General features: G+C 62.2%; 45 protein-coding genes (2 of these 45 cut by a window edge). 26 read left to right on the top strand and 19 right to left on the bottom strand.

The window, feature by feature from the left end:
- The 3 genes in view from B9A97_RS12875 to B9A97_RS12865 are tightly spaced (each overlapping or abutting the next) and all read right to left on the bottom strand, a layout consistent with a single transcriptional unit that may run on beyond the window.
- Nucleotides 1–103: the beginning of a SpoIIE family protein phosphatase gene (locus B9A97_RS12875; RefSeq protein WP_084365742.1), read on the bottom strand. The gene continues 2279 nt to the left of window position 1, outside the view; 103 of the gene's 2382 nt are visible here — the first part of the coding sequence; the start codon lies at nt 101–103; the stop codon falls past the left edge of the window.
- Nucleotides 100–1275 (bottom strand): class I SAM-dependent methyltransferase, encoded by a 1176-nt coding sequence (locus tag B9A97_RS12870; protein WP_084365741.1) that lies wholly within the window; start codon nt 1273–1275, stop codon nt 100–102. The genes B9A97_RS12875 and B9A97_RS12870 overlap by 4 nt, the downstream gene beginning before the upstream one ends.
- On the bottom strand, nt 1275–1796 hold the full coding sequence (locus B9A97_RS12865; protein WP_084365740.1) for a hypothetical protein: 522 nt from the start codon (nt 1794–1796) through the stop codon (nt 1275–1277). The genes B9A97_RS12870 and B9A97_RS12865 overlap by 1 nt, the downstream gene beginning before the upstream one ends.
- A gap of 235 nt (nt 1797–2031) precedes the next feature.
- Between B9A97_RS12865 and B9A97_RS12860 the strand changes: the two genes are divergently transcribed.
- Nucleotides 2032–2937 carry a PP2C family protein-serine/threonine phosphatase gene (locus B9A97_RS12860; protein ID WP_179145279.1) on the top strand — a complete coding sequence of 302 codons (906 nt, stop codon included), beginning with the start codon at nt 2032–2034 and terminating at the stop codon, nt 2935–2937.
- 21 nt (nt 2938–2958) lie between these two features.
- On the opposite strand, the gene B9A97_RS12855 is transcribed toward B9A97_RS12860, so the two are convergent.
- Nucleotides 2959–3735, bottom strand: coding sequence for an inositol monophosphatase family protein (locus tag B9A97_RS12855; RefSeq protein ID WP_084365738.1), 777 nt, complete (start codon nt 3733–3735; stop codon nt 2959–2961).
- A gap of 135 nt (nt 3736–3870) precedes the next feature.
- Nucleotides 3871–4329: a helix-turn-helix domain-containing protein gene (locus tag B9A97_RS12850; RefSeq protein ID WP_179145278.1), complete on the bottom strand. Its 459-nt coding sequence runs from the start codon at nt 4327–4329 to the stop codon at nt 3871–3873.
- 375 nt (nt 4330–4704) lie between these two features.
- On the opposite strand from B9A97_RS12850, the gene B9A97_RS12845 reads away from it, so the two are divergent.
- From B9A97_RS12845 to malQ, 4 genes are all read left to right on the top strand, one after another.
- Nucleotides 4705–7926 (top strand): alpha-1,4-glucan--maltose-1-phosphate maltosyltransferase, encoded by a 3222-nt coding sequence (locus B9A97_RS12845; RefSeq protein WP_084365736.1) that lies wholly within the window; start codon nt 4705–4707, stop codon nt 7924–7926.
- Between the two features lie 3 nt (nt 7927–7929).
- The gene (treS, locus tag B9A97_RS12840; RefSeq protein WP_084365735.1) at nt 7930–11226 is read left to right on the top strand and encodes a maltose alpha-D-glucosyltransferase; all 3297 of its coding nucleotides are present in this window, start codon (nt 7930–7932) and stop codon (nt 11224–11226) included.
- The gene (glgB, locus tag B9A97_RS12835) at nt 11226–13439 is read left to right on the top strand and encodes a 1,4-alpha-glucan branching protein GlgB (RefSeq protein WP_143530435.1); all 2214 of its coding nucleotides are present in this window, start codon (nt 11226–11228) and stop codon (nt 13437–13439) included. The genes treS and glgB overlap by 1 nt, the downstream gene beginning before the upstream one ends.
- A 93-nt stretch (nt 13440–13532) precedes the next feature.
- Complete coding sequence (malQ, locus tag B9A97_RS12830) at nt 13533–15392, top strand: 4-alpha-glucanotransferase (protein ID WP_084365733.1); 1860 nt, start codon at nt 13533–13535, stop codon at nt 15390–15392.
- A 27-nt stretch (nt 15393–15419) separates the two neighbouring features.
- On the opposite strand, the gene B9A97_RS12825 is transcribed toward malQ, so the two are convergent.
- The 3 genes from B9A97_RS12825 to B9A97_RS12815 are packed head-to-tail and all read right to left on the bottom strand — an operon-like array spanning nt 15420 to nt 18205.
- Complete coding sequence (locus B9A97_RS12825; protein ID WP_244564206.1) at nt 15420–16418, bottom strand: LacI family DNA-binding transcriptional regulator; 999 nt, start codon at nt 16416–16418, stop codon at nt 15420–15422.
- Between the two features lie 44 nt (nt 16419–16462).
- Entirely contained in the window at nt 16463–17452 is a 990-nt protein-coding gene (locus B9A97_RS12820) for an ABC transporter permease (RefSeq protein WP_084365732.1), read from the bottom strand.
- 12 nt (nt 17453–17464) lie between these two features.
- Nucleotides 17465–18205, bottom strand: a complete 741-nt coding sequence (locus B9A97_RS12815; RefSeq protein WP_084365731.1) for an ATP-binding cassette domain-containing protein — start codon at nt 18203–18205, stop codon at nt 17465–17467.
- 157 nt (nt 18206–18362) lie between these two features.
- Here B9A97_RS12815 and B9A97_RS12810 point away from each other — a divergent pair, with 157 nt between their 5' ends.
- The 5 genes from B9A97_RS12810 (at nt 18363) to B9A97_RS12790 (ending at nt 24120) form a co-directional block, all read left to right on the top strand.
- Nucleotides 18363–19343 (top strand): NAD-dependent epimerase/dehydratase family protein, encoded by a 981-nt coding sequence (locus B9A97_RS12810; RefSeq protein ID WP_084365730.1) that lies wholly within the window; start codon nt 18363–18365, stop codon nt 19341–19343.
- A gap of 44 nt (nt 19344–19387) precedes the next feature.
- A complete protein-coding gene (locus B9A97_RS12805) occupies nt 19388–20380 on the top strand; it encodes a substrate-binding domain-containing protein (RefSeq protein ID WP_084365729.1) in 993 nt (330 codons plus the stop codon).
- A gap of 143 nt (nt 20381–20523) precedes the next feature.
- Nucleotides 20524–21471, top strand: coding sequence for a sugar-binding protein (locus B9A97_RS12800; protein ID WP_084365728.1), 948 nt, complete (start codon nt 20524–20526; stop codon nt 21469–21471).
- Between the two features lie 93 nt (nt 21472–21564).
- Nucleotides 21565–23061, top strand: coding sequence for a sugar ABC transporter ATP-binding protein (locus tag B9A97_RS12795; protein WP_143530434.1), 1497 nt, complete (start codon nt 21565–21567; stop codon nt 23059–23061).
- Nucleotides 23062–23073: 12 nt separating this feature from the next.
- Nucleotides 23074–24120 (top strand): ABC transporter permease, encoded by a 1047-nt coding sequence (locus B9A97_RS12790; RefSeq protein WP_084365726.1) that lies wholly within the window; start codon nt 23074–23076, stop codon nt 24118–24120.
- A gap of 9 nt (nt 24121–24129) precedes the next feature.
- On the opposite strand, the gene B9A97_RS12785 is transcribed toward B9A97_RS12790, so the two are convergent.
- From B9A97_RS12785 to B9A97_RS12770, 4 genes are all read right to left on the bottom strand, one after another.
- Complete coding sequence (locus B9A97_RS12785; RefSeq protein WP_084365725.1) at nt 24130–24621, bottom strand: MarR family winged helix-turn-helix transcriptional regulator; 492 nt, start codon at nt 24619–24621, stop codon at nt 24130–24132.
- A 286-nt stretch (nt 24622–24907) separates the two neighbouring features.
- Nucleotides 24908–25891, bottom strand: a complete 984-nt coding sequence (locus B9A97_RS12780; protein WP_084365724.1) for a Bug family tripartite tricarboxylate transporter substrate binding protein — start codon at nt 25889–25891, stop codon at nt 24908–24910.
- Between the two features lie 121 nt (nt 25892–26012).
- Complete coding sequence (locus B9A97_RS12775) at nt 26013–27518, bottom strand: tripartite tricarboxylate transporter permease (protein ID WP_084365723.1); 1506 nt, start codon at nt 27516–27518, stop codon at nt 26013–26015.
- Nucleotides 27519–27520: 2 nt separating this feature from the next.
- On the bottom strand, nt 27521–27967 hold the full coding sequence (locus B9A97_RS12770) for a tripartite tricarboxylate transporter TctB family protein (protein WP_084365722.1): 447 nt from the start codon (nt 27965–27967) through the stop codon (nt 27521–27523).
- 459 nt (nt 27968–28426) lie between these two features.
- Here B9A97_RS12770 and B9A97_RS12765 point away from each other — a divergent pair, with 459 nt between their 5' ends.
- Nucleotides 28427–29653 carry an FAD-dependent monooxygenase gene (locus B9A97_RS12765; protein WP_084365721.1) on the top strand — a complete coding sequence of 409 codons (1227 nt, stop codon included), beginning with the start codon at nt 28427–28429 and terminating at the stop codon, nt 29651–29653.
- A 33-nt stretch (nt 29654–29686) separates the two neighbouring features.
- Nucleotides 29687–30865 (top strand): alpha/beta fold hydrolase, encoded by a 1179-nt coding sequence (locus B9A97_RS12760; RefSeq protein ID WP_084365720.1) that lies wholly within the window; start codon nt 29687–29689, stop codon nt 30863–30865.
- A 174-nt stretch (nt 30866–31039) separates the two neighbouring features.
- Here B9A97_RS12760 and B9A97_RS12755 read toward each other — a convergent pair whose 3' ends face one another.
- Nucleotides 31040–31573 carry a VOC family protein gene (locus tag B9A97_RS12755; protein WP_084365719.1) on the bottom strand — a complete coding sequence of 178 codons (534 nt, stop codon included), beginning with the start codon at nt 31571–31573 and terminating at the stop codon, nt 31040–31042.
- 121 nt (nt 31574–31694) lie between these two features.
- On the opposite strand from B9A97_RS12755, the gene B9A97_RS12750 reads away from it, so the two are divergent.
- From B9A97_RS12750 to B9A97_RS12710, 8 genes are all read left to right on the top strand, one after another.
- Entirely contained in the window at nt 31695–32480 is a 786-nt protein-coding gene (locus B9A97_RS12750) for a helix-turn-helix transcriptional regulator (protein WP_084365718.1), read from the top strand.
- A gap of 25 nt (nt 32481–32505) precedes the next feature.
- Entirely contained in the window at nt 32506–33234 is a 729-nt protein-coding gene (locus B9A97_RS12745; protein WP_084365717.1) for an SDR family NAD(P)-dependent oxidoreductase, read from the top strand.
- 60 nt (nt 33235–33294) lie between these two features.
- Nucleotides 33295–34146, top strand: a complete 852-nt coding sequence (locus B9A97_RS12740) for a p-hydroxycinnamoyl CoA hydratase/lyase (RefSeq protein WP_084365716.1) — start codon at nt 33295–33297, stop codon at nt 34144–34146.
- Between the two features lie 9 nt (nt 34147–34155).
- On the top strand, nt 34156–36279 hold the full coding sequence (locus tag B9A97_RS12735) for an acetate--CoA ligase family protein (RefSeq protein WP_210189699.1): 2124 nt from the start codon (nt 34156–34158) through the stop codon (nt 36277–36279).
- A 217-nt stretch (nt 36280–36496) separates the two neighbouring features.
- On the top strand, nt 36497–37939 hold the full coding sequence (locus B9A97_RS12725) for an NAD-dependent succinate-semialdehyde dehydrogenase (protein WP_084365713.1): 1443 nt from the start codon (nt 36497–36499) through the stop codon (nt 37937–37939).
- An 11-nt stretch (nt 37940–37950) separates the two neighbouring features.
- Nucleotides 37951–38802: a p-hydroxycinnamoyl CoA hydratase/lyase gene (locus B9A97_RS12720; RefSeq protein WP_084365712.1), complete on the top strand. Its 852-nt coding sequence runs from the start codon at nt 37951–37953 to the stop codon at nt 38800–38802.
- 6 nt (nt 38803–38808) lie between these two features.
- Nucleotides 38809–39963: an acyl-CoA dehydrogenase family protein gene (locus tag B9A97_RS12715; RefSeq protein WP_084365711.1), complete on the top strand. Its 1155-nt coding sequence runs from the start codon at nt 38809–38811 to the stop codon at nt 39961–39963.
- A gap of 10 nt (nt 39964–39973) precedes the next feature.
- Nucleotides 39974–41176, top strand: a complete 1203-nt coding sequence (locus B9A97_RS12710; RefSeq protein WP_084365710.1) for an acyl-CoA dehydrogenase family protein — start codon at nt 39974–39976, stop codon at nt 41174–41176.
- Nucleotides 41177–41523: 347 nt separating this feature from the next.
- Here B9A97_RS12710 and B9A97_RS12700 read toward each other — a convergent pair whose 3' ends face one another.
- From B9A97_RS12700 to B9A97_RS12680, 5 genes are read right to left on the bottom strand one after another with little or no spacing between them, the layout of a single operon-like run.
- Complete coding sequence (locus B9A97_RS12700) at nt 41524–42906, bottom strand: FAD-binding oxidoreductase (protein WP_084365709.1); 1383 nt, start codon at nt 42904–42906, stop codon at nt 41524–41526.
- Nucleotides 42903–44558 (bottom strand): thiamine pyrophosphate-requiring protein, encoded by a 1656-nt coding sequence (locus tag B9A97_RS12695; RefSeq protein ID WP_084365708.1) that lies wholly within the window; start codon nt 44556–44558, stop codon nt 42903–42905. The genes B9A97_RS12700 and B9A97_RS12695 overlap by 4 nt, the downstream gene beginning before the upstream one ends.
- Nucleotides 44559–44586: 28 nt before the next feature.
- Nucleotides 44587–45819 (bottom strand): alpha-hydroxy acid oxidase, encoded by a 1233-nt coding sequence (locus tag B9A97_RS12690; RefSeq protein WP_084365707.1) that lies wholly within the window; start codon nt 45817–45819, stop codon nt 44587–44589.
- Nucleotides 45820–45832: 13 nt separating this feature from the next.
- Nucleotides 45833–47536, bottom strand: coding sequence for a thiamine pyrophosphate-requiring protein (locus B9A97_RS12685; RefSeq protein ID WP_084365706.1), 1704 nt, complete (start codon nt 47534–47536; stop codon nt 45833–45835).
- Between the two features lie 31 nt (nt 47537–47567).
- Nucleotides 47568–49031 carry an NAD-dependent succinate-semialdehyde dehydrogenase gene (locus B9A97_RS12680; protein ID WP_084365705.1) on the bottom strand — a complete coding sequence of 488 codons (1464 nt, stop codon included), beginning with the start codon at nt 49029–49031 and terminating at the stop codon, nt 47568–47570.
- A gap of 264 nt (nt 49032–49295) precedes the next feature.
- On the opposite strand from B9A97_RS12680, the gene B9A97_RS12675 reads away from it, so the two are divergent.
- Entirely contained in the window at nt 49296–51665 is a 2370-nt protein-coding gene (locus B9A97_RS12675) for a xanthine dehydrogenase family protein molybdopterin-binding subunit (protein WP_084365704.1), read from the top strand.
- Nucleotides 51658–52380, top strand: a complete 723-nt coding sequence (locus tag B9A97_RS12670) for an enoyl-CoA hydratase/isomerase family protein (protein ID WP_084365703.1) — start codon at nt 51658–51660, stop codon at nt 52378–52380. Before B9A97_RS12675 ends, B9A97_RS12670 begins: the two co-directional genes overlap by 8 nt.
- A gap of 320 nt (nt 52381–52700) precedes the next feature.
- Here the strand turns inward: B9A97_RS12670 and B9A97_RS30140 are convergent, their stop codons facing one another.
- Nucleotides 52701–53060 carry a hypothetical protein gene (locus B9A97_RS30140; protein ID WP_244564205.1) on the bottom strand — a complete coding sequence of 120 codons (360 nt, stop codon included), beginning with the start codon at nt 53058–53060 and terminating at the stop codon, nt 52701–52703.
- 24 nt (nt 53061–53084) lie between these two features.
- Here B9A97_RS30140 and B9A97_RS12665 point away from each other — a divergent pair, with 24 nt between their 5' ends.
- The 4 genes from B9A97_RS12665 to B9A97_RS12650 all read left to right on the top strand — a co-directional run.
- A complete protein-coding gene (locus B9A97_RS12665; RefSeq protein ID WP_244564204.1) occupies nt 53085–55418 on the top strand; it encodes a glycosyltransferase family 2 protein in 2334 nt (777 codons plus the stop codon).
- Nucleotides 55419–55491: 73 nt separating this feature from the next.
- Nucleotides 55492–56289: an ABC transporter permease gene (locus B9A97_RS12660; RefSeq protein ID WP_244564203.1), complete on the top strand. Its 798-nt coding sequence runs from the start codon at nt 55492–55494 to the stop codon at nt 56287–56289.
- Between the two features lie 2 nt (nt 56290–56291).
- On the top strand, nt 56292–57047 hold the full coding sequence (locus B9A97_RS12655; RefSeq protein ID WP_084365700.1) for an ABC transporter ATP-binding protein: 756 nt from the start codon (nt 56292–56294) through the stop codon (nt 57045–57047).
- Nucleotides 57048–57372: 325 nt separating this feature from the next.
- Nucleotides 57373–57671, top strand: the 5' end (the start) of a protein-coding gene (locus tag B9A97_RS12650) for a glycosyltransferase family 2 protein (RefSeq protein ID WP_143530433.1). The gene runs 589 nt beyond the window's last position; the window shows 299 of its 888 coding nt (coding positions 1–299); it begins with the start codon at nt 57373–57375; its stop codon lies beyond the right edge, outside the window.

The following is a 57671-nucleotide window of genomic DNA, read 5'->3' as shown; positions in this document are numbered from 1 at the left end:
ACAGGACAGCCGCGCCCACCACCAGGATGAACTTCGCCCGGAAGCTGCGCGCCGACCAGCGCCCCACTTTGGCCGTCTGCTGTTGGGAAATTGCGTCGGTCATAGCGGTTTCCGTCCCGATGCCACCCAAATCGGCCAGCCGGCATATCCCTTGGGATGCAGCGCCGCGAAGATGTGGTCGTCGAAGCCGCGTTTGAAGCGCTCGATGAATTCAGGGCTGTCGCCACGCTGGTTGGCCATGTCGCCTGCGAAAAGGTTCTTCCAGGACTCGATGATGTCGGCGAAGTCTTGCGGATCGCCATCCATATTGGTCACCATGAAGCTTTCCATCTGCACGTCGTCGAAGCCGGTATCCATCAGCAGGCGACGGCTCTTCGGGCCGCATTCGATGTCCATCTTGAAGTGATGCCAGAGCTTGGCCACCTCGTTATAGGTCCACTGGATGGTTTCGCCGCGCGGCTCGCCGAGGCAGTGGGAGTTCTTCTCGTTCGTCACATAGACCCGCCCGCCCGGCTTGCAGATGCGGAACAGTTCCTTGAGGATCAGCTCCGGCCGGTCGAACACTTGCAGCGAATGGCGGCATGTGACGAAGTCGAACTGGTTGTCTTCCAGCAACATGTCCGAGGCGTCGCCGTAGATATATTCGATACCGTTGATGCCGAAGTCAGACGCCACCTTGCGGGCATAGGCGAGGCTGGAGCGCGAATGGTCCAGGGCCACGAGGCGGGCCGGCTGGAATTCCTTCTGCAGCAGCACGGCGAAATCGCCGATGCCACAGCAGATATCGGCAATGTTCAGGCCGGGCCGCATGCCGTGGCGCGGCAGGATGCTCTTCTCATGGCGCCAGGTCATCTTGGTCTGCGTGCGCAGAACATGGATGAAGTCGCTGTTTTCGACGAATGACTGGCCGGGATAGAAATCGTTGTCGTATTTCTCGACATTGATCTTGGCATTTCGCTCGCGCAACGCGCCGAACTTGCGCGTCGACCAGCCGACCACGCTGGAGGTCACGACGGTGATCCTGAGATCCGGCCGCTCGTCGCACAGTCGCACCAGCAGCCCGCCCAGCACGTGGAATGCCAGATTGTTCAGCCGCACCAGCCGCTTGACATTGACATAGATGGTGCCGCGCATACCCGCGACGGCGGTCTCGACCATCTTCACGCAGCTGTCAAGTTCCTCCGCATATTGCGGCCGCATGCTGCCGCTTATGGACAGTTCCTGATTGTTTTCATCGAACCGGAACGAGAAACTGGGTTGAGATTGTCTCGACATCAATGTTCCCTCGGCTCCAAAGCCAGGTCTATGGTGATCTTGATCATGCGATCGCCTGTTGGGACCACGGAGATCTTGGCAGCATAATCGACCGCGAGTTCCAGCAGGCCGATGCGCGGGTCGAGCGCGTCTTCGGAAAACAGCATCTGCCGATAGCGTTCCACGACCTCCCCATCGTTGATCAGGGCCACGGCGGTCGTGTAAAAACTGATCTGCTCGTCGCTGCAGGGGACGGAAAGCTCGATGCGATCCAACTCGCCCTTGCGCGCAACCCGGCATAGAAAGTTTCCGTCCTCGCCATGGGTGCGGAAGACGGTTTCCAGCAATTCGTTGAATGCCGAGGAGAACAGATTGGAGTAAAACAGGCTGTCGGACCTGTTATGGCTCACCATGCGCGCGATGTAGGACGACATCCGGTCGCAATGACTCCAGTCGGACGCGAAGGTGCGGATATCCATGTCCAGTTCAATCAGCGACGCAAAGCCGCCCGAGGTAGACTCTTCGATATTCATGGATGTCATTACGACCATCTTGATGCAAACAGCATGATTTAAGCGGTGCAAAACCGATAGGCAATGCACTGGTGTAAGTCAACGACCGGAGCGGGTGCAACCTCCAGCAGATGCGAAACATCCTTGCCGATCGGGACAGTATGTCATAAGCAGCGGAGAAGATTTTACTAGCTTTGACCTGTTTTCCGACCATATCGGCGTCGGCCAAATTTGGTCATATACGGCGCTATCCGGAGCATGGACGTTGGACCAGATTGAACCTTCGATCGACCAGACGATTGCTGAACTGCGGGCGGAAATCGAGCGGCTTCGCGCGGAAAACGAAGATCTTCAGCTTCTCTACGAGGCGACGATCGAGCACGGAGAGGCGGTCGAGGACCAGCTGGCGGAGAGCAATATCCTGCTCAAGGAAACGCAGGAGCGCCTGGAAGAGGAGCTGCACGATGCCGCCCGCTACATCTTCTCCCTGCTTCCTGAGCCCCGCCCGTCCGATCCCGCAACAGAGTGGCTGCTGGTTCCCTCGACCGAGCTTGGGGGCGATACCTTCGGCTATCACGAACTCGATCGCGATCACTTTGCCATCTACCTGCTTGATGTCTGCGGACATGGAGTCGGTGCGGCCCTGCTCTCGGCATCGGTGATCAACGTATTGCGGGCGGCGACCCTGCCGCAGGCGAATTTTCGCGATCCCGCCGCGGTTCTCGCAGGGCTGAACGACGCCTTTCCGATGGAAAAGCAGAACAACATGTTCTTCACCATCTGGTACGGCGTCTATCATCGTCCGACCCGCACGCTTTCCTATGCCAGCGCCGGGCACCCTCCGGCCTTGTTGCTGCGCAATGATGCGGCAAGTGACCTTCCGACATCCTTCGTGCTGGAGGGGGGAGGGCTCGCCATCGGCGCCTTTGCCGGCATGGCCTATGACGCACAGCAGATCCAAACGCAGCTCGGCGACCGGCTGATTGTCGTGAGCGACGGCACCTTCGAGGTCGGCGGCGAGGCGGGTGAAACCCTGGGCTTTGCCGATCTGGAGCAAACCTGCCGCAAACCCGGCGGCGACCGGCCTCAAACAGTCCTTGACTGGGCCCGCGCCTGCCACGGGGCCGAGACCCTGCCGGACGATTTCACGCTGCTGCGCGTGGAGTTTTGATATCGGCAATAGCCGACGCGGTTAGTTCTGCTGGATCTCCGGCGACAAGGTCTCCATCGCTGCCATAAGGGCAGGGGTGCCCGTGGCAATCCAGGGATATCCCGAGCTTTCGTCCAAGCCGATCCTGACATCCAGACCCGCTTCCCGGCACAGAACCGCGCCGCCGGCAAGATCCCACATGGTGGATCGTCTCTGCAGATATCCATCGAAGATCCCGCGCGCCGCATAAACGAGGGATACGGACGTGCAGTGAAACGCCTCCAACACCCAGCCGCTGCGGCGTAGGCCAAGCTGTACAGCGGTTGCGGGATCAAGCTCATCCACGGGACTGTCACCGATTGACATGACCCGGATATCTTCGAATGGCACGACCCGATCCATGCGATGGCCGTTGCGCATCAGGCCCGTGCCATCGGCCGCGGCAAAGATCTCGCCCGCGACGGGCATCGCCACCACACCGAGTTCCGGCCGTCCTGCGCGCACAAAACCAAGGGAAATGCCCCAGATCGGGGATCCCCGAAGAAAATTGCTGGTGCCGTCGATGGGATCGATGACCCAGTAGGCACCGTCCATCTCGCCGCCCATCTCCTCGCCGACGATGGTTTCGCCTGGAAAGGCCTCGGCCAGGCGACCCCGAATGAGCTTTTCGACTGCCACATCGGCTTCCGACACGAAATCCTGCGCCTTCTTGGTGCGGACATCGATCGAGCCGCGGCTTTCGAAATAGCGAAGCGCCGTCTCCGCTGCCTCCTCGACAATCTCGGAGGCACGGGCAAGACGGGCTTGATTGGCAGTCATCAGGTGGCTCCTGTCGAGGGGTGGCCGAGGCGTCGCATCAGCGTTTGGTGGCCCGCTCTCTACCGTGCTGAGGCGGCCACAGGCAAGGCGAGATGGACGCCTTAATCGTATTGCCTTTTCCACCCGTTCAGCGGCTCATGAGAGCCGCTGCTGGTTCATCGTCTCGAAGGATTTGATCGCGCCGATCGCCGTTGCATGGTCGCGGCCGCCGAAGGCCCGTCCAATATCAGCAAAGGACAGCTTGAAGTTCTGCCGGATCTCCCACATCAGCAGGCGCCGCGCTGCCGCGATCTCCTTGTACGAGGATCGGCCGATCACATCACGATAGGACACGCCAAGTTCTGCGCAGCGCCGCTTGATATAGGCTACTTCCGGACGGACGGCCATGTTGGCCAGGTGGAACTGGTAGGCCCTGACATGGGCGTCGAAGCGGATATCCGACGTGCGCCACAAAGGCGTTTGCCTTGACACATGCACCTGCTGGCGCGAGGCCCGGGCCTGGCGGACGGCGGCTGCATAGCGCTCCTGACGTTGGCGGTGCGCCTTCTTCAGTTGCTCTTGATAGGGAGTCAGTATCGGAAGCTGCAAAGACATGGGTGATCCATCGCATTGCGTCCGCGGACCACGAGGCCACGGGACGTCTGATGTGTTGACGGAGGTTGCGCGGTCAAATTTGCCGGTCATGGCTGCCGCACGCATCAAAGTTCAGCGATCCAGCCGCAAGGGACACAAGGTCCATGATCGCTAACCATAAATGATGAGGATGCTGCCCGTTTTCAAGGGTCCGACGCTCACGTGAGGTGACGCAATCGCGCCGCCTCCGGCCTGGAGTCCCATCAAAAACGGGAACCACATCGCCGCCCGGGTGTTAGCAACCCTGAGCGATGGAGGCCCAGGCATGGCGACAAAATATCATCACCAACAGAGGTCACACCCGGGATTGGCAAGATCGGCTGACGGGGACGCTGCATGAACCGCGTCCGTCCTGTTGTGAGCCTGCCCCGCATTTACTACGTCAATCCGCTGATGCTCGGGGGACCTGCGGATTGGCGCGCCGTCTTCGACCATGCGGCCGACCTTGGGTTCAATGCCGTCCTTTCCGCTCCCCTTTTCAAGCGCGGCGCCACAAACAGCGTGTTTGATGCCGGCGATCTTGAGCGGACGGACCCACTACTCGGTCTTGCCGCTCCGATCGAGGATGCGACCGCGCAGCTCTCCGAAGTGGCGGATAAGCGCAACCTCGCTTTCATGCTGGACCTCGTTGTTCATCCGACCCAGCAACCAGATCGTCCGCCGGCACTGGATCCCCGCAAAGCCCCAACGGCAACCGGCGGTTCCTGGCATATGCTCGATGCGGAAGCCGCGGATCAGCGGCGCGCCGAGTGGCGTGATCGCGTCCGGCGGCTTGCAGCCACGGGCGTTACTGGTTTCAGATGCCTCGGGCTCGACCTCGTGCCGGCCGAGGTCTGGGCAGACCTGATCGCAGGCTCCGCGAAGACGGATCGCCCCCCGACATTTCTGGCTTTCACGCCAGGCACGGATTTCGCGCTCAGGCGTCGGCTGTCCGAAATCGGCTTCAGCGGATGTTTTTCGTCTTTCGGCTGGTGGGACCTGAAGGAGAGCTGGTTCGAAGAGGAATACCGGCTGCAGCAGGCTTTCGGCCTGCAGGTTCATTTCCCGGAAGCACCCTATGCCAAACGTCTTGCCCATGGCATGGATGGGCGCGAACTGCTGGAGCGTCGATCGATCCGCGCCCTGCAGGTGGCGGCCTCGCTCGAGGGCGGGCTGCTCATCCCCATGGGTTTCGAATTCGGGTCCAGCCTGCCGCTTGATCCGACTTATGGCAATGGCGCCGGGCTGCGCGCGTTGCGGGAGGGCGGCTCCTTCGATCTCTCCGGCGAGATACGCTCGGCCAACACCGCGCTTGCACGTATCGAGGCGACAGGTACGCCCTCCGCCATCGGCATCGATGCCAATGGTCCGATAACCGTCGTGACGAAAAGCGATGCGGCAGATCCGCGACTGGCCCAGGCCATGGATCTGGTGATCGTCAACCGTGATCTGCGGCGGGCAATCACGCTGCCCCGCCCGGCCTTGCGCGAAATCGCCTCGCCGTTCCTGCCCAAACTGGACAAGGCTGGCGGCAAGCTGTTGCCGGGCGAGGTACGGCTGCTTGCGACCAGTAAAGCTCCGGCGATTAAGACCGCCGCTGCCGAGCTGACCGCCGCAGAAGCGGCGGTATCGCCACGGATTGCGATCGAAAAGATCACCCCTTCGGTGGATGGCGGCCGGTTTCCCGTCAAGCGCGTGGTCGGCGACATCCTCACCGTAGAGGCAGACATCTTTGCCGATGGGCATGACGTGCTCGCCGCGGCCCTGTTCTTCCGTGCGGAGGATGAGGAAACCTGGCGCGAAACCCGCATGGTCCTGGTCGAAAACGACCGCTGGCGCGCCAGCTTCCCGCTCGACCGCAACGGTCGCTACGAATTTTCCGTGGAAGCCTGGAAGAACCCCTTTGCCATCTATCGATACGAACTCGGAAAGAAGCATGAGGCGCGGCTCGACCTTCGCCTTGAGCTGATGGAGGGCGAGGCGCTGGTCGAGCGCGCTGTGGTCGATCCCGCATCATCAATCAACCCGACTGCCAAGGATGAACTGGCCGCCGTGCTGGAGCAGTTGCGCACCGTCGATGAGCGCCGCAAGACCGAAATCCTGCTGTCCTCCTATGCATCTCGCCTGATGGATCTCGCCGACCGGCGTCCCTTCCGCGTGCGCTCGGCAACCCATACCGTGGATGCGGAACGTCGGCATGCGGCCTTTGCCAGCTGGTACCAGATCTTTCCCCGCTCGCAGAGCGGCGACCCAAATCGCCATGGCACCTTCGACGACGTCATCGCCCGGCTGCCTGAGATACGGGAGATGGGCTTCGACGTCCTCTACTTCCCTCCGATTCATCCCATCGGGCAAACCAATCGCAAGGGGCGCAACAACAGCCTGATTGCCGGCCCGCAGGATCCCGGAAGCCCCTATGCCATCGGTTCGGCCGAGGGAGGGCACGATGCCATCCATCCTGAACTCGGGACATTCGAAGACTTCCGCCGACTCGTCCAGGCGGCGGCGAAGGAAGGGCTGGAGATCGCGCTCGATCTTGCCATCCAGGCATCACCCGACCATCCCTGGCTGAAGCAGCATCCCGGCTGGTTCGATTGGCGACCAGATGGCACCATTCGCTATGCGGAGAACCCGCCGAAGAAATACGAGGACATCGTCAACGTCGATTTCTACGCGAAGGACGCCGTTCCCGCGCTCTGGATCGAGCTAAGGGAAATTGTCGAGCTTTGGGTAGAGCAGGGCGTCTCGCTGTTTCGCGTCGACAATCCCCACACCAAGCCCCTGCCGTTCTGGGAATGGCTGATCCGAGACGTGCGCGCTCGCCACCCGGGCGTGGTGTTCCTGTCGGAGGCGTTCACGCGGCCAAAGGTCATGTACCGCCTGGCTAAGGTCGGCTTTTCCCAGTCCTACACCTACTTCACCTGGCGCAACAGCAAGTGGGAGCTGGAACAATATATGCGCGAGCTGACCGAGAAGGAGCCGCGGGAGTTTTTCCGGCCCCACTTCTTCGTCAACACCCATGACATCAACCCGGACTTCCTGCAGAACGCCCCCCGGCCTGCCTATCTGATCCGCGCGGCGCTGGCCGCGACCCTCTCAGGCCTGTGGGGCGTCTATAACGGCTTCGAACTGTGCGAGGGCCGGCCGGATGCCAAACGCAAGGAATATGCCGACAGCGAGAAATACGAGATCCGCGCCTGGGACTATGATCGGCCCGGCAATATCAAGGCCGAGATTGCGATGCTCAACCGTATCCGGCGGCATAATCCTGCGCTGCAATCCCATCTTGGCCTCACCCTGCTCAACGCCACCAACGGCAATGTGCTGTTCTTCGAAAAGGCGAGCGCCGGTCGGCACAATATCGTGCTGGTGGCCATCAGCCTCGATCCGAGTGCGGTGCAGGAGAGCGACATCGAAATCCCGCTCTGGCAGTTCGGCAAGGACGATGGCGGCAGGCTCGATCTCGAAGACCTGATAGGCGGCAATTCCTTCAGTTTTAACGGAAAATGGCAGAGGCTCAGGCTCGATCCGGCCCAATTGCCTTTCGCAATCTGGCGCGTGCGCGCCGGGGAGGTATGATTTATGGACACGACGACATTTCAGCCTGACGGATCCAGCCAGACATCCGATGCCCTGTGGTACAAGGATGCGATCATCTACCAGCTGCACATCAAGTCGTTTCATGATGCCAATGGCGATGGCATCGGCGATTTCGAGGGGCTCTATCAGAAGCTCGATCATATCGCGGCGCTCGGAGTGACAGCAATCTGGCTCCTGCCGTTCTTCCCTTCCCCGCGTCGCGACGATGGCTATGACATTGCCGATTACAACAACGTCAGCCCCGACTACGGCTCGATGGAAGATTTCCGCAAATTCGTCCAGGCGGCCCATGAGCGCAATCTCAAGGTCATCATCGAACTCGTCATCAATCACACTTCTGACCAGCATCCCTGGTTCCAGCGAGCGCGCCAGGCGCCGGATGGCAGCCCGGAGCGGGATTTCTATGTGTGGTCGGATACGGACCAGAAGTTTCCGGAAACCCGCATCATCTTCCTGGATACGGAAAAGTCGAACTGGAGCTTCGATCCCGTCGCTGGCGCCTATTACTGGCATCGCTTCTACGCGCATCAGCCCGACCTGAATTTCGACAACCCGCTTGTCATGGAGGAGTTGTTGAAGGTCATGCGGCTCTGGCTGGAGACTGGCATCGACGGCTTCCGCCTGGATGCCATTCCCTATCTTGTGGAGCGCGAAGGCACCAACAATGAAAACCTGCCGGAAACCCACACCATCCTCAAGCGCATTCGCGCCGCCCTGGACGAGACGCATCCGGGCGTGATGCTTTTGGCCGAGGCCAATCAGTGGCCGGAGGATACGCGGGAATATTTCGGCGACGGCGACGAATGCCATATGGCGTTTCATTTTCCGCTGATGCCGCGCATGTATATGGCGATTGCCAAGGAAGACCGCTTTCCGATCACCGACATCTTGCGCCAGACGCCGCCCATTCCCGACAATTGCCAGTGGGCGATCTTCCTGCGTAATCATGACGAGCTGACGCTCGAAATGGTGACGGATGAGGAGCGCGACTATCTCTGGAGCACCTATGCCGCCGACAAGCGGGCGCGCATCAATCTCGGCATCCGTCGTCGGCTGGCCCCCCTTATGGAGCGCGATCGGCGCCGCATCGAGCTTATGAACGCCCTGCTTCTCTCCATGCCCGGCACGCCGGTGCTGTATTATGGCGATGAAATTGGCATGGGTGACAACATCTATCTCGGTGACCGCGATGGCGTGCGCACGCCGATGCAGTGGTCGCCGGATCGCAATGGCGGTTTTTCAAAGGCCGATCCGGCCCGTCTCGTGCTGCCACCGATCGCCGACCCGATCTATGGCTATGAGGCCGTCAATGTCGAAGCGCAGGTTTCCGACGCGCATTCGCTCCTCAACTGGACCCGCCGGATGCTGGCACTGCGTGGCCGCTACCGCGCCTTCGGACGCGGAACACTGCGGTTGCTCAGCCCTAGCAATCGGCGCATCCTCGCCTATCTCCGCGAGGATGGCGACGACGTGATCCTTTGTGTCGTGAACCTTTCCCGCGTGCCGCAGGCGGTGGAGCTCGATCTCTCCGCCTTCGAAGGCCGCGTTCCCGTGGAATTGACGGGCATGTCGCCGTTCCCGCCGATCGGCCAGTTGACCTATCTGCTGACGCTTCCTGCTTATGGCTTCTACTGGTTTCAGCTGACCGCCGAAGCTGACGGTCCCTCCTGGCGGACAGCGCCGCCGGAACAGCTTGATGATCTCGTCACCCTCGTGGTGCGGCGTTCCCTAACGGAACTCGCTGAAGAGGTGCCGCATAGGCATGTGCTGAGCAACGAGCTTCTGCCCGCCTATCTCTCCAAGCGCCGCTGGTTTGGCGCCAAGGACCAACAGCTGCAATCGACCCGCCTGGTCTCCGCGACGCCGTTGCCCTTTGCCGAAGGCGTGGTGCTGGGCGAACTGGAGGCCGTGCTTCCCGATCATGTCGAAACCTATCAGCTGCCGCTTGCGGTGGAGTGGGAGGGGGGACCCGCCAATGTCCTGGCCCAGCAACTGGCCTTGGCCCGTCTGCGGCAGGGCAAGCGTGTTGGCCTGCTGACCGACGGCTTTGCGGTGGAAGCCCTGGCTCGCGGCGTGCTACAGGGCCTGCGCAACCGCTCCGTCACGACCGATCTCAACGGCACGGTTGAATTTCTCGGGACGGATGCCCTCGATGGCCTTGAACTGGCCGACGACATGCCGATCCGCTGGCTCTCTGCGGAGCAATCCAACAGCTCGTTGATCGTCGGCGATCTCGCCATGATAAAGCTCATCCGTCACGTGTTCCTCGGAATCCACCCTGAGGCGGAAATGACCCGATATCTGACGAATGCCGGCTACCAGCACACCGCGCCGCTCCTTGGCGAGGTGACGCGCACCGACGCTTCGGGTCAGCGCTCCACGCTGATCATCGTGCAGGGGGCTATCCGCAATCAGGGCGATGCCTGGAGCTGGATGCTCGCCAACCTGCGCCGCGTCGCCGACGAGATCGCGCTGACCGACGCCCCGATCGAGGATGCCGCCGAGCAACTGAAACCGCTCCTCAACTTCGTCGCCATGATCGGAAAACGGCTGGGCGAAATGCATGTGGTGCTGGCGAGCCCGACCGAGGACGAGGCCTTCCGCCCAGTGGCCGCCGCTGAAGAGCAGGTTGATACGCTGCGCCGCGCCGTGACGGGGGAGATCAACTATGCCTTCTCTAAATTGGAGGAACTGGGCACCGAGCTGGAGAGCGAGGTTCTTGATCGGGCTCGGCCGCTTCTCGCGCGCCGTGCCGAGATCCTGATTTTTGCGGAGCGGCTGGCCGAAAGGGCTAAGGGCACGCTACTCACCCGCGCCCATGGGGATTTCCATTTGGGTCAGATCCTCGTTTCGGAAGGCGATGCCGTGCTGATCGACTTCGAGGGGGAGCCGGCCCGCAACCTCGCTGAACGCCGGGCCAAGACCAGCCCAATGCGTGATGTCGCCGGCCTCGTTCGCTCATTGAGCTACCTGGCAGCCACGGCCGAGCTGGATACCGACGCGGTGACGGAGCATCATGGCGGGCGCCGGCTGGCGGTGATCCGCGAATTTGCCGAGCGCGCCGAGGCGACGTTCCTGGAAGAATATGCCAAGGCGACCAGCGCGTGCCCGGATCTGCCAGCAGACGAGCGCGAGGTCCGCAATCTGCTTGACCTGTTCCTGCTTGAAAAGGCCGCTTACGAGATCGCCTACGAGGCACGCAACCGGCCAAAATGGCTGCCGATCCCGCTTGCCGGCATGACGGCGATCGTCACACAGCTACTGGGCGAGGACCGTTGATGATGGATGCGAATTTCCGATCCACCGGCCTTGCGCCAGAAGCCATTTCCGCCCTTGTCGAAGGCCGTCATGGCGATCCCTTCTCGGTTCTGGGGCCGCATGATGATGCCGACGGGGGCATCGTGATCCGGGCCTTCCTTCCAGGCGCGGTGGGTCTCTCCATTCTTGACGGCACCAGCGGTGCGGAGATCGCTCATGCGCAGCTTCTGCATCCCGCGGGCCTGTTTGCCGCAAACCTGGAGGAGCACGCTCGGTACTTGCTCCAGATCCACTGGCCTGACGCCATACAGGTGACGGAAGATCCCTACAGCTTCGGCGTTCAGCTTGGTGATCTCGACCTGCATCTCATCAGCCAGGGCACGCACTATAACTTGACCCAGGCGCTCGGCGCCAACCCCGTGACGGTGGACGGCGTCGAAGGCGTCCGCTTTGCGGTCTGGGCACCCAATGCAAGACGGGTGTCGGTCGTGGGTGACTTCAACGCATGGGACGGGCGCCGCCACCCGATGCGGCTGCGGCAGCCGGCCGGGGTGTGGGAATTGTTCATCCCGCGCGTAACGGCCGGCGAGCGCTACAAATATGAGATCGTCGATCACACCGGTAACACCCTTCCGCAGAAGGCCGATCCCGTCGCCCGCTCAGCCGAGGCGGCGCCCTCCACCGCCTCGATCGTGGCATCATCGGCGCCCTATCAATGGCATGACGAGGACTGGATGCGAGCGCAGCGCGCGCGATCCGGCCACGAGCAACCGATCAGCGTCTATGAGGTGCATGTTGGCTCCTGGGTGCGCGAGCTCAATGAGGGTAACCGGTCGCTGGACTGGATCGAGCTTTCTCAGCGGTTGATCCCCTATGTGCGGGAAATGGGCTTTACCCACATCGAGCTGCTGCCGATCATGGAACATCCCTTTGGCGGCTCCTGGGGCTACCAGCCGCTCGGGCTCTTTGCGCCGACAGGGCGTTACGGCACGCCGGAGGATTTTGCCTATTTCGTCGATCGCTGCCATGCCCAGGGCATCGGCGTCATACTGGATTGGGTGCCGGCCCATTTCCCGACCGACATCTGGGGGCTGGCACGCTTCGACGGCACGGCGCTCTACGAGCATGAGGATCCACGCGAGGGGTTCCACAAGGACTGGAACACGCTGATCTACAATCTCGGGCGCAACGAGGTGAAGGGTTTCCTGATCGCCAGCGCCCTGGAATGGCTGGAGCGCTATCACGTCGATGCGCTGCGGGTCGATGCCGTGGCCTCCATGCTTTACCGAGACTACAGCCGAAATGAGGGGGAATGGATACCCAACCAATATGGCGGCCGCGAAAATCTGGAGGCCATCGAGTTCTTCAAGCACCTGAACAGCATCATCCACGCCCGCTGCCCCCACGCCTTCACCGTCGCCGAGGAATCGACGGCCTTTCCCGGCGTCACCAAGCCGCCGGAGGAAGGCGGCCTGGGTTTCGATTTCAAATGGAACATGGGCTGGATGCATGACAGCCTCCATTATGTCGAGGAGGACCCGGTCTATCGCAAATATCACCACGGCTCGATCACCTTCGGCATGGTCTATGCCTATACGGAGCGCTTCATGCTGCCGCTGTCCCATGACGAGGTGGTCCATGGAAAGGGCTCTCTGCTGGGAAAGATGCCGGGTGACGCCTGGCAAAAGCTCGCCAATCTCCGCGCCTATTTTGGCTTCATGTGGGGCCATCCCGGCAAGAAGCTGTTGTTCATGGGCGGCGAAATCGGCCAAACCAGCGAGTGGAACCACGATGCGTCTGTGCATTGGGACCTGATCGACGATCCGGCCCATGGCGGCATGCAGCGGCTGCTGCGAGACCTCAATCGCATCTATGTCCATCACGAGGCGATGCAGTTCGGCGATACCGATCCGCAGGGATTTCAATGGGCCGTGGTGGACGACGCGGAGAACTCCGTGGTCGCCATGCTGCGCTTCGACCGGGAGCGTCGGTCTGCGGTGCTGGTGGCATCCAATTTCACCCCGGTGCCGCGACGCGGTTACCGCATCGGCGTTCCCAGTGGCGGTTCATGGCAGCTGATCCTCAACACCGACGCGGCGATCTATGGCGGGGCTGACACTCATCTTTCGGATTGCTCGGCAGAGGAAATCGGCGCGCACGGATCTGGATGGTCGATCGTTGTCGACCTTCCGGCCCTTGCCACGGTCATGCTGCTGAAAAAACAAACGGATTAAGGGACCCATGAGCGCCCACAATGGGTTCTGAAGCGATCACGCAGGTGCGGCGGAGGGGCAGCACCTGCGGCAGAACCGGGAGCGCATCACGACATGAAGACCAAGGACATCGACCAACTTGCCCGCCAGCATGGCATCAGCCTGACGCGGCCAAGTCCGGCGGACGGGGATGTCAGGATCTCCAACGATACGAAGCAAAAGGTGCTCGAGGCGCTCCGGGTGGATATGACATCCGGCGTCAAGGAGTCCGCGAAACCCGGCAAAGTCAGGGGCGAGAAAGCGGTTCCCCCGTCGTTCCTGCCGGAGTTTCTGCACCACGAGCGCGTCTGGGGCATCAGCCTGCAACTCTATGAACTCCGCTCGGAGCGAAATTGGGGCATAGGCGATTTCGAAGATCTGAAAGCCATGGCCGACCTCGTCGAGTCGCTGGGCGGCGATTTCATCGGCCTCAACCCCCTCCATGCGCCATTTCTCGCCGACCCCATCAGATGCAGCCCCTATGAACCCTCGAACCGCCAGCACGTGAACCCGCTCTATATCGCCGTCGACAAGGTGCCGGGATTCAAGCCAGGATCATTTGACCTTCGCAAATTGCAGGCTCTGCGCAAGACCGAGCTCGTGGACTATGCCGGCGTTGCCGCGCTGAAGCTGGAAGCGCTGCGCCAGGCATGGGAGTACTTCCGCCAGAGGCCGGAGGACATGGCAGCGCATTGGCAAGCGTTTGAAAGCTTCGTCGATGCGGGCGGCGAGATCCTGTTCCGCCATTGCCTGTTCGAAAGCCTGTCGCTGATGATGGTGGCAACAGGACACCCCGCCGGCTGGCTTGGGTGGCCGAGGGAATACCAGGACTGCCACAACGACGCGGTGACAGCCTATGCCGACGAGAACCGCGAGGATGTCCGCTTTCATATGTGGCTGCAGTGGCTGGCGCATACGCAATTGGAGGCGGCGGCTCACCATGCCCGTGATGCAGGCCTGCGGATCGGGCTTTATCTCGATCTCGCCGTCGGCGAGGCGGTCGATGGCTCCGCTACATGGAGTGAGCGCGATGTCTATCTCGACAAGGCGACCATTGGCAGTCCGCCGGATCCGTTTGCCCCTGACGGGCAGGATTGGCATCTTGCCGCCTTCCATCCCGACAAGATTGCGGAGGGCGACAACGCTCCGTTCCGTCGCATGGTCAGTGTCGCCATGCGCTATGCGGGCGCCGTTCGCATCGACCATGCCGCAGCCCTTCGGCGCCTCTTCCTCGTGCCGCTGGAGAGCCGGCCGGATGGCGGCGCCTATGTCGATTATCCGCAGCAGGCGCTTTTGGAAATATTGGCCGAGGCATCAGCGCGGTATCGCTGCCTCGTGATCGGCGAGGACCTCGGCATCTTGCCGCCGGGATTGCAGGATGACCTGGAACAAGCACGCATCCTGTCCTACCGCATTCTCTCCTATGAGCGGGAAGGGGCGGGCTTCAAGCCGGCAGGCGCCTATCGGCCCCTGGCCTTGGCCTGCATTTCCACCCATGACCATCAGACCTTGGTCGGCTGGTGGCGCGGTGCCGATATCGAGGCACGCGACGAGCATGGCATCATCCCGCCCGAAACGACCCGAGAGCACCGGCAGGACCGCAAACTCGAACGCAGCCATCTGCTGAAAGTCCTGCGCGCCAGTGGCATTGCGGTGCCAGCGCGTCTCGCCGCGGGTTCTACCGATCCGGAAAAGTTGCAGAACCTCGTCGTCGGTGCCCATCGCTTCATCGCCAGGACACCGTCGATGCTGGTCGCGGTCCGCTTGGCCGATCTCACCGACGAGAAGCGGCCGACCAACATCCCCGGCACCAGCGACAGCTATCCGAACTGGCAGCCGAAGTTGTCAAAGCGGATAAACGAATTGGATGCCCTGCCGGTTCTGCAGGCGGTGGCAAATGCAATGCGCGAGGAGCGCCCAAGAACGCTCGATTGATGCTTTCGCTTGCGAAGCGTGGCGAGGTTAGACCGATTCCCGTTCGACCAGCGCGCATTCCACTTTCAACTGGTCGTGGCTGCTTTTCAGCCCGCCGGCCATATCGTGGATGATCTCGACCGCCATGGCCCCCATTTCGAACAGCGGCAGATGCAGCGTCGTCAGCGGCGGGCGGATGAACTGCGCGATGTCCCGGTTGTCGAAGCCGATGACGGACACGTCCTTCGGCACCGATTTTCCCCGTTCCTTCAGCGCCTCAATGCAGCCCAGCGCCATCAGGTCGTTGGCACAGAAGATCGCGTCGGGCGGGCTGGGCAGGTCCATCAGGACATGGGTCTCGGTATAGCCCGAGGATGGCTCCCAGTTGCCGTATCGAACCAGATCCGGATCGAAGGTGAAGTCATTGCTGGCGAGCGCCTGCTTGTAGCCGCGCAAGCGGTCGCGCGGGTTATCAAGGCCATCCTGGCCGTTGATCAGGGCAATCCTCGTGCGGCCGGCGCGGATCAGTCGCTCGGTCGCGGTGCGGCCGCCGGCCACGTCCCCCGGCAGGATCGATGGCAGGCGGCGGCTCTCGTCATAGCAGTTCACAAGAACCGACGGCACGGTGAACAGGGCCGCCGGCGGTTCGATCTTGCGAGTCAGGATTGTGCCGAAGATATAGCCCAGCAAAGGCTGCTGCTGGCACAGCGAAAACACGCTTTCGTTCGGATCCTCGCCGGCCCGGAAAATGCCGAGTGTAACGGTGACGCCAAGTTCCAGGGCCTTTTCGCGTGCACCCTCGAAAGCGAGCGCCATCCACGGATCGGTCGTCAACTCGTCCGTGATGAAGCCGATCACCTTGTTGTCCGACAGGTCGCTGCCCGGCGACCTGTTCGGCAGCTTGTATCCGAGCTCGTGGACGGCATCCATGACCTTCTTGCGCGTCGCTTCGCTGAAACGCGCGCCGGAACTGCCGTTGAGGATCAGGGAAACAGTGGCCTGTGATACGCCTGCACGCGCCGCGACATCCATCATGGTGGGTTTCAAGACATTCTCCATGCTGCACGCCCGCAACACCGCAGCGTTTCAACCTATCTCCTGAGGGTCCGGAACCGGTCGAAAGCCACGGCAACGATAATGAACGTACCTATGAACATTCCTTGCCAGAAAGTCGAGATGCCGAGCAGGATCAGGGAGTTGCGAATCACCTCTATCAACAGGGCTCCCACAACCGCACCGAGTGCATTGCCTTCGCCACCCGCGAGATTGGCCCCGCCGATGACGGCTGCGGCGATCACCGTCAGTTCCATGCCCTGGCCGAGATTGGTCGTGACGCTGCCAAGCCAGCCGGCCATCAGGATACCCGCGAGGCCCGCCGTGAAGGCTGAGAACATATAGATACTGACTTTCAGGCGCTTGACCGGGATGCCGGCCAGCACGGCAGCGTTCTCATTGCCGCCGATCGCGAAGAGATGCTGGCCCCAACGCGTCCACCGGAACACCAGCGACATCACGATGGTGAGCCCGCAGAGCACGTAAAGGGGATGGGGAAAGCCGAGCGTCGAGCCGCCACCGACCCAGAGCAGCGTGTCGTGGTCCGGCCCGAATTCCCAGATCATCTTGTTGTCCGACAGCACCATGGCCAGCGAGCGGGCGGCAGACAGTGTGCCCAGCGTCACGACGAAGGCCGGCATGCCGGCATAGGCAATCAGGATCCCATTGAGCAGGCCGACCAGAAGGGCAGCGCCGAGTGCAAGGCCGGCGGATACCCAGAAACCCATGCCGCTGGCCATGGCAACGCTGATGACCATGGCGCTCAGGACGACGGAGGAGCCGACCGAGAGATCGATGCCGCCGGAGGCGATGACCGCCGTCATGCCGATGGCGACAATGGCCACGAAGGCGAAGTTGCGGGCGACGTTGAACAGGTTGCGTTCGCTGCTGAAGGCATCCGTCATCAGGGACAAGGCGATGCATGCCAGGACGGCGGCCATGAAGACCCAAAAGACCTGGTGGCCCCGGATCCGCGCAAACCAGCCATCGTGATGGGCCTTGGTGACGATGTTTTCGAGTGTGGTCATGGGATGTTCCTCCTAGGCGAACTCAATGGCGCCGGTGATGAGGCCCGTCACTTCTTCCGGTGACGAGGCGCCGACAGGCTTGCGGCAGACCAGGCGACCGCGACGGAGCACGGCGATCTTGTCCGCGACGCTGAAAATGTCCGGCATGCGGTGGCTGATCAGGATGACGCTGATGCCGCGATCACGCAGCCGGCGGATCAGGTCCAGCACTTCGGCCACCTGCCGCACGGAGATGGCTGCCGTCGGTTCGTCCATCATCACGATCTTGGGGTCCGACAGCAAGGTCCGGGCGATGGCGACCGCCTGACGCTGGCCGCCGGACATGCGCCGCACAAGCTGTCTCGGCCGGGTCTCGGATTTCAACTGCATGAACAGTTGCGCCGCGACCTCGTTCATCTTGGAATAGTCGATGTAGCGGATCGGCCCCAGCCGCCGCATCGGCTCCCGCCCCAGGAACACATTGGAGGCCGCAGAGAGATTATCGGCGAGTGCGAGGTCCTGATACACCATCTCGACCCCCTCCCGCTGGGCGTCGAGCGGCTTGTGAAAGACGACAGGCTTTCCGTCGATGCTCATGTCGCCGGTCGAGGGCCGGAAGTTCCCGGCGATGATCTTGACCAGCGTGGACTTGCCCGCGCCGTTGTCGCCCATCAGTCCCAGCACCTCTCCGGGCTCGATGGAAAGCGACACATCGCTCAAGGCCTGGATGGCCCCGAAGTTCTTCGAAATTCCTGAAAACACAAGTCGTGACAATCGGTTCTCCTCCCCGGTCTGGTCCCTGCGGCATGCCCGAACGCTCCATTTTCGGGATGCGTCCCCTCCGACTTTTTCGCCGCTCCATAACTAATTACTTGACTTAATATTATTAGTAAACAAAAACTGGCGCAGATCGAGATGTGGAGAGCATGAAATGAGACTGCTACTGACGGGTGCAGCGGGAAAGGTGGGGCAGGCGTTCCTGCCGGCCTTCCTTTCCGACCCCCGTTTCGAGGAATGGGAGGTGACGGCCCTGTGTAACAACAGGGTCATCGAGGCGGCGGACCGCGTGTCCGTGGTGCAGGGTTCGATGGCGGATCCCGAGGTGGTGGCGCGGGCTTTGGCCGGGGCGACGCACGTGGTGCACATGGCGGCAATCAAGGAAACGCCCGACCAGATCTTCGATGTCGCGCTCAAGGGCCTGTTCCTGCTGCTCGACGGTTTCCGGCAGTCTTCGGTTGCGCGTCAGTTCGCGCTTCTGAGTGGCGACTGTGCCGTAGGTCACATCTTCCAGCGCTATGACGCTCCCATCACAGAAGCCTCCGAACGCCGGGCCTACAAGGGCAGCTACGCCCTGACCAAGACCCTGGAAGAGGTGATGCTGGAGCAGTTCGGCATCCAGTATGGTGTCCGGTGGACCACGCTGCGGGCGCCGTGGATCATGGAAAAGGATGATTTTCGCTATGCGCTGGCCCTTGGGGAGGAGCAGTTCGGGGGGCCTGCCTGGGCGGAGCTGATCGACGGCGTGGCGCTGGAGGAGTGTCGCGAGGGCGGTTACGTGCCGGTCATGCGGGATGCTCGCGGAGACTATCTCCGGCGTAATTTTGTCCATGTCGATGACCTGGTCCGCGCGCTTTTGGCGGCGATCGGCAACGCCAGGGCGGAAAACCAGCTCTTCAATATCTCGATGGACAGGCCTGTCGATTACGGCGATGTCGGCGCCCTTCTTGCGGCCCGGCACAGCCTGCGGCCGATCGAGATCGACACCCCGTTTCACAGCAATTGGCTCGATAACTCGAAGGCAAAAATGATGCTCGACTGGGCGCCGCAAGTCGACCTCGAGCAGATGATCGATCGCGCATGGCGCTACGAGCGCGCGGAAAACGACCCGCGCATCGTCTGGTATCCCGGCTGAGGCAAGGGGGCTTCATTCGGCGTAAAGTGGAGGAGGAAAAACCAATGAAATTCAAACTTATGGCAATGGCAGCTGTCTCGGCTGCGGTCCTGGCCGCAGGCCCTGCAGCGGCGGAAGGCAAGAAGACCCTGGCGATCGTCGTCAAGGGTCTCGACAACCCCTTCTTCGAGCAGATCAATCTCGGCTGCAAGAAGTGGATGTCGGAGAATGCCAATAGCGAATACGAGTGCCTTTACACCGGTCCCGCATCATCGGCCGACGAGGCGGGCGAGGTGCAGATCGTCGACGACCTGCTGACGAAAGGCGTGGCGGCGATTGCGATCTCGCCATCGAATGCGCCTGCCATGGCCACCCGCGTCAGGGCCATTGCCCCGACCGTTCCCGTCATGACCGTCGATGCCGACTTCCTGGAGAAGGATCATGACCTGCGCAAGACCTATCTCGGGACTGACAACTACCTGATGGGCGTGAAAATGGCCGAGCAGGCCATGAAGCTGAAGCCCAAGGGTGGTTCCGTCTGCCTGCAGCTCGGCAACGTCGCGGCTGCCAACATCAATGCCCGTGCACAAGGCTTCCGCGACACCATAGGCGGCGCGAAGAACATCGATCGCCTGACCGGTCAGGGTGGCTGGAAGGAGATCGAGGGCTGCCCAGTCTATACCAATGACCAGGCGGATCTCGCCAACCAGCAGATGTCCGACGTGTTCACGGCAAATCCCACTCTGGACGCCTTTATCCTGGTCGGCGGTTGGGCGCAGTTCGCCCCGCAGGCCTATGCGCAGGTCACGGATCAGGTCATGCCGAAGCTGAAGAGCAAGGAGCTGATCATCATCGCCGGCGACACGCTGCCGCCACAGACCCAGGCGTTCCGCGAGGGCCGCAGCCATTCCCAGGTTGGTCAGCGTCCGTTCGAGATGGGCTACAAGGCGCCTGATGTCATGATCCAGCTCATCAAGGGCGAGAAGGTGGAAGATCCGCTCTTCACCGGACTTGATGTCTGCAACCAGGAGGACCCAGGTTTCTGCGCGAAGAACTAGTGCATGCCCTGCTCAGGGGGTGCCAACGCATCCCCTGATCGGATAGTCAGAGGACGAACTATTAGTAATAATATTAATTTGTCCGCCGGATCAAACTTAGTTGGGGTGACCTTGGAGGAAAAGAGGTCGCCGGGAGGAACATTATGAAGAACCTTAAGTCCATCTTGCTGGCAGCCGGCATGGTGCTTGCCGCGGGGCCATCACTGGCCGAAGACAAGCCGGCGCTCGCATTCGTCGTCAATGCCGCGTCCGATTTCTGGAAACTGGCTGAAGCCGGGGTGAAAGCTGCCCAGGCGGAGCTTCCGGGCTATGACCTGCAGTTCCGCTATCCTGCCCAGGGCACGGCCGCACTGCAGAATGCCCTGATGGACGACCTGGTCGCCGCCGGCACGGACGCGATCATGATCTCCTCGGCCGATCCGAAGAATTCGATCGATGCCTTCAACCGGATTGCCGCCCAGGTGCCGCTGTTCACCACCGACAGCGATGCCCCGGCTAGCAAGCGCATCGCCTATCTCGGCTCGTCCAACACCGATGCCGGCGTGCAGGCCGGCGAGATTGCCAAGACGGCCATGCCGAAGGGGGGCAAGTGCATGGGCTTCGTCGGGTTTTTGGGAGCCGACAACGCCGTTGAACGCATAGCTGGCTTCCGCAAGGCGGTTGAAGGCTCTGGTATCGAACTCGTAGATGTGCGTGGTGACGACGTCGATTTTGCCCGCGCCCGGTCGAATGTCGACGACGTGCTGGCGGCCAATCCCGACATTACCTGCATGGTCGGCTTCTACTCCTACAATCCGCCGAAGATCTACGAGGCGCTGCAGGCCGCCGGCAAGCTGGGACAGATCCAGGTGATCGCCTTCGATGAAGATCCGGTCACGCTGGGCGCCGTGCGAGAAGGCCAGTTCGCCGGCACCGTGGTCCAGGATCCCTATCAGTGGGGCTATCAGGGCATGAAGCTGATGGCGGCCTATCTCAAGGGCGACAAGTCGCAGATCCCGGCGGACGGGCTGATCATCGTGCCGACCAAGAAGATCGACAAAAGCAATGTCGATGCCTTTGCGGCCGAACTGAAGGCGCGCATCGGGAAATAGGGGGCTTCCTGAACCGCTGCCGTGGCTGCACGGATATCCGTCATCCGTGCAGCCCTTTTCCGTCCCAACGATTGTGAAGCGTCGATGACCGGCATGAGAACCAAAGACATAGCGCTCGATCTTGTGGGGATCACCAAGGTCTATCCGGGTGCCGTCGCGCTGAACAATGTCTCGCTCAGCATTCGCGGCGGAGAGGTGGTCGGACTGATCGGTGAAAACGGCGCGGGCAAGTCCACGTTGATGAAGGTGTTGAGCGGCGCGGTCGCCCCGGATGAAGGCCGGATCATCCTGGATGGCGAGGCGGTGACGGCGCTGACGCCCGCGCGCGTCCAGGAGCGCGGCATTGCGTTGGTTCACCAGGAACTCAATCCGTTTTCCAATCTCGACGTGACCGCCAATGTGCTGCTTGGCCGCGAGATAAGGCGCGGCAGGTTCGGCTTCCTGGACCAGGCGTCGATGGAGGCCAAGGTCGCGCCGATCCTCGCTTTGCTCGGTGCCCGCTTCGGGCCCCGCGACGCGGTGGCCAACCTGTCTTTGGCCGACCAGCAATTGCTGGAAATCGCCCGCGCACTGTCCATCGATCCGCGGCTGCTGATCCTCGACGAACCCACGTCAAGCCTCACCCTGTCGGAAACCCGGCGCTTGCTGGATGTCATCCGCGAATTGAGTGCCGCCGGTGTCGCCATCCTGTTCATCACCCATCGCCTCGCCGAGATCGAGGATGTGGCGACCCGGGTGGTGGCCTTGCGCGATGGCTGCAATGCCGGCAACCTGGAAAGGCACGCCATCACCAAGGACGCGATGATCCGCCTGATGATCGGCCGGGATGTCAGCCAGTTCTATGAAAAGGCGGCCCATGACATCGGCATGCCCGTGCTGGAACTCAAGGGACTGCGCACGCAGGCCTATCCCCAGCACGCCATCGATCTGTGCCTGCGCGCAGGAGAAGTCCTCTGCCTGACCGGGCTCGTCGGTGCGGGGCGCACGGAATTGGCTCGCGCCATTTTCGGCATCGATCCGGTGGTCGGCGGCGGCATCGAGATCGATGGCCGCTCGCATCAGGTGCAGTCCGTGCCGGAAGCGATTGCCGCCGGCATCTGTCTCGTGCCCGAGGATCGCAAGACCGAGGGCCTGTTCCTCGATTTCTCGATCCTCGAAAACATCGCGATGGCAAGCCACGTGTCGCTTTCCCGGACCGGCTTTGTGGATGACGCCGCGGAGCAGTCCCTGGCGGAGATGTCCCGGCAGAAACTCAATATCAAGACCGCGAGCCTGCAAAGGGCTGCGGCGGAAATGTCCGGCGGCAACCAGCAGAAGGTGGTGCTGGCCAAGTGGCTGGCGATGAAACCGCGGATCATCATCCTGGATGAGCCGACGCGCGGCATCGATGTCGGCGCAAAGGCAGAGGTCTATCGGCTGATGCAGGCGCTGGCCGCAGAGGGCGTCGGCCTCTTGGTGATCTCTTCGGACATGGAAGAGGTCATCGGCATATCCGATCGCGTCGCGGTGATGTGCCGTGGCCGCATCGCCGGCACGCTCGGGCGGGATCAGTTGACCGAAGAGAACATCCTGCAGTTGGCAGTGGAATAGGAACTCAGCAGCATGCAGAAGAAAGATATAGGCCTTGCCACACTGGTGATCACGGTTGGAGCGATCGTCGCCCTGGTCAATCCAAGGTTTCTCTCGCCCGTCAATCTTGCGAACACGGCCAATCTGATCGGGTTGTTCGGGCTGTTTTCCATTGCGGAAGCCTTCGTGATCGTCACGGCCGGTATCGAGCTGTCGATCGGGTCGGTGATTGCCTTGCTGGGGGTAATCTTTGTCGATCTAATCGCGAGCTTCGGGGTTCCGTGGCCGCTGGCTCTCGCAATCGTCATGGTCCTGGCGGTGGCGATCGGGCTGCTGCATGGCTGGCTGATCACGCATCTGCGGCTGCAGCCCTTCGTCGTGACGCTGTGCGGGTTGCTGATCTATCGCGGCATTGCGCGCTTCTATACCCGTGACGGCACGGCCGGCTTCAGCTTCGGATCCGATTTTCCGATGCTCGAATATCTCATTGCGGGTCGGACGGCCGGCATACCGCATTCGGTCGTCGCCTTCGCACTGGTAGCGGTCTTTGCCTGGTTTCTGCTGCACCGGACGGTCTTCGGCCGCCATCTCTTCGCCGTCGGGAAGAACCCGGAGGCCGCCCGCTATTCCGGCATCGATACCAACAAGGTGATCATCCAGGCCTATGTGCTCTGCGCGGTGCTCACGGGCCTCTCAGCGGTGTTCTTTGCCATGTACACCCGCTCGGTCCAGCCGTCGTCCCATGGCAATTTCTACGAACTCTATGCGATTGCCGCAGCCGTGCTGGGCGGCTTCTCCCTGCGCGGCGGCGAGGGCTCCATTGTTGGCGTGGTGCTGGGCGTGATCCTGCTTCAGGAATTGCAGAATCTCGTCAATCTGCTTGGCATACCCTCCTCGCTGAACTTCGCCGTCATGGGCAGCGTCATCCTGGCCGGCGTCATCGCCGACACCCAGTTTGCCCGCTATCGCGACGCGCGCCGACAGGCCATCGCCATGGCGGCTCTGGAAGAGGAGAAGAGCGGTGCGCCCGACCGCGCCAAACCGGCGAAATCCGTAGCTAAACCAGCAGTGGGGGGATAGGTCCCCTCGCTATTCCTGTCGCGCCGCTTCGTCACGCTCGCGCAACTCGCGGGCGATCAGACGGCAAAGGTCGCGGAACTGCTGGTAGGTTTCCTGGGGCAGGAAGGAGAAGACATCCTTCTCCGCGGCGTCCGCGGCGGCGTCGCAGGCTTTCATCATGCGCTTGCCCTCCGGGGTCAGGCTCATGCGCAGGATGCGCCTGTTATCCGGGTCTTCCTTGCGGATGATCAGGTTGCGGCGAAGCAATCCGCCGATCAACTCGTTCATGGTCTGCGGCGCGACGAAAAAGCGGCGGGAAAGCTCGGCCGAAGACAGGCCATCGCGACTGCTGATCACGCTCAGCACAGTATACTGGATGCTAGTGATCTGCTGAGAGGCGAGTGCTGCTTCCAGCCGGCTACGCACCGCATGGTTTGCCTGGTTGAGATAAAAGATCGCGCGCGGACGCTGCATCACCCAGGCATCGGCGCCGGCCACTTCGTCTTTCGTATCGTCAGCCATGGCGGTTCGGTTTTCCCTCTATTTTGTTTTCTGCATAAGCGGGTAGCTGAGAACGGGAAGTCACACAAGACGGCCCCAAAGCGTGTCGCGATCTTTCAGATTCGCTTGCCACGCTTTAGCCTCTTGTTTTTCAGCATGTCGTGATCGCAAAACCGCTGCGCACTTTTGCGCGACATGCCCTAGGCTCATCACAAGCCCTTATGCGGAGATTACCCCATCGCCGCCGCGCCGCACGCAAAAGGCCGGCACAATGGCCGGCCCCCCGCCTCGAATGTCTGAGCTGAGATTACTGCTGCGGGATCTTGGCGATCCGCACATATTCTTCCCATTCCTTGACCGTCTGCGCCATCAGCGCCTGGGCATCGGCCGGGGTCGTGATATAGGCTTCGCCGCCCTGGTCGGCGAGGAACTTCTGGGTTTCCGGCGTGGCCAGCACGGTGTTGAACCAGCCGTTGATCGTGTTGACGATATCGTCAGGCGTGTCCTTGGCGACCATGACGCCCCACCAGCCCAGCTGGTCGATATCGTAGCCCTGCTCCTTGAAGGTCGGGATATCGGCGGCACCCTTGATGCGCTCGGCTGCGCCCACGCCGAGGATCCGCAGGCGACCTTCACGCTGCTGGGCAAGCGCGAATACCGGATCGTAGGAGCCGAAATCCACCGCGCCGCTGGTGATGTCGTTGAGCGAGTCCGACGCTGTCTTGTACTGGACAGCCACGGTGTTCAAGCCGGTGATCTGCTTGTAGACCTCCGCCAGAACCTTGCCGGAGGTAGCGTTGACCGCATAGCTGCCGGCCTCGCCCTTTTCCTTCATTGCAGCGGTCAGTTCCTTCAGGTCCTTATAGGGCGCGTCCTTGGTAACCGCGATTACGAAGGCCTGCTTGTTGACGGTCGCAATGGTCTTGAGGTCCGTCACCACGTCGATCGGCGGCTTCTTCATGATCCACATATTGCCGGCGATCGAATTGCCGGAGTGAACGAAGATCGTGTAGCCATCCGGCTTGGATCGGGCGGTGTATTCCGCAGCAATGTTGCTCAGCGCGCCCGGCTTGTTTTCGACGATGACCGTCGCATTGGCCGTCTTTGCCACCTTGTCGGCGAAATAGCGGACCAGAACGTCGGCGCCGCTGCCCGCCGGGAAGGCGCAAATAAAGGTAATCGTCTGTTCCGGATAGGCGGCGCGTGCTGCCGTCACCGATGTCACTTGCGCAGCCGCAAGCATAGCCAGCGCGGCGGTGGCCTGCGCTATTCTCCTCAACCATGTCTTCATGCTGTTTCTCCTCCTGATATCGTTGCAGTCTTTGCGAGCGGCCCTGCCTCCCTTTGCGTAAGGTCGCTGCGGTTTCATCGGTTCCACCACCCCCGCATCTGCGCCGGAGCGGCAGACAAGGCTATTCCTCCTGAAACGCCTCCTCGCGTGTGCGGCGGAATTGCGGGAAGACGATCATGGCGATCAGCAGCGCGGTCGCGACAAGCAGTGCCGCCGAGATCGGGCGTTCCAGGAAAACCATAGGATCGCCGCGCGAGATCACCAGCGACCGCCTCAGGTTCTCTTCCATCAGCGGACCCAGGATGAAGCCCAGCACCATCGGCGCCGGTTCGCAGCCCAGCTTGTAGAGAAGATAGCCGAAGGCCGAGAAGACGATCATCAGGACCATCATGAAAGGCTCGGTGCTGGTGGAATAAACGCCGATGGCGCAGAACAACAGGATCGCCGGATAGAGCAGCCGGTAAGGCACCGACAGAAGCTTCACCCAGATCCCGATCAGCGGCAGGTTGATGATGACCAGCATCAGGTTGCCGATCCACATCGATGCCACCATGCCCCAGAAAAGCTCGGGCCGCGTCGTCATGACGGCGGCACCTGGCTGGATGCCCTGGATGATCATCGCGCCCATCATGATGGCCATGATCGGGTTGGACGGGATGCCAAGCGTCAAAAGCGGAATGAACGAGGTCTGCGCCGCGGCATTGTTGGCCGATTCCGGACCGGCCACGCCTTCCACGGCCCCCTTGCCGAACTTGCCGGGATCCTTGGTGATCTTCTTTTCCAGCGTGTAGCTGGCAAATGCCGCCAGCACCGCGCCGCCGCCGGGAAGCACGCCAAGCAGGCTGCCGAGACCCGTGCCGCGCAGGGCTGCGGGATAGGCCTCGCGGAATTCCTTGCGCGTCGGCCAGAGATCGCGCATCCGCGTGCTGATGGCATCGCGCTTGGGCGGCGGGTTTTCCAGGTTGCGGATGATTTCGACGATGCCGAAGAGGCCGAGCACGAGGGGCAGGAAGTCGATGCCTTCCCAGAGCCCGTTCAGATCGAAGGTGTAGCGCGTGGTGCCGGTATTGATATCGGTTCCGACAAGGCCGAGCAGCAGGCCGATCAGCACCATGGCTACGGCCTTCAGCACCGAGCCATGGGCCAAAACGACCGCCATGACCAGGCCCAGCAGCATCAGCGCGAAATAATCGGGCGAATTGAACTGGCGGGCCACGGCCGCGAGCGGGGGGCCGAAGGCGGCAATGAACAGCGTGCCGATCGTGCCTGCGAAAAACGAGCCGAGCGCCGCGATCGCCAGAGCCGCTCCCGCGCGGCCGCGCCTGGCCATCTGGTGGCCCTCGATACAGGTGACCACCGACGAGGCCTCGCCCGGCATGTTGACCAGGATCGAGGTGGTCGAACCGCCATACTGGGCGCCGTAATAGATGCCCGCCAGCATGATCAGCGACGAGAGCGGATCAAGCCCGAACGTGATGGGCAGGAGGATGGCCAGCGCCGGGATCGGGCCGATGCCTGGCAGCACGCCGATCAGCGTGCCGAGCACAACGCCGATCAGGCAGAACATCAGGTTTTCAAGCGAACCCGCTGCAAGGAAGCCGGTGGCGAGATGGTCGAAGATTTCCATGCTTAGCGGCCCCACCAGACGGGCATCGGCTGGCTCAGCCCATAGGCGAACACGATGACGACAAAGGCTGCGGTGCCCGCGGCGAAGAGGATGGTTTCTTTCAGGTCAACGTCGCGTCGCGCATAGGCCGCGAACAGGATCAGCAGGAAGGACGAAATGATCGCACCGACATGAGCGATCAGCAGGCCAAAGGCGGCGATGGCCAGAAGCACCATGGCGATCGGCCTGAACTGCAGGCGTTCGATCGCGGGGCCTTCGATGGCCAGCGACTTCAGCGTCACGACCACACCGATCGTAAGGATCATCCCGCAGATGATCATCGGGAAAAAGCCTGGCCCCATGCTGCGGGCCGAGCCGAATGTCAGGTCGGATCCGACATAGAGACCGCCAAGCCCGAAGAGGATGAACAATATGCCCGCGCCAAAATCCTGCGGACTTCTGATAACCATGGTCTCCTCCCTGAAAACCCTTGATTTCGATCGGCAGGGATCCGTTTGGACCTGCCCACCATCGCCCAGTTCAAAACTCCGGCCGCGCCTCTTGCCCCCGCGTCGGAGTTCGTCATTAGGCAATTCATTTTGACTATATACAAGTCCCCTCACGTCTGTCAGCCGCGTCGAGGATGATCTGCGGAAAGTCTCCGACCTCCCTGTCGGCGTGACGCGATCTTATCCAAAATATATCAGGAAGCCAGATATAGGCGCAGAATTTTTTGCGGCTTCGCTTGGCTTTTTTGGATTTCAGACGCCGCCTTGGCCTGATTTCCACGCTCTCGGAATTTTGCATCGACGGATTTTGCCACGGCAGCGACGTTAGTTAAAGACAAATTGCATTATACCATATCAAAAAATGTTGACAGCGTTACCTGAGGTCGCGACACTGCCGGCGAGGAATTCGAGGGAGCGAAAATGAAGATATCCGTCGTCGGAGGCGGCATCGGAGGATTGACCGCGGCTCTGGAGCTCTTGCGTCGTGGCTTCGATGTGGAGGTCCACGAGCAGGCGACCGAGTTGAAGGAGGTCGGCGCCGGCGTTCAGCTCAGCGCCAATGGCACCAGGGTCCTGTTCGAACTGGGCCTTGAGGATGACATCATGGCCGTGGCCACCCAGGCCGAGGGCAAGGAGATCCGGCTCTGGAATACCGGCCAGACCTGGAAACTGTTCGACCTGGGGCCGCTATCGATCGAGCGCTATGGCTATCCCTATGTCACCATCCATAGGAACGACTTGCACCAGGCGCTGGCGGCCGGGGTGCGGCGCATCAAGCCGGATGCCATAAAGCTGTCGAAGAAATGCGTCGGCATCACTCAGGACGCTCAGGGCGTGACAACGGCGTTTGCGGACGGGACGTCAGCGCGCTCCGACCTTGCTGTCGGCGCCGATGGCGTGCATTCCAAGGTGCGCGAAACCATGTTCGGCAGGGATGATCCCAAATTCACCGGCATCGTCGCCTGGCGCGGCGTGATCCCGATCGAGCGGTTGCCGGCCCATATGCGCCGGCCTGTCGGCACCAACTGGATCGGGCCGGGTGGGCACGTCATCCAGTATCTGCTGCGCGGCGGCCAGTTGATGAACTACGTCTCGGTGGTCGAGCGGTCCGACTGGCAGGTCGAATCCTGGTCGGTGGCCGGCACGGTCGCGGAATGCCTTGCCGATTACGAAGGCTGGCATGAGGATGTGCATACCCTGATCCGCGCCATCGACACCCCCTATAAATGGGCCTTGATGCTGCGTCCACCGATGGAGCGATGGACGATGGATCGGGTGACGCTGCTCGGCGACGCCTGCCACCCGACCTTGCCCTTCCTTGCGCAAGGCGCTGTCATGGCGATCGAGGATGGCTATGTGCTGGCCCGAGCCTTGGCGGAGAATGGTGGCGATCATCGCTTAGGCTTTGCTGGATACGAAATGGCGCGGGTGGAGCGCACGGGCAAGATCGTGCGCGGTGCGGAGGGCAACCTCGCGCGTTTCCACAATGCGGCGCTCCGCGACCCGGAACTGGCCGCGGCCTATGTCGATGCGGAGTGGCAGGAAGACAAGGTCAAGCAGCGCTACGAATGGCTGTTTACCTATGACGCGACCCGCGTTCCGGTCGTCCCAGTGGCAGGACCCGGACAAGCGGTAGGCAGGGCCTAGCCCCTTTCCGGCAATCAGCAGCGGATTTCAGAGATGACCGATCAAACCTCGACATGGCAGCGCGTGCCGCTGATCGTCTCCTTTCCCGAGACGGCAAAATACAGCGAGACCTATGGCTTCGCCGGCAATTCCGGCAGGGTCAATCTCGAGGGGCAGTTGCTGCGGCCGGCGACGCCGTCGCGCACCGTCTATGTCTTCATGCATCCGACCTCGACGCTTCAGCTCCTGCCCATGCCGACGGCGCTGGCCGATGCCGGGCTGCATGTGCTCTGCGCTGCCAGCCGTTATCCCAAGAACGACGCGGCCCTGATCATGGAAAAGGTGGCGATCGATCTCGGGAAATGGCTGGATCATGCCCGCGGCGAGCTTGGCTATGAAAAGGTCGTGCTGGTCGGCTGGTCCGGCGGCGGTTCGCTGTCGCTGTTCTATCAGGCGCAGGCGGAAAATCCGACCGTGACCCACACGCCGGCGGGGGACAAGGTGAACCTGGTGGAGGCGGGGCTGAAGCCGGCCGACGGCGTGATCTTCATCGCCGCCCATCTCTCCCGCGCCGAGACGCTGACGGAGTGGCTGGACCCTTCGGTGCTGGACGAGCTCGATCCCGATCGCCGCGACCCGGAATTCGATATCTATTCGCCCGATTGCCCGCACCAGCCGCCCTATACGGCCGAGTTCGTCGCCCGGTTTCGTGCCGCCCAGGTCGCACGCAATCGCAAGATCACCCAGTGGGCGCTGGACATGCTGGCGGACCTCAAGCGCAAGGCGTCTTTCGAGCAGGAGCGGGCCTTTGTCGTGCACCGCACCATGTGCGATGTCAGATGGTTCGACGGCTCAATCGATCCCAATGACCGGGCGATCGGCCGCAGCTACATGGGCGATCCGCGCACCGTGAATGTCGGTCCCGTCGGCCTTGCCCGCTTCACCACGCTGCGCTCCTGGCTCAGCCAGTGGAGCTATGACTTGTCCAATGCCAAGGGGCCGATGAATGCGGCGCTGATCAGGCGCTCGCCGGTCCTGCAGATCGAGAACAATGCGGACGAGGCCGTGCCCGCCACCCACAATCCCGCCATCTGGAATGCGCTGGCAACGGCCAACAAGGAATATCTGAAGATCCCCAAGGCCACGCATTACTATCTCGGCCAGCCGGAGCTTCTGAAGATCTGCATCGACAGGGTGACGGACTGGAGCCGGCGTCAGGGACTGCTGGATTAGCCCGGGGCAAGACAGGATCGTGCGACCGCGAGGGCGTGCGATCCCCATGGGCGGGAGGAGCCGACCGTGAACAACAAGAGATGGACTGATCGACCCCAGGGCCGCGCTGCGGACCTGCGGTTCCGCGACAGGGAGCCGGAGGCCGGGCATGGCGCCGGCCTCCGCAAAATTGCCTCAGGCGGCGGCGGACTTGCGGGCGATCATCGCCGCCTTCTTCTCGGTCCATCCCTTCATCGCGGCATGGGCCTCGGAGGCTGCCTTTTCCAGGTAGCCCGGCTCTTCGGTGCGCGCCGTCACCTCCAGCCGCAACCCATTCGGATCGAAGAAATAGATCGAGTTGATGAATTCGTGGTCGATGACATCGGTTGTCTTCACGCCGGCGGCCTGCAGCCGCTCTTTCATCTTCAAAACCTCCTCGACGGAATCGACCTCCATGGCGAAGTGCTGAACCCAATCCGGCGTGTTGGGCGAGGGCAGCGGCATGGCGTTTTCGCCGAGATCGAAGAAGGCCATGTAGGAGCCGTCGCCAAGCTCGAAGAAGAAATGGGCATAGGGCTTTTCCTCGCCGGTGGACGGCACGCGCTCGGCCGTCATGCAATTGACCAGCGGCAGGCCCAGCAGATCCTCGTAAAAGGCGCGCGTCTCCTCCCCGTCGCGGCAGGGATAGGAAAAGTGGTAGAGTTTTCGAAGTTTCGGTGCATCGACCATGAGTATTCCTCCGTATCCAGGCGTCTTGCGGCCTGTCTAATGATACGATCCGCCGACGCGGCCCGTGTCCCCTCAGTGGGAGGACAAGCTCTCGGCAGTCACAACGCGCGCAGGTGCTGTTATGCCTGATGTCGATGCCGTTGCCGCCATGGCCGTGTTGACGGACGCTCTGGGCGAGCCGGACTTCCCCGACCGCTATTTCCTCACCATGCGCCTTTTGGCCAAGGCGGATCTCTGCTCCGCTTTCAAGGTAGAGGAGGATGGAACACTCTCCTATCTGTTTGCCCGTGGAGATCATGCCGGGATACCGGGCTTTGCCGAGCGGGCCTCGTTGGATTATGCGCGGCGCTATTGGCAGCGCGATCTGGCGACGCGGCAATTGCTGCAGGCGACCCATCCGCCAGGCCGGGTGCAGGTCCTGCGCCAGGCCTGGAACGGGATCCGCGACCCGGAATATCGCCGCGACTGCTACGAGCGGGCCGACGTGCTGGAGCGCCTGACCCTCTATCACCAGGGCGATCCGCGCATCGTTGCGGGCCTTTACCGGGTTCGGGAAAGCGGACCGTTTCCACTTCCTGCGGTCGAGCGGATCGAGGCGCTGGCGCCGCTGATCATGGCCATTCTGGCGAAACATCTGCGCCTGGTGAATGCACGCCAGCCGGTGCCGCTGCATCCGCCCCTTCGGCAGATCGCTGATCGGCTGTTGCAGTCGGGCTATGCGCTCTCGGCGCGCGAGGCGGAGGTATCCGCCGGGCTGCTTCTGGGCCGCACCCACCGGGAGATTTCCGAGCGGATCGGGCTCGCCCCATCCAGCATCGTCACCTATCGCCAGCGCGCCTATCGCAAGCTTGGGGTGCGCGACCAGCGCGGGCTGGAGGCGATCTATCAGGGCATCGCGCAGACTTAAGTCTCAGTCAGGAGGAGGATCGACCATGATATCGATAAGGGACCGCGTCGCCATCGTGACAGGCGCAAGCTCCGGCATTGGTAGGGCCATCGCACTGGCATTGGCGGCGGAAGGGGCGATCACGGTGCTGGCGGTCCGCAGCCTGGACAAGTTGCAGGAACTTGCCGCGGAGATCGAGGCTACCGGCGGGCGGGCGCTTGTCGTGCAGACCGATGTGACGGACGATGCCCAGGTCGGCACGCTCTTCAAGACGGTGCGCGAGACCTATGGCCGCCTCGACATCCTGGTCAACAATGCCGGTATCGCCGACCACACCCCCACCGAGAAACTGACGAACGAGCGCTGGCACGAGGTGATCGCCGCCAATCTGCATTCCGTCTTCTATTGCAGCCGTGCGGCGCTGGAACTGATGCAGATGCAAAAGCGTGGCCGTATCATCAATGTCGGCAGCCTCTCCTCCAAGGTGCCGCGACCCCACACGGCGGCTTACGCGGCAAGCAAGTTTGCCCTGGAAGGACTGACCCGTTCCATGGCGATCGACGGGCGCCCCCATGGCATTGCCGTATCCATGGTTCATCCCGGCTCGACCGTCAGCTCTCTCGTTCCCGGCGTCACCGATAAGCCGCGGCCGGCCACCATGATGCCGCTGGATGTGGCCCGCGTGGTGCTGTTGATGGCAACCCTGCCGGATGACGTCAATCTCTACGAAGGCACGATACTGCCGGTGGAAATGCCCTTCCTTGGACGCGGTTAGGAAGCGCTTGACAGGATATCCGGTTCCCTGATATCCATTTCGACATAGGGAGAGATTATTATGGAAAATCAAGCAGGATTGGCCGCCCCCGGCAAATGGGGCGAATATGTAACCGTGGATTTTGAAGACGGCATCGCCTGGGTGACGCTCAATCGTCCCAAGCAGCGCAACGCCATCAATCCCGGCATCGTCTGGGAGATGAACGCCATCATGGACGCGCTCGAAGAGGACGATCGTTGCCGGGTGATGGTGGTGACCGGCGCGGGCGAATCCTTCTCCGCCGGCATGGACCTCAAGGAGTATTTCCGCGCCACCGACAAGATCCCGCCGATCCAGCGCGAACGCCTGTTCCGCGCCAATGCCGCCTGGCAGTGGCGCCGCATGATGTATTATCCCAAGCCGACGATTTCGATGGTCAATGGCTGGTGCTTCGGCGGCGCCTTCCAATTCCTGGTGGGCTGCGATCTGGCGATTGCCTCGGAAGAAGCGACCTTCGGCCTCTCGGAAATCAACTGGGGCATCATCCCCGCCGGCATCGTCACCAAGGCCGTGCTCGAAGTCATGAGCTTCCGCGACTGCATGTACTACATCATGACCGGCGAGACCTTCAACGGGCGCCAGGCGGCTGAGATGAAGCTGGTCAACAAGGCGGTGCCGCCGGAGGAACTGCGCGAGGAGACCCGCAAGCTTGCCCAGACGCTGATCGGCAAGAACCCCTTCGTGCTGCGCCAGGCGAAAAGCGCTTGCCGCTTCACCCGCGATCTCACCTGGGAGCAGGCGGGCGAATATCTGATGGCGAAGTCGGATCAGACCGAGTTGCGCGACCCGGAAAACGGCCGCAACACCGGCATGAGCCAGTTCCTGGACGAAAAATCCTTCCGCCCGGGCCTCGGCGCCTATCGCCGCGATTAGGACATGGCCATGGCTGATGGGAGGATGACCGCCTCAACGCCGTTCGATATCGAGCGGCTCCTGCGCCCGAAATCAATCGCGATCGTTGGGGCTGCACCCGAGCGCACCTCGATCGGTGGCGGCGTGCTGCACAATTTGGAGGCGTTCGGCTTTTCCGGCGATCTGCATCTCGTCAGCCGCTCGCGCGACGAGATCAATGGCCGCCCCTGTGTGAAGTCGATTGCCGACCTGCCTGTTGGCGTCGATGTCGTGGTGCTGATCGTGCCGCAGGCGGCGATCAAGGATTCGGTGCTGGCCTGTGTCGACCGGCAGGTCGGCGGCGTCATCGTCTATTCCTCCGGCTTCGCAGAGGCCGGAGACGAGGGCCGGCGGCAGCAGGACGAGTTGGCGGAGATCTGCCGCCGCTCGGGTCTTGCCATGCTTGGTCCCAACTGCATGGGCTATACCAACTATCTCGACGGCATTCCGCTGACCTTCGAGCCGGTCGATGTCCGCGATGCCGGGCAGCGGTCGCGGGTGGCGATCGTCGCCCAGAGCGGGGCGACCGCGGCCAATATCCGCTTTGCCATGCATGCCCGCGACATCGGTGTGTCCTATGTGGTGGCGACCGGCAACGAGGCGGTGCTGGCGGCCGACGACCTGATCGCCCACCTGATCGAGGATCCGGTCAACAGCATCGTCGCGGTCTATGTCGAGCAGATCCGCGATCCGCAGAAATTCCTGTCGGTGGCGCGGCGCGCCCGCGAATTAGGCAAGCCGATCGTGATGCTGCATCCCGGCTCCAGCGAGCGCGGCAAGGCGGCGGCCCAATCCCATACCGGCGCTCTGGCCGGCGACCACGAAACGATGCGAACCGCCGTGCTCAATGAGGCCGTGGCCCTGGTCGAGACGACGGACGAATTGTTCGACGTCACCGCCATTCTCGCCCGTTATCCTGCGCCACCGCCAGGGGATGTCGGCATCGTCACCAATTCCGGCGCCATCCGCGGCCTCTGCTTCGATTTCTGCGAGCGTATCGGGCTGCCGATTGCCACGCTGTCTAGGGAGGTCGAGGAGGAGCTGACATCGCTCGTGCCGCCTTATGTGCATGTCGACAATCCCTTTGATATCGGCACGACGGGCTTTGCCAATCCCGGAATTTTCGGAACCTCCGCAGCCGCGATGCTTAGGGATCCCAATGTCGGCATCGTGCTTCTGTCCCATGCTGGCGGTTCCGCGCCGATGCAGGTGAAGAAGTCGGATGCCATCCTGCCGGTCGCGGCAACCGCGACCAAGCCCGTGATTTTCAACATCATCGGCGACGACTATCCGCTCGATGCGGGCTTCCTGAAAGCCGTGCGCGACAGCGGCATCCCCTTCTTCCGCTCGCCCGAACGGGCCATGCGGGCCATGGCTGTTGTCTCGACCTATGCCTCGGCACTGGCCGCCACCCGCGACCGGGCGCCGGAAGGTGAGAGGCTTTCGCCGCTGCCGGGCTCCGGCCTTGTCGTGGAGCACGAAGGTAAGCGCATCCTCTCCGACCTTGGCATCAGCATTCCCAAGGGGGCGCTGGCGAAGACGGCAGATGAAGCGGTGAGCATCGCAAACGGCATCGGCTATCCCATTGTCATGAAGGCGCAGGCCGCAAGCCTCGCCCACAAAAGCGATGTGGGCGGCGTGGCCGTCAATATCGCTGACGAGGCGGCCCTACGGGCGGCCCATGCGGCGATGCTGGCCAAGATCGCGAACCACAAGCCCGGCCTTGTGCTGGATGGTGTCCTGATCGAGACCATGGCGAAGCCGGGACTGGAAATGGCCGTCGGCGCCAAGCGCGATTCGCAATGGGGGCCCGTCGTGCTGGTCGGCCTCGGTGGAGTCTGGATCGAGGCGCTGGCCGATGCCCGGCTGCTGCCGGCCGATATCAGCCGCGACAGAGCGATTGCGGAAATCCGCAAGCTCAAGGCCGCCAAGCTTCTCGGTCCCTTCCGGGGCCAGCCCGCCCGCGACGTGGAGGCCGTCGCGGACGTGGTGATCAAGCTTGGTGCGTTGATGCGGGCGACGCCCGAGATCGCCGAAGTCGATATCAACCCGCTCGTCGTTTATGGCGAGGGGGAGGGGGTTGTGGCCCTCGACGCGCTCTTCGTGGTGCGCTGAGGGCGTTGGCGTTCGCTGAAATTTTGGAAAGGCGTCGTCAGCTTCTGACGTCGTGCTCGGGCTTGTCCCGAGGATCTGCCGACATCAGACGTGGATAGATGCTCGGGACAAGCCGGAGCATGACGGCGGATAAGATGCCGCCATCCAGGACAAGGAGCGAGGACGTCAAGCCCTCGTCTCCGCCATATTCCAGGTCGACCACGAGGGAGGAAACGTGATGCAGGCCCATTCCTATGGTGAGTTGAAACTGTTCGTCGATGGCGAATGGCTTGGTGCGGAGGGCCGGGTGACGGAGGATGTCATCAATCCCGCCACCGGCGAGCCGATTGCCGCCCTGCCGCATGCCACGGCTGAGGATCTGGACCGGGCGGTCGCGGCGGCAAGCCGTGCCTTCAAGGCCTGGCGGGTAACGACCGCCTATGACCGCGCCAAGATCATCCGCAAGGCCGCCGATATCCTGCGCGAGCGCACCAACGAGATCGCCCCGCGCATGACCATGGACCAGGGCAAGCCGATCGGCGAGGCGATCCAGGAGGTGCATATCTCCGCCGACATCTTGGACTGGACCGCCGACGAGGGCCGTCGCACCTATGGCCGCGTCATCCCCTCCCGCGTGTCCGGCGCCCGCTGGCTGGTGACGCGCGAGCCGGTAGGACCTGTTGCCGGCTTCACCCCATGGAATTTTCCCGGCATCATCCCCGCACGCAAGATTTCCGCGGCCTTGGCCACCGGCTGCACCATGGTGATCAAGCCATCGGAAGAGACGCCGTCCACGGTGCTGGAAATCGCCCGCGCGCTTGACGATGCCGGCCTGCCCAAGGGCGTGCTCAACGTTGTCCATGGTAAGCCATCCGATGTGTCCGAGCACCTGATCGCGTCGGATGGCATCCGCAAGATCACCTTCACCGGCTCGACGGCTGTCGGCAAGCAGCTTGCGGTGCTCGCTGCCCAGGCCGGTGTCAAGCGCACCACCATGGAGCTTGGCGGCCATGCGCCGGTACTTATCTTCGAGGACGCCGATATCGATCTTGCGATCAAGGTCATGGCTTTCGCGAAGTTCCGCAATGCGGGACAGGTCTGTATCTCGCCGACGCGGTTCTATGTCCATGACAGCGTTCATGATCGCTTTGTCGAAGGCTTTGCCAAGGCCGCGGCGGCGCTGAAGGTCGGCGACGGGCTTGATCCCGCAAGCCAGATGGGGCCGCTCGCCAATAGCAGGCGGGTGCCGGCCATGGAGCGCATGGTGGCGGATGCGGTGCAGCGCGGCGCCAAGGTCAAGACCGGCGGCGAACGCGGCTCCAACAGGGGCTATTTCTTCGCGCCGACAGTGGTATCCGACGTGCCGCAGGACGCGCTTGCCATGAACGAGGAGCCGTTCGGGCCGCTGGCCGTCACCGCCCGCTTCTCAAGCTTCGACGAGGTGATCGAGCAGGCGAACCGTCTGCCCTATGGTCTTGCCTCCTATGCCTTCACCCAGTCGGCCCGCACCGCAGCCATGCTGGGCGATGCGATCGAGGCGGGCATGCTCGGCATCAACAACAATGCCATTTCCATGACCGAAACGCCCTTCGGCGGCGTCAAGCAAAGCGGTTACGGCAGCGAGGGCGGGTCCGAAGGCATGGACGCCTATCTTGTCACCAAGTTCATCAGCCATTCCTGAGGAGGCGCATCATGACCGTGACTGCGAATGAGAAGCCTGTTCCCGGTGGCAATTTTGTGAAGGTGGAGTTGGACGACGGTATCGCCTGGGTCAAACTGAACCGGCCCGAAAAGCGCAATGCCATGAGCGTTGGGCTGGCAGAGGAAATGGTGAAGGTGCTCGACGATCTCGAAATCGATGATCGCTGCGGCGTGGTCATCCTCACCGGCGAGGGAGAGGCCTTTTCCGCCGGCATGGACCTGAAGGACTTCTTCCGCGCCACCGACAATGTCTCCGACATCGAGCGCATGCGCGCCTATCGCTCCACCCGCGCCTGGCAATGGCGCATGCTGATGCATTATGCCAAGCCGACCATCGCCATGGTCAACGGCTGGTGCTTCGGCGGCGCCTTTACGCCGCTGATCTGCTGCGACCTCGCCATCGCCTCGGATGATGCAGTCTTCGGGCTGTCGGAAATCAACTGGGGCGTGATCCCCGGCGGCGTGGTTTCCAAGGCAATCTCCACGCTGATGAACGACCGCAAGGCGATGTATTATGTGATGACCGGCGAGAAGTTCGGCGGCAAGATGGCCGAGCAACTGGGCCTCGTCAACGAGTCGGTACCAGCAGACCGCTTGCGCGAGCGCACGACGGAACTGGCGCGGATACTGCTCGCCAAGAACCCCACGGTGCTGCGCCAGGCCCGCATGGCCTATAAATATGTGCGGGAAATGACCTGGGAGGAATCAGCGGAATATCTGACGGCCAAGGCGGACCAGACCACCTTCATCGATCCGGAAAAGGGCCGCGAGAAGGGGCTTTCCCAGTTCCTGGACGACAAGACATTCCGCCCCGGCCACGGGACCTATATCCGCGAGGGCTGAGCCGCCATGGACCTCAATTTTTCCTCCGAACAGCTGCTCTTGAAGGAGACGGCCGGACGGTTTCTGAAGGACCGCTACAGCTTTGACGACCGGGCTAGAATTCTCGCATCGGACACGGGCTGGAGTCCTGACATATGGGCGGAATTTGCCGCCCTTGGCTGGCTGGCGCTGCCCTTTGCCGAGGAGCATGGCGGGCTTGGCGCCGGCGCGGTCGAAACCGCTGTCCTCATGGAGGCCATGGGCCGCGCGCTAGTGCTGGAGCCCTATCTCGCCTGTGTGGTTTTGGCCGGAGGCTTGATCGAGAGGGTTGAAACCGAGGCACAAAAGGCCGATCTGCTGGACGGTTTGATGGCTGGCACCTCAAGACCGGCACTGGCTCATCTGGAGCCTCAGAGCGGTTTTGACATCGGCCGCATCGAAACCATGGCACGGCGCGATGGCGAGGGTTACCGGCTTCACGGACGCAAGGCGCTGGTGCTCGGTGGGCCGGCGGCCGATGTCTTCCTGGTCTCGTCGAGGCTCGGCGGCGAGATCAAGCTGTTCGTTGTGCCGGCGAACGCGCCGGGTCTCGAGCGGCGGGATGTGAGCCTGGTAGACGGCAGCCGGGCGAGCGACCTTGTTTTGACCGACGTTTTGGTGCCACTCTCTGCCCTCTGCGGCGCTGGCAATCTGCTCGACGAGATCGAGGCCGCCTATGACCGCGCCAATGCGGCGCTGGCCTCGGAAGCGGTCGGCATCATGGATGCCCTGCTGGAGGCGACGGTCGCCTATCTCAAACAGCGCCAGCAATTCGGCAAGCCGCTTGCAGGCTTCCAGGCGCTGCAGCATCGCATGGCGGAGATGGCCGTGAAATGCGAGGAGGCGCGAGCGTCGGCCCTTCTGGCCACGTTATCGGTGGATGCGCCGCGCGCGCTGCGGATACGCGGTGTCTCGGGCGCCCGTGCCAAGATCGGCAAGGTGTCGCGATCTGTGGCGCAGGAGGCGATACAGCTTCATGGCGCCATGGGCTTTTCCGAGGAATTGCCCGTCGGCGCCTGGTTCCGCCGGCTCTATGCCATCGAAAACACCCTCGGCACGACATCAGATCATCTCAGGCGCTATGGCGAGATCATCCGCGATCCCGATGTCCTGTCGGCCAGCCTGCTGCGCGAACCGGCATGAGGAGGACCGCATGGACCTGATGATGACGCCGGAAGAACTGCGTTTCCGTGACGAGGTGAGGGCCTTCTTGGACACCCGTCTCGATGACGATCTGAAGCGGGCGGAGCGGCTGAACCCGAGTTTTCTCGCTGAACCCCGAATTGGCCTCCAATGGCAGGCAAGGCTGAACGAAAATGGCTGGGTCGCGCCCTCCTGGCCGGCACAATATGGTGGCACCGGCTGGCCCCTGGCGCAGCGATACATCTTCGACCAGGAATGCGAACGGGCCGGCGAGCCGCATTTTCGCGGCGCTGGCATCAAGATGATCGCGCCTGTCCTGATGCGCTACGGGACCGAGGCGCAGAAGGAGTTCTATCTGCCGCGCATCCTGTCAGGCGAAGATCTCTGGGCGCAAGGCTATTCCGAACCCGGCGCCGGTTCAGACCTTGCGGCTCTGAAGACGCGGGCAACGCTCGACGGAGACGCCTACTTCATCAATGGCAGCAAGATCTGGTCCACGCTCGCCCATCATGCCACCAGGATGTTCGCCCTGGTGCGCACGGCGACCACCGAGAAGAAGCAGGAGGGCATCACCTTCATCCTGATTGATCTCAAGGCGCCGGGCGTTACCATCAGGCCGATCCGCTCGATCTGCGGCACCCATGAGTTCAACCAGGTGTTCTTCGACGACGTGCGCGTGCCGGTGTCGGACCGGGTGGGGGCCGAGGGCGAGGGCTGGGAGATCGCCAAATACCTGCTCGAATTCGAGCGCGGCGGTGCCTTTGCCGGTGGTGTGTTGAGGGCGCTCCTGTCGCGGCTGCACCGGCTGGCCAGCGCGCCGCTGCCCGATGGCCGGCGGATGATCGACGATCCCCTGTTCATGGCGCGGTTTGCCGAGATTTCTAGCGATGTCGATGCCAATGACATGCTGGAGCTGGCCTCCATGTCCAAGGTGCAGGCCGGTGGCAATCCCGGCCCCGTGCCGTCATCGACCATGAAAATCGTGCGCAGCCGCATCCGCCAGGCCATCTGCGAACTCGCCGCCTCCATCCTTGGACCCGACGCCTTGCGCTGGGAGGCGCACCGGCCGCTGCACGACCTGCCGCCGGAAGACGAGATATCCAAAGAACGCAAGGTGGCCTCGGCGGTCTATTTCAACTCGCGCTCCCAAAGCATCTTCGGCGGCAGCAACGAAATCCAGCTGGAGATTATTGCGAAGACGCTGCTGCGATGAGGGGATGAGGTCATCGGGCGAGAACGGGCGCCGGACACGACGATGGGGATTTTCGGTCCACTGACACCACGGTGGCGAGGATACCCCCCTCTGGCCTGCCGGCCATCTCCCCCTCAAGGGGGGAGATCCGCAGAGCAGCCGGCCTCCCGGTTACCAATATCGACACGTATGTGGTTTCGAGAGACAGAAACGGTGCGGCAATCCGATCTCCCCCCCTGAGGGGGAGATGGCCGGCAGGCCAGAGGGGGGTGAACCCCACCACCCGCACTGTTTATGAAGCGAAACTGAACGATCCGAAACGCTCTGTCTTATCGCTTCAACCCAACGTCGCCCCCCTCTAAATCATCCTATTCCACCTGTCCCAGCTTGCCGGGGTTCATGATGCCTCGGGGATCGAGCGCCGCCTTGATGGCGTTCATCATGTCCACGGCCTCGCCATGCTCGCGGCGCAGGTATTTGAGTTTGGAGATGCCTATGCCGTGTTCGCCGCTGAAGGTGCCGCCCATGTCCATGGCGCGCTGGTACAGCCGCTCGGCCAGGCGTTCGGCTTCTGCCAATTCTTCGGGGATCTCGGGCTTGATCAGGTAGCCCACATGGAAATTGCCGTCGCCGACATGGCCGATGATCTTGCCGATCAGGAAGGAAGAATCGATATCTTCGCGCGCGGCCATGACAGAATCCGCCAGCCTGGAGATCGGCACGCAGACATCCGTCGTAAAAGCCTTGCAGCCGGGTCGCAGCGTCTGGTTCGAATAGATGGTCTCGTGGCGCGCCTTCCACAGGCGTTCGCGCTCCTCGGTGCGGGTGGACCAGGCGAAGTCGGAGCCTCCGAATTCGTCGGCGATCTCCCGCACGGTGGTGGACTGTTCCTCCACCCAGCGCGGGCTGCCATGGAATTCGAGGAACAGCGTCGGCGCCACCTTCAGGCTGAGACCCGCATGGCGGTTGGCCGCTTCGACCGCCACCTCGTCCAGGAACTCGATACGGGCCACCGGAATGCCGCTCTGGATCGTCGCCACCACGGCCTCGACAGCGCCGCGCATGGTCGCGAAACTGCAGACGGCCGAGGCGATGGTTTCGGGGATCGGGTGCAGCTTGACGGTGACCTCGGTAATGACACCCAGCGTGCCCTCCGCGCCGACGAACAGTTTCGTCAGATCGTAGCCCGTGGAGGATTTGCGGGTGCGGCGGCCCGTCGTGATGATCTTGCCCTCAGGCGTCACCACCCTGAGCGCCAGCACGTTTTCGCGCATGGTGCCATAACGCACGGCCGTGGTGCCGCTCGCCCGCGTCGAGGCCATGCCACCCAGCGAGGCATCCGCACCGGGATCGATCGGGAAGAACAGGCCGGTATCGCGGATATGGGCGTTGAGCTGCTTGCGGGTAACGCCGGCCTGCACCTGGGCATCCATATCGGCATTGTTCACAGCGAGGATCCGGTTCATGCGGGTGAGATCGAGGGAGATCCCGCCTTTCAGCGGGATGGTATGACCCTCCATGGAAGAGCCCGCCGCAAACGGCGTCACTGGAATGCCTGATGCAAAGCAGGCAGAGACGACGCGTGCCACCTCGTCTTCGTTTTCCACATAGACCACGGCATCCGGCATGCGCGTCGGCTGGCGCGACATGTCGTGGCCGTGATGTTCTCGCACGGCATCCGCCGTCGACAGGCGGTCGCCGAAATGCAGCCGGAGAGACTCGATCGTGTCCGTGAGACCCTGTCCGCTCATGCCTTTTCCCCCGTCAGCTTGCGGTGATAGCGCGAGCGGGCGATCTCCTGCGCTGTGATGAATTCGAGCAGGACAGGCACGCCCTGCCGCGTCTGCTCGATCCCGCGCCGGATGGCGGGAATGATGTTGGCCGGGTCGGTGATGCGCTCGCCATAGCCGCCAAGCGCGCGGGCGAAAGCGGCGTAGTCGCCCGAGATGTCGGTCGAGCGGTATTTCTCCGTCGAGACCTTCATGATCGGCAGCTCCATGGCCATGGAGAAATTGTTGAGCAGGATGGAGAGGATGGGTATGCGCTCGCGCACAGCGGTCTCGAAATCCATGCCGGTAAAGCCGATCGCCGCATCGCCCCAGACATTGATGCACAGCTTGTCGGGATGCATCAGCTTGGCACCCATGGCGAGCCCCAGGCCGTAACCCAGCTGGGTGGATTTGCCCCAGCCAATGTAAGTGAGCGGTTTCACGGACTTCCAGAATGGCGACAACTGGTCGCGCGGACTACCGGCATCATGGGTGATGATGGTGTTTTCGATATCAACGGTGTGCTGCAGGTCCCACAGTACGCGGTATGGCGACAGCGGCGTGCTGTCGGAGGTGAGCTTCGGCATCCATTCGGCCAGCCACTCCCCCTGCACCCCAGCGATCTCGGTTGCCACGTCGTTCGGGTCGCGCGGTGCCACACCGCGGGCCTCGAGTTCCGCCAGCACGGCCTCCAGCGTCAGCGCCGCATCGCCGATCAGGCCCACTGTGGCCGCGATATCCTTGTTCAGATGATCCGGGTCCAGCGTGGCGTGGATCACCGTCTTGTCGAGCAGCATCTGCACGCCGAAGGCGGTTTCGGTGAAGGAGCAGCCGATCCCGAAGATCAGGTCAGAGCTATCGAGGAAGTGTCGCAGCGTCCGGGAGATAGCAGCGCCGCCCGCGCCGATGGAGAGCGGATGGTTTTCCGGAAAGGCGCTCTTGCCTTCAAGACTGGTAGACACCGGAATGGCCAGCAATTCCGCCAATTGCTTCAGCTGGGGCCAGGCCTCTGCATAATGCACGCCCTGGCCGGCATAGAGCACCGGCCGCTTGGCCGCCAGCAGCAGGTCTACCGCCGCGCGCACGGCGGCGGGATCAGGGCCATAGCGAGTGGTGAGAACGGGCGTATAGTTCAGCGGTTCGGGCACCTCATGCTGCCACATATCGTTGGGGATCTCGATCAGAACAGGCCCACCGCGGCCGTTGCGCAGCCGGGAGAAGGCGCGGCGGAAGATATTGGGGATCTCCTCCGCCAGGGTGATCGGCTCGGCCGACTTTGTGATGTCGCGCATCGATCGCGATGCATTGTAATTGGGATCTATATGCGCAAGGCGGCGCTCGTAACCCATGGGCAGCACGAGGATCGGCACGGATTCCGAATAGGCCTGGGCAATGCCGCCATAGGCGTTTTCGGTGCCGGGTCCAAGCTGCATGGCAAAGACGCCGATGGTCTTGCCGGAGCTAAGCCGCGACATGGCGTCGGCCATATGCAGCCCGTGACGCTCCTGGCGCACGATGATCGGCCGGATATCCGCCATCGCCACATGCTCCAGAACGTGGTTGACCGGATAGCCGCAGACGATCTCGATGCCCTCCCGCTTGAGGATCTCCGCAATTGCATCGGCTACTTTCATGCTGTTTCCTCCCAGAAACGAGTTGTGCTCACGCAGCGGGTGCGAAATCCTCCGCGGTCCAGGCGCCGGGATGTCGAACCGGCGCGTGACGTGCCGCGGCCGTGCTGGTAAGCCCGCATTGCCCCAGCGCAATGCGATATTCCTCGATGAAGGACTGCGCCACATGGGCAGCGCCATGGTCGCCCAAGGCGCCGAGGCCCAACATGAAGGCGCGGCCGGCAAAGCAGCCATGGGCACCGAGCGCCACCGCCCGCAATATGTCCACACCGGAAACGATGCCGCTGTCGAACAGCATGGTGCCGCGGCCGCCGACGGTGCGAACGATTTCCGGCAGGACATCAATCGTGGCCGGCGCGGCATCGAATTGCCGTCCGCCATGGTTGGAGACCACGACCCCGTCAAGGCCAAGGCGCATCGCCTTTTCGGCATCGGCAGGATGCAGGATCCCCTTGACCAGCATCGGCCCGGTCCAGCGATCGCGCAGGCGGCTGATCTCGTCCCACGGAAATCCGCCGCCGATATGCGTCCTCACGAAATTCGCGGTCGCCTGGCGGTCGGCCGTGCCGGAAAATTCCGCCATATTGGCAAAAGTCGGCATGCCCTTGCGGCTGAGTGCCCGCAGCCAGTGCGGTGCAAGTGCTGCGGCGAGCGCGATACGCGGCGTCATGTTGAAGGGCATGATCAGCCCGTTGCGCAGGTCCCGCGGACGCTTTGGCCGGATCGGCACGTCAAGCGTTACCACCAGCACCCGCGCGCCCGCGCGCTGCGCCCGGTCCGCCATCTCGCGGCTGTTCCTGTGATCGTCCGAGGCCATCGGATAGAGCTGGAACCAGGTAACATCGGGCGCCCAGGACACGACCTGCTCGATGGTCGCGCATGCCAGGGTGCCAACCATATAGGGGATGTTTTGGGCCTGGGCGGCACGCGCGAAGTATTCCGTCGCACCCGGCCACATCATGCCGTCGAAGCCGATGGGGGAAATTCCGATCGGAACGGCATAGCGATGGCCGAAGAGTTCAACGGATGGATCGACCTTGGTTACGTCCACGCCGTAGCGGGGGACGACTTCGACCGCCTGCAGCGCCGAGCGGTTGCGACGCAGCCCGCTTTCATCGCCGGCGCCGCCTTGCAAGAAATCGAAAGCGAAGCTCGGCATGCGGCGCCGGGCGCGGCGCTCCAGATCCTCGACCGCAGGAAACTGCCGGCGCAGCGCTGCCATCAATCGAACTGTTCTGGCATCCTCCCGCGCTCCGTCGGCCATGTCCTTACAATCCTCAGTAGGAAACCATGACTTCCAGCATGGCCTGCCGGCCGGAGCGGGTGGCAGCTAACGCCCGTTCAAGTGCTGCCGGCAGGTCGGCGCCTGCCTCAACGCGCTCTGCATGGGCATTATGTGCCCTGGCAATGGCGGCATAGTCGGGTGCAGGGTCCAGCGCCGTGATCGGCATGACATTGGCCGCCGCCGCCCGCCCATCCGGATACATGTATAGCGTGGAGCGGCGCACGGCATTCCAGATGCCATTGTTGAAGACGATCGTCAGCAGCGGCAGTTTCAGCGCCGTCGCGGTCTGGTGGCAGGCAACCGGATTGGCGAACATATAGGAGCCGTCGCCGATCGTGGCGATGACCTGGCGGCTGCGATCGGCAAGCTGCATGCCGAGCGCTGCCGTCAATCCGAAACCGAGACCGCCCGAAAGCGGCGTCGAGAAATAGGACCGGGGATGTTCGAAGGCCATGACGGAGGGATCGACACCGAGCTCGTTCACGATGGTGGTGCGCTCGTCCAGGATGGCGTTGATGCAGCGGCTGACAAAGGCCGGCGACATGGGCGAACCATCGCCCATCGCCGCACGCTTTTCTGCCGCGTCCGCCTGGGCGGCTTTCAGCCGCGCACAGGCCTGGCGGCGGGCGTCGAGGCGTTGATCGTCAGCGGCCACGCGTTGCGCCAGCGCCGCGGATAGCGCTGATATCGTCTTGTTCGTGCCGCCGGCCAAAGTGATATCGGTCTCGAAGCTGCGAATGGGCATTCGGCTGTAGTTCGGATCCGGGCCGATCGCGATGACCTTGCAGCCGCTGCGCGGGCTGACATGATCGGAAATCCAAGGGACTGCCGCATTGATGACCACCACCACATCGGCCTCTTTCAGGGCCTCCGTCGGGTCGCGGCCGATAAACATCGGGTGAGAGCTCGGCAGCGCCTGGCGCGTGGCCCACATTTCCACGGTCGGCAGTGCGGAGCGCTCGACAAAGCCGGCCATCGGCTCGAAATTCGGTCCGACTTCGGGGCTCTGGGTAATGACGACAGGCGATTTTGCCGATGCAATAAGGTCTGCCGCCTCGGCGATCAGTTCGGGGTCAGCAGGACCATAGGCGATGGCCGAGAGCGTGGCGCGATGGCCCTTGGCGTCGCGCGCGCCCTCCGCCAGCGCCTCGCGTGGCAGGCTGAGGTAGACCGGCCCGCGCGGTTCGCTCAGGGCGATGCTCATGGCGCGGTCGATGACGATGCCGGCCTGTTCCGGATAGCGCATCTCGTAGTCCCATTTGACCACCTCGCGCACCATGCCCGCCTGGTCGAACATTTCCTGTCCCCAGTGGATCGGCGAGGAGCGGGAGCCGAAGCGCCCGGCCTCCGTGATCGGCGTGCGGCCCGAGAGCATCAGCATGGGAATGTTTTCCGACCGGGCGTTGATGAGCCCCATCACCGCATTGGCCAGACCGACATTGACATGGACGATCACCCCGGCCGGCTTGCCGGTCATCAGGTAGTACCCATGCGCCATGCCGACCGCCACGCCTTCATGGGGAATGACGATCGGTTCGGGGAAGCTCAAGCCTGTCTCCGGCTGGCGGGCGAAGGCTTCGATGATCGACGGAAAGTCGGTGCCGCCATTGGCCAGCAGCACATCGACGCCCGCGGCCTTCATGTGCGACAGAACGGCCTCTGCCGCGAATGTGCCTGATGTCTTCAATGTGTCCATGGCAGGTCCTCCCGAGTGAGAAGCAATACGATCACGTGATGCTGATGGTCTTGGTGACCATGTAGGCGTCGACACCCTCGATCCCGACTTCGGAACCATGGCCGCTGGATTTCACCCCGCCAAAAGGCGTTTCCGGCATGGAGATGTTGAAGGAATTGATGCCGACCATGCCGGCCTCCAATCCATCCGAGAGCCGCGCAATCGTCTTGTGGGAATTGCTGAAGCCATAGGCCGCCAGGCCATAGGCTAGGCGATTGGCCTTCGAGAGCGCCTCATCCAGGTCCGAAAAGCGGTTGAGCACGGCCACAGGACCGAAGGGCTCCTCGTTCATGATCCGCGCATCATCGGGCACATCGGCGAGAACCGTCGGAGACAGGAAGAAGCCCTCATTGGCAGGGCGATTGCCGCCCGTCAGCAGCTTGGCGCCCTTGGAGGTCGCATCCTGGATCAGCGCCTCCACCGCATCGCGCCGCCGCGCATGCACCAGGGGGCCCATGCCTGTCGTCGGATCGAGCCCGTCGCCGACCTTGATGCGGGCCGCCCGCTCGGCAAAGCCGGAGCAGAAGGCCTCGTAGGAGCCGTCCTGCACATGGAAGCGGGTCGGCGAAATGCAGACCTGGCCGCTGTTGCGGAACTTGCGCTGCACGGCCATGTCAAGCACCGCCTGCTGGTCGGCATCGTCGAAAACCAGCACCGGCGCGTGGCCGCCAAGCTCCATCGTCGTGCGCTTCAGGCCTTCCGAAGCGAGCCGAATGAGGTGCTGACCGACCGGGATCGACCCCGTGAACGAGATCTTGCGGATAACAGGGGAGGCGAGCAGATGCCGGGAAATCGTGTCCGGCACGCCGAAGACGACGGCAATCACGCCGGCCGGAACCCCGGCATCGACGAGGCAGCGCGCCACGGCGGCGGCGGCGGCCGGCGCTTCCTCCCCCGGCTTGTAGATCATGGTGCAGCCCGCTGCGAGCGCAGAGCCCAGCTTGCGCGCGGCATTGCCAATCGGAAAGTTCCAGGCGGAAAAGCCGGCTGTTGGACCCACCGGCTCCTTGATCACCTGAAAGCGGGTCTCGCCGATGCGGCCGGGAATAACGCGGCCATAGGTGCGGCGGCCCTCCTCGGCAAACCATTCCATTTCCTCGCAGGCGAAATGGGTTTCCAGGCGCGCCTCGGCGAGCGGCTTGCCCATTTCGAGCGTCGCCAGCGTGGCGATCTCTTCCTGGCGTTCATGCATCAATTCGGCGGCCCGCTTCAGGATGCGGCCACGCTCGCGCGGGCTCTTGGCGCGCCACAGCGGAAAGGCCCGCTCGGCGGCGCTGAGGGCCCGGTCGAGATCGGCGGCCGTGGCATGCGGCACGGTGCCGATGGCTTTTGCTGTGGCCGGGTTGATCACCGGCTGACGCTCCCGCCCGCTATCGTCAAGCCATTCGCCATCGATCAGCAGGCGGGCAGGTTCATAGGCACTGGCAGTGGATGCGGCCTGAGGGGCAGCGCTCATGATGGTCTCCTCCGGTGTAGCGAACGCAACTCGTCGAGCCTTGGTCGCTCGCTGGCGCGTCCGCATTTTCTTCTCCCATCTCTGGGATAAAGCAGGGATCCTGATATTGTCAATTGCAAGCTTTGCTGGGCAATCCCACCAGTATCGATTATCACAAAAATTCAACATTGACGAATTGAGTATGTCAATTATGAATTGATCGGCGCAGGGAGACGCGGATGGTTCCGCCTTGCTCCGGCCGGAGATGTGGCATGAGGAACGGACATGATCGGTGAAGATCTCAGGCGCAAGGAAGACCAAAGGCTGCTGACCGGCCAGGGGCAGTTTGCGGATGACCTCGCCTTCGATCATCCTACCTATGCCGCTTTTGTCCGCTCGCCTCATGCGCATGCGCGGATCGTCTCGATCGGTGTCGCCGCCGCGAAGTCGGCGCCAGGCGTGCTTGCCGTCCTGACGGGCGAAGACATCATTGCCGCTGGATTGTCACCCATTCCCCACGCGATCGGCAGTTCGACCACCGGCTCCGATGTCGGCATGATCAACCACGACGGCAGCGAGCGCGCGCGGACCCATCACCTGCCGCTTCCGGTCGACAAGGCGCGCTATGTCGGCGAGGCGGTCGTGATGGTCGTTGCCGAAAGCACCAACCTCGCCAAGGATGCGGCAGAACTGGTGGAGATCGAATGGGACGAACTGCCCTGTGTCGTCAGGGCCGTCGATGCCCTGGAGGAAGGTGCTCCGGTGATCTGGGAGCATGTGCCGGACAATTTGGCGCTGGCGGGCGCGGTCGGCGACCGCGAGGCCACGGAGGCCGCCTTTGCCCGGGCCGCCCATGTGCTGGAGTTCTCCAGCTGGGTTCAGCGCGTCACCGGGATCCACATGGAGCCTCGCACCTCGGCGGCTGAGTTCGATGCGGAAACCGGACGCTATACGGTCCACGCGTCAGGCGGGCAGGGGGTGGTGATGATGCGGGGCCAGATCGCGGTCTCGCTCGGAGTGGATCCGTTCCATGTGCGGGTCGTGGCGCCGCGCGATGTTGGAGGCAATTTCGGCACCCGCAACGCAGTCTACCCGGAGTTTGTGTTGCTTGCCCATGCGGCCCGGCTGGTGGGGCGGCCCGTCAAGCATCAGGCCGAACGGATCGAGGCGTTTTTGTCCGATTATCAGGGCCGCGACCTGCATATCGCCGCTCGGCTGGCGCTGGATGAAAACGGCCGCTTTCTCGCCGTGCAATCCGTCAATACGGCCAATATCGGCGCGCATACCGTGTCCTACACGCCCCTCAACAAGGGGATCCAGTACATGACGAGCCTCTACCATGTCGCTACCGCCCATGTGGACTATCGCGCCGCCCTGACCAACACGGTGCCGACCATTCCCTATCGCAGTGCTGGGCGTCCCGAGGCGATGTATGGCATCGAACGCATGATCGACCTTGCAGCCCGTCGCTTCGGCTTTGACCGGGTGAAGCTCAGGCGGGATAACATGGTGCCCGATGGCGCGCCGCCCTACACCAATCCCGTCGGCGTCACCTATGACAATGGCGACTATGTCTCCGTCATGGAAAAGGCGCTGCGTCTGGCCGACTGGGAGGGTTTCGAGGCCCGCCGGGCGGAAGCCGCTACCCGCGGACGTTACCGCGGCATCGCGGTTGCCAATTATATCGAAGGGGCGGGCGGCATTCCCCGCGAGCGCGCCGAGATCACCATCCGGCCTGAGGAGCGGGTCGTCGATGTCATCATCGGCACGCAAAACACCGGGCAGGGGCACGAGACCGCCTTCGCCCAGCTTGTGGCGGAATTCCTCGGCATATCGACCGAGCAGGTTCACATCCGCGCCGGCGACACGGATTTCGTATCCGCCGGTGGAGGTTCCCATGCCGGCCGGTCGCTGCGATTTTCGAGCATCGTCATGCACAAGGCGAGCAGCGAGATCATCGCGCGGGGCAAGGCGATTGCTGCCATCAGGCTCGGCGCCAGCCCCGAGGGCATCGATTATACCGACGGCCATTTTCGCGTCCGGGGCACGAACGGTGTCATGGAACTCTTCGAGGCGGCGCAGGCGGCGGAGGAGGATCCCAACCTGCCGGAAGCGCTGCGTGGTCGGCTGGCCGCCATCTCCGACGAGACCACGACAGGCCTTGCCTTCCCCTATGGCGCGGCGGTCTGCGAGGTGGAGATCGATCCCGAGACAGGTCACTGCAGCATTCCGCGCTATACCAGCATCGATGATGTCGGCCGGGCATTGAACCCGATGATCGTCGATGGCCAGACCCATGGCGGCATTGTCCAGGGCGTCGGCCAGGCGCTGTTCGAATGGTCGCATTACGACAGCGCCACGGGCCAGAACCTTTCCGCCACCTTCATGGACTACCAGGTTGGCCGCGCTGATGATTTTCCGAGTTTCGACACCGAGATCAGCGAAGTTCCGGCCCGCAGCCATCCCCTCGGCTTCCGGCCGGGGGGCGAGGGCGGTACGACGCCGTCACTCGGCGTCACCGTCAATGCGATCATCGACGCACTCTCGCCGCTCGGCATCGAGCACATCGAAATGCCGGTCACGCCGCTTCGCATCTGGCAGGCGATAGAGGCTGCCCGCGCGAGCCACACCTCAAAGGAGGAAACCCATGTCTGAACTCCTGATCGCCGAAAAGGAAAACGTCCTGGAGGTGACCTTCAACCGCCCCGACAAGGGCAATGCCCTGACGCCTGAAATGGTGGAGGCGATCCGCACCGCCCTTGACGCGCTGTCCCCGGATATTCGCGCCGTGGTGATCCGAGCAAATGGCGAGGATTTCTGCACCGGCCGCGCCCCATCCATGCCCGCCCCCGGCAGTCGGGTCACCGCGCTCGACCTGCGCAAGGCCGTATCCGACCCCGTTCTCGACTTCTACCAGCGCCTGCGCGATGTGCCTGTGCCCCTCATCGCCGTGGTGCAGGGACGGGCCGCCGGCGTCGGCTGCGCCATCGCAGCCCTGGCGGATCTGGCGATCGCCGCGGAGACGGCAAGCTTCCAGATCCCGGAAATGAACCACGACATCGCACCGACCCTGGTGCTGAATGCGCTGGCAGATCGCCTGCCGCGTGCAGCCCTTGCCCGGATGGTGCTCTCGCGTGATGTCATTCCGGCTGCCGAGGCCAAGACGATCGGCCTGATCGGCATGACGGCCGCGCCCGATCACCTGGCAAGCGAATGCGATCGCCTGGTTGGGCAACTGCGCAGCAATTCTCCGGCGCCCCTGCGGGCGGTCAAGAGCTTCCTCGCGATCGGCCTGCAAAGCAGCCCCGCGAGCCGCAACGAATTGGCAGCGCTCCTCAATTGCGTCGCCACCGCCGAGCGCTATCGCTGAGATCGGACACAGGACGACAGCACAAAGTGGGCGAACCCACTCCCTGACGATGAAGCATGTGCTTCTCGATTAAAAAAGCGCGAGCATAGTGGCCAGCGGCATCAAATGTGGTATGGCGACCGCAAGAAAACCCCGCTGTGAGATAGTATATGCTCCTGACCGAAAATGCGCTTGAACCCGCAAAGCACATTAGGCAATCCCCATGGCTTGAGCATGGCCCCTTCGCATTCTGGCTTATTCAGCATCTGCGTCCGGGCGTCGTGGTTGAACTTGGCACGCAAGACGGGTTCTCCTTCCTGTCCTTCTGCCAGGCTGTAAGTTCAAACGGACTGACCTCGCAGGTCCACGCGGTCGTTGATGGCGGCGACGCTGGTGCAGGTGCGGCGCTGAACGCCTTGCAGGCCGAGACTGCCCGTGACTATCCTGGTATCGGCAAGGTCCACGCCCTGCCTTTCAACGAAGCGCGCGCGCATTTTTCCGATGGATCTGTCGATCTGCTTCATGTCGATTGCACGCGGGGCCGTGGTGATCTTCGTGACCTGTTCGAGGGCTGGAAGGGTGCGCTCTCGGATAGGGCGGTGGTGCTTTTCTATATCCCCGATGGCCAACAGGACCAAAGCGTCCTCGGAAGCTTCTGGACGGAGGTCAAGGACCGGTATCCGAGCTTCGAGTTTGCCCATGGCGGACGGCTGCTCCTGCTGCTCGTGGGTAAGAATGCCCCTGAAGCGATTGCCGCAATCTGTCGTGGTGACGCGGAGGAAACACGGAAAACCTTCGCTCGTATCGGTCGACTGAATACGCTCGAATACGAACTCTCGGCAGTGCGTCAAGGCGGGCAGGACGTGGCGGATCAAGGTTCTGCGACGGCTGCGGACGGCGGGTCTCTTGAGGCCCTCCTGCGTGAGCGAGACACGCTGATCGTGGAGCGCGATGACGCCTATCGCTACCGCCAGGAGTGCAGCATTCAACTCGACGCGAAGACCAGGAAAGTTGCTCAGCTGGAAAACCGGCTGAAATATGAAATGGTCAAGACATACACCCGTATCAGCGAGCTGGATAAAGCGATCGAGCAGATGAAGGCCTCTGCCAGCTGGAGGATGACTGCGCCCTACCGTTGGACCGGCCTCAAGGTGAAGCAGACACTGGACCTGCTACGCGCGACGCCGGGCATGATCCAGCGGCAGGGAGGATTTCTGAAGTTTATCTCGAAGTCCGTCAGCGTGGTAAGGCGCGATGGCATTAGAGGCGCCTTGTCTGCCTGGCGATATGCCAACGCCCTTCCAGGTTCTGCAAACGGCAGGGCTCGGAAGACGATCGACTACGGCACATGGCTGAAGAACTATGCCACCTTGGACGACGCAGCGATCGCCACCATGACGGAACAGGTGGCCCGATGGCAGAATCCACCCCTGATTTCCGTCGTGATGCCGGTCTACAACGCTCCCCTCGACTTGCTGAAAGAGGCTGTGGCGTCGGTGCAGGCGCAGATATATCCCCGATGGGAGCTCTGCATTGCCGATGATTGCTCCACCTTGGAGGAGGTGAGGGACTATCTCAAGGCCCTGCCCGAAACCGACAGCCGGATCAAGGTGTGCTTCAGGGAGGTGAACGGCCACATCTCGGAAGCATCGAACAGCGCGATCGAGATTGCGACCGGCGGCTGGGTCGCGCTTTTCGACCAGGATGACATGCTGACAAAAGATGCCTTGTTCTACGTGGCGAGAGAGATCGTCCACAACAAGGACGTCAAGCTGATCTATTCCGATGAAGACAAGATTGAGGGAACGAAGCGGTACGACCCCTATTTCAAGCCCGACTGGAATCCGGACCTTCTGCGGTCGCACAATCTAGTCTGCCACCTCGGTGTCTACGAAATTGGTCGTGTCCGCGCGATCGGTGGATTCCGAAAGGGCCTGGAAGGCGCGCAGGACCATGATCTCGTCCTGCGTTTCTCGGAAGGCTTGAAGGCCAACGAGATCGTGCATATCCCCCGCGTTCTCTACCATTGGCGCAGCCATTCCGGCAGCACCGCACAAAGCGCAAACAACAAATCCTATGCGGTTGTTGCGGGACGAAAGGCCATCCAGGAGCATCTGGGGCGCATTGGCCTGCGCGGAACGGTCGATATTCTTCCGACCAACATGTACCGGGTCAAGTACGATCTGCCGGACGTCCTGCCGCTCGTCACCATCATCATACCCACCCGCAACGGACTTTCGCTACTACGGCAATGCATACAGTCCGTTCTGGCAAAAACGACCTACCCAAACTACGAAATCATTATCGTCGATAACAACTCGGATGATCCTGCCACGCTTGCCTACCTCTCCGAGATGGAGCAGCAGGCGAATATCAGGGTGACGCGCGATAGCAGTCCGTTCAACTATTCGAAGCTGAACAATGATGCCGTTGCGATAGCAAATGGCGAATTCGTTCTTCTGATGAACAATGATATCGAGGTCATATCGCCCGAGTGGCTGTCAGAGATGATGGGGCTCGCGATCCAGCCTGATGTGGGCGCCGTGGGCGCACGACTTTGGTATCCCGACGACACGCTGCAACATGGCGGCGTCATCCTGGGGATAGGCGGCGTCGCAGGGCATCCGCACAAGTTCCTTGCCAAAGGCGCGTACGGATATTTCTCTCGCGGCGAATTGACACAGACACTCAGCGTCGTAACTGCGGCTTGCCTTCTGATCCGCAAAAGCGTTTATGAGGCCGTTGGCGGGCTGGATGAGAAAAATCTGAAGGTCGCCTTCAATGACGTGGATTTCTGCATCAGGGTTCGAGACGCCGGTTACCGCAATGTTTGGACCCCCTATGCCGAACTCTATCACCACGAATCTGCCACGCGCGGTGTCGAAGACACCCCGGAAAAGAAGGAACGTTTCCGCTCGGAAGTCCTGTATATGTTGGACAAGTGGAAGGATGCCCTCATTCAAGATCCCGCCTATAATCCCAATCTGACACTGGATCATGAGGACTTTTCGCTGGCGTCACCCCCTCGTAACGACGGCGATCCAACTTTGGCATCGTAACGACGTGACCAGAAAACCGCGCAATCTGAAACTGTGAAGTCCGATCCCGCGCCGAAACATGAAAAAAACCGCCATGTACGATAGAACGAACGTCCAGAAAGCTTTGAAAGACATAAGCGATGGCTACTCCAAGATGGAGCTGTCGGTCTTCCTTGGCTGGAGAGATGTAAAGAAGCATTATACCCGCTCGCTCCTTGGCCCCCTGTGGCTGACCCTGTCCATGGGTTTCATGGTGCTCGGCCTCGGGATCCTGTATTCGGAGATCTTCAAGATCGACGTCGCGGACTACCTGCCCCGGCTGGCAATTGGCCTGATCTTGTGGGGCTTCATCAATGGCCTGGTGACCGGCTCCTGTTCCGTCTTCACCGCAGCCGGCGCATCCATTCGGCAGGTGAAGCTTCCGCTTTCGCTCTATGTCTTTCAGTTTGTTTGGAGCCAGGTTCTGACCCTGGCCCACAACTTCCTGATTTACATCATCGTCGCGATTGTCTTCATGATCAATCCGGGCGTCACTGCGCTGCTGTTCGTGCCGGCCATGGCCATCATCATTCTGAACGGCGTTTTCCTTGCGCTGATCCTTGGCCCCTTGTGCGCGCGTTTTCGTGACGTGCCCATGATCATCGGCAGTGTCATGCAGATCGTATTCTTCATGACGCCGATCATCTGGAGCACGGAAAGCATGCCCGAGCGTGCGTGGTTCCTGCTCGCCAACCCCTTCTATCATTTCATCGAGATCGTGCGCGATCCGCTCATGGGTTCGACCGGCACGGCCTTGAATTGGCTTATCTGCATTGCGATCACAGTGGTCATGGGAATCACTGCCTTGTTGTTCTTCAGCCGCTATCGTGCGCGTGTCGTTTACTGGAGCTGACCATGACCAAAATACAGCTCAAGAATGTGGTGGTGGACATCCCGATCTTCGGTGCGGGACATCGTTCGCTCAAGAATAACCTCCTGGCTGCAGCCACCGGCGGTCAGATCCGCTCGGAGGCAAACGCGAAGCAGGTCGTCATCCGACCGATCGACGATATCTCGCTGACGATAGAGCATGGCGCGCGCCTCGGTCTCCTCGGTCACAACGGCGCCGGCAAATCAACCCTGCTGCGGGTGCTTGCCGGCATCTATGAACCAACGGCCGGTTCCATCGAAGTGCAGGGCGATGTTGCATCCATGTTCGACATCGGCTTCGGCATGGATCCCGATGCAAGCGGCTGGGATAACATCATCCTGCGCGGAATGTTCCTTGGATACAGCAAGGTGGAAATCACAAACCGTTCCGAGGAAATCGCAGCCGTGACGGGGCTGGGCGAGTTTCTCAACATGCCGCTGCGCACCTACAGCGCTGGCATGGCGACACGGCTTGCTTTTGCTGTGTCCACTTCGATACGGCCGGATATCCTGCTGATCGACGAGGGCATCGGAGCGGGGGACGCGGCATTCCTCGTTCAAGCCAATGAGCGCATGAAGACCTTCATCGGTGAAGCGGGCATTATGGTGATGGCTTCGCATTCCAACAACCTCTTGCGTGATTGGTGCGAAGAGGGCCTCTGGATGGAGCATGGGCGCATCAAGATGCAGGGACCGATCGAAGAGGTCCTTTTGGCCTATGAGGCGTCTGTCCATGGGTAGTCGCGCCTGATGTCAGGGCAATATGCCCTCGGCCACGCCTCGCCTTTAAGGCGGGCGTCGCTGTAGACGTCAGAATAACTGTCAGCTCTCCGAAGTTGCCGCCGAGACCGCCACTGGTGGCGGCGGCTTCTCCGCCGACTTGAGCTCCCATCGACGCTCATTCCGTGTTCTCGCCGCTCCCATGGAACAACAGGCCTTTTTGCTTGACTTTCCCGGCCGGGAAACAGAATAGCGAGCCGGGATAAACGGGCATGTAAGTCCTTCCGGACCTCTAGCGACGCGCCAGAACAGGGTACCTCTTATGGACAGTGGATTGGTTTCTGGCATGAGGCCCAAAACCTGCGGCGTCATCGTGACCTATAATCCGCCGCAAGCGGAGTTGCTGAAACTGGTGGACGCCATCAGGCCGCAACTCGATCTGCTCCTTGTCATCGACAATGGCGATGGCGGACAGCTTCCAACCGCATTGCAGGATCGAGACGTCCGCGTCATCTGTCTTGGGGAAAACCTGGGCATCGGACGCGCCCAGAATGTCGGAATCCAGGAGGCGCTCGGCGGCGACTATGGCTTTGTGCTTCTGCTGGACCAGGACAGCCTGCCGGCTCCTGACATGGTGGCGCTTTT

The sequence above is a fragment of the Rhizobium sp. RU36D genome (genome assembly GCF_900176345.1).
Taxonomy (GTDB): domain Bacteria; phylum Pseudomonadota; class Alphaproteobacteria; order Rhizobiales; family Rhizobiaceae; genus Allorhizobium.
Note: the sequence above shows the minus strand (reverse complement) of the source record. Positions and strands in the feature narration are given on the sequence as shown.

Bases quoted from the DNA above. Each gene is read 5' to 3' on its own strand.
- B9A97_RS12870 (WP_084365741.1), bottom strand. From the start codon at position 1,275: ATGTCGAGACAATCTCAACCCAGTTTCTCGTTCCGGTTCGATGAAAAC.
- B9A97_RS12865 (WP_084365740.1), bottom strand. From the start codon at position 1,796: ATGACATCCATGAATATCGAAGAGTCTACCTCGGGCGGCTTTGCGTCG.
- B9A97_RS12855 (WP_084365738.1), bottom strand. From the start codon at position 3,735: ATGACTGCCAATCAAGCCCGTCTTGCCCGTGCCTCCGAGATTGTCGAG.
- B9A97_RS12850 (WP_179145278.1), bottom strand. From the start codon at position 4,329: ATGTCTTTGCAGCTTCCGATACTGACTCCCTATCAAGAGCAACTGAAG.
- B9A97_RS12845 (WP_084365736.1), top strand. From the start codon at position 4,705: ATGAACCGCGTCCGTCCTGTTGTGAGCCTGCCCCGCATTTACTACGTC.
- treS (WP_084365735.1), top strand. From the start codon at position 7,930: ATGGACACGACGACATTTCAGCCTGACGGATCCAGCCAGACATCCGAT.
- glgB (WP_143530435.1), top strand. From the start codon at position 11,226: ATGATGGATGCGAATTTCCGATCCACCGGCCTTGCGCCAGAAGCCATT.
- malQ (WP_084365733.1), top strand. From the start codon at position 13,533: ATGAAGACCAAGGACATCGACCAACTTGCCCGCCAGCATGGCATCAGC.
- B9A97_RS12820 (WP_084365732.1), bottom strand. From the start codon at position 17,452: ATGACCACACTCGAAAACATCGTCACCAAGGCCCATCACGATGGCTGG.
- B9A97_RS12810 (WP_084365730.1), top strand. From the start codon at position 18,363: ATGAGACTGCTACTGACGGGTGCAGCGGGAAAGGTGGGGCAGGCGTTC.
- B9A97_RS12805 (WP_084365729.1), top strand. From the start codon at position 19,388: ATGAAATTCAAACTTATGGCAATGGCAGCTGTCTCGGCTGCGGTCCTG.
- B9A97_RS12800 (WP_084365728.1), top strand. From the start codon at position 20,524: ATGAAGAACCTTAAGTCCATCTTGCTGGCAGCCGGCATGGTGCTTGCC.
- B9A97_RS12795 (WP_143530434.1), top strand. From the start codon at position 21,565: ATGAGAACCAAAGACATAGCGCTCGATCTTGTGGGGATCACCAAGGTC.
- B9A97_RS12790 (WP_084365726.1), top strand. From the start codon at position 23,074: ATGCAGAAGAAAGATATAGGCCTTGCCACACTGGTGATCACGGTTGGA.
- B9A97_RS12785 (WP_084365725.1), bottom strand. From the start codon at position 24,621: ATGGCTGACGATACGAAAGACGAAGTGGCCGGCGCCGATGCCTGGGTG.
- B9A97_RS12780 (WP_084365724.1), bottom strand. From the start codon at position 25,891: ATGAAGACATGGTTGAGGAGAATAGCGCAGGCCACCGCCGCGCTGGCT.
- B9A97_RS12775 (WP_084365723.1), bottom strand. From the start codon at position 27,518: ATGGAAATCTTCGACCATCTCGCCACCGGCTTCCTTGCAGCGGGTTCG.
- B9A97_RS12770 (WP_084365722.1), bottom strand. From the start codon at position 27,967: ATGGTTATCAGAAGTCCGCAGGATTTTGGCGCGGGCATATTGTTCATC.
- B9A97_RS12765 (WP_084365721.1), top strand. From the start codon at position 28,427: ATGAAGATATCCGTCGTCGGAGGCGGCATCGGAGGATTGACCGCGGCT.
- B9A97_RS12760 (WP_084365720.1), top strand. From the start codon at position 29,687: ATGACCGATCAAACCTCGACATGGCAGCGCGTGCCGCTGATCGTCTCC.
- B9A97_RS12755 (WP_084365719.1), bottom strand. From the start codon at position 31,573: ATGGTCGATGCACCGAAACTTCGAAAACTCTACCACTTTTCCTATCCC.
- B9A97_RS12750 (WP_084365718.1), top strand. From the start codon at position 31,695: ATGCCTGATGTCGATGCCGTTGCCGCCATGGCCGTGTTGACGGACGCT.
- B9A97_RS12745 (WP_084365717.1), top strand. From the start codon at position 32,506: ATGATATCGATAAGGGACCGCGTCGCCATCGTGACAGGCGCAAGCTCC.
- B9A97_RS12740 (WP_084365716.1), top strand. From the start codon at position 33,295: ATGGAAAATCAAGCAGGATTGGCCGCCCCCGGCAAATGGGGCGAATAT.
- B9A97_RS12735 (WP_210189699.1), top strand. From the start codon at position 34,156: ATGGCTGATGGGAGGATGACCGCCTCAACGCCGTTCGATATCGAGCGG.
- B9A97_RS12725 (WP_084365713.1), top strand. From the start codon at position 36,497: ATGCAGGCCCATTCCTATGGTGAGTTGAAACTGTTCGTCGATGGCGAA.
- B9A97_RS12720 (WP_084365712.1), top strand. From the start codon at position 37,951: ATGACCGTGACTGCGAATGAGAAGCCTGTTCCCGGTGGCAATTTTGTG.
- B9A97_RS12715 (WP_084365711.1), top strand. From the start codon at position 38,809: ATGGACCTCAATTTTTCCTCCGAACAGCTGCTCTTGAAGGAGACGGCC.
- B9A97_RS12710 (WP_084365710.1), top strand. From the start codon at position 39,974: ATGGACCTGATGATGACGCCGGAAGAACTGCGTTTCCGTGACGAGGTG.
- B9A97_RS12700 (WP_084365709.1), bottom strand. From the start codon at position 42,906: ATGAGCGGACAGGGTCTCACGGACACGATCGAGTCTCTCCGGCTGCAT.
- B9A97_RS12695 (WP_084365708.1), bottom strand. From the start codon at position 44,558: ATGAAAGTAGCCGATGCAATTGCGGAGATCCTCAAGCGGGAGGGCATC.
- B9A97_RS12690 (WP_084365707.1), bottom strand. From the start codon at position 45,819: ATGGCCGACGGAGCGCGGGAGGATGCCAGAACAGTTCGATTGATGGCA.
- B9A97_RS12685 (WP_084365706.1), bottom strand. From the start codon at position 47,536: ATGGACACATTGAAGACATCAGGCACATTCGCGGCAGAGGCCGTTCTG.
- B9A97_RS12680 (WP_084365705.1), bottom strand. From the start codon at position 49,031: ATGAGCGCTGCCCCTCAGGCCGCATCCACTGCCAGTGCCTATGAACCT.
- B9A97_RS12675 (WP_084365704.1), top strand. From the start codon at position 49,296: ATGATCGGTGAAGATCTCAGGCGCAAGGAAGACCAAAGGCTGCTGACC.
- B9A97_RS12670 (WP_084365703.1), top strand. From the start codon at position 51,658: ATGTCTGAACTCCTGATCGCCGAAAAGGAAAACGTCCTGGAGGTGACC.
- B9A97_RS30140 (WP_244564205.1), bottom strand. From the start codon at position 53,060: ATGGGCAAACTCGAAGCTCGGATACCGGTCCTTGACCTCCGTCCAGAA.
- B9A97_RS12660 (WP_244564203.1), top strand. From the start codon at position 55,492: ATGTACGATAGAACGAACGTCCAGAAAGCTTTGAAAGACATAAGCGAT.
- B9A97_RS12655 (WP_084365700.1), top strand. From the start codon at position 56,292: ATGACCAAAATACAGCTCAAGAATGTGGTGGTGGACATCCCGATCTTC.